48 protein-coding genes and 1 tRNA gene (2 of these 49 running past the window's edge) are annotated in these 57,671 nt (G+C 47.6%); 27 read left to right on the top strand and 22 right to left on the bottom strand.

The features are described from left to right. Positions 1 to 1,606, bottom strand: partial view of a PAS domain-containing protein gene (locus HNR50_RS16695; RefSeq protein ID WP_184747932.1) — the 5' portion only. The gene continues 587 nt to the left of window position 1, outside the view; 1,606 of the gene's 2,193 nt are visible here — the first part of the coding sequence; its start codon is at positions 1,604 to 1,606; the stop codon falls past the left edge of the window. Positions 1,607 to 1,955: 349 nt separating this feature from the next. On the opposite strand from HNR50_RS16695, the gene HNR50_RS16690 reads away from it, so the two are divergent. The 4 genes from HNR50_RS16690 (at position 1,956) to HNR50_RS16675 (ending at position 6,609) form a co-directional block, all read left to right on the top strand. Further along, positions 1,956 to 3,242, top strand: a complete 1,287-nt coding sequence (locus HNR50_RS16690) for an ABC transporter substrate-binding protein (protein ID WP_184747931.1) — start codon at positions 1,956 to 1,958, stop codon at positions 3,240 to 3,242. 164 nt (positions 3,243 to 3,406) lie between these two features. Continuing rightward, the gene (locus tag HNR50_RS16685; protein ID WP_184747930.1) at positions 3,407 to 4,321 is read left to right on the top strand and encodes a carbohydrate ABC transporter permease; all 915 of its coding nucleotides are present in this window, start codon (positions 3,407 to 3,409) and stop codon (positions 4,319 to 4,321) included. Between the two features lies 1 nt (position 4,322). After that, complete coding sequence (locus tag HNR50_RS16680; RefSeq protein WP_184747929.1) at positions 4,323 to 5,438, top strand: carbohydrate ABC transporter permease; 1,116 nt, start codon at positions 4,323 to 4,325, stop codon at positions 5,436 to 5,438. A gap of 148 nt (positions 5,439 to 5,586) precedes the next feature. Further along, positions 5,587 to 6,609 (top strand): branched-chain amino acid aminotransferase, encoded by a 1,023-nt coding sequence (locus HNR50_RS16675; RefSeq protein ID WP_184747928.1) that lies wholly within the window; start codon positions 5,587 to 5,589, stop codon positions 6,607 to 6,609. Here HNR50_RS16675 and HNR50_RS16670 read toward each other — a convergent pair. Further along, positions 6,561 to 7,715 (bottom strand): 1-acyl-sn-glycerol-3-phosphate acyltransferase, encoded by a 1,155-nt coding sequence (locus HNR50_RS16670; RefSeq protein WP_184747927.1) that lies wholly within the window; start codon positions 7,713 to 7,715, stop codon positions 6,561 to 6,563. The genes HNR50_RS16675 and HNR50_RS16670 overlap by 49 nt on opposite strands. Positions 7,716 to 7,813: 98 nt before the next feature. Here HNR50_RS16670 and HNR50_RS16665 point away from each other — a divergent pair, with 98 nt between their 5' ends. Continuing rightward, positions 7,814 to 8,818 (top strand): sensor histidine kinase, encoded by a 1,005-nt coding sequence (locus HNR50_RS16665; RefSeq protein WP_184747926.1) that lies wholly within the window; start codon positions 7,814 to 7,816, stop codon positions 8,816 to 8,818. A 1-nt stretch (position 8,819) separates the two neighbouring features. On the opposite strand, the gene HNR50_RS16660 is transcribed toward HNR50_RS16665, so the two are convergent. Together HNR50_RS16660 and HNR50_RS16655 are read right to left on the bottom strand one after the other, a co-directional pair. Next, positions 8,820 to 9,650, bottom strand: a complete 831-nt coding sequence (locus tag HNR50_RS16660) for an HU family DNA-binding protein (protein WP_184747925.1) — start codon at positions 9,648 to 9,650, stop codon at positions 8,820 to 8,822. After that, positions 9,647 to 10,477, bottom strand: coding sequence for a substrate-binding periplasmic protein (locus tag HNR50_RS16655; protein ID WP_184747924.1), 831 nt, complete (start codon positions 10,475 to 10,477; stop codon positions 9,647 to 9,649). The genes HNR50_RS16660 and HNR50_RS16655 overlap by 4 nt, the downstream gene beginning before the upstream one ends. 133 nt (positions 10,478 to 10,610) lie before the next feature. Here HNR50_RS16655 and HNR50_RS16650 point away from each other — a divergent pair, with 133 nt between their 5' ends. Continuing rightward, positions 10,611 to 11,225, top strand: a complete 615-nt coding sequence (locus HNR50_RS16650) for a TlpA disulfide reductase family protein (protein ID WP_184747923.1) — start codon at positions 10,611 to 10,613, stop codon at positions 11,223 to 11,225. 46 nt (positions 11,226 to 11,271) lie between these two features. Beyond that, the gene (locus tag HNR50_RS16645) at positions 11,272 to 13,623 is read left to right on the top strand and encodes an MFS transporter (RefSeq protein ID WP_184747922.1); all 2,352 of its coding nucleotides are present in this window, start codon (positions 11,272 to 11,274) and stop codon (positions 13,621 to 13,623) included. 135 nt (positions 13,624 to 13,758) lie between these two features. On the opposite strand, the gene HNR50_RS16640 is transcribed toward HNR50_RS16645, so the two are convergent. Then, complete coding sequence (locus tag HNR50_RS16640; RefSeq protein WP_184747921.1) at positions 13,759 to 14,454, bottom strand: TrmH family RNA methyltransferase; 696 nt, start codon at positions 14,452 to 14,454, stop codon at positions 13,759 to 13,761. Between the two features lie 107 nt (positions 14,455 to 14,561). Here HNR50_RS16640 and HNR50_RS16635 point away from each other — a divergent pair, with 107 nt between their 5' ends. Beyond that, complete coding sequence (locus HNR50_RS16635) at positions 14,562 to 15,125, top strand: nitroreductase family protein (protein WP_184747920.1); 564 nt, start codon at positions 14,562 to 14,564, stop codon at positions 15,123 to 15,125. Between the two features lie 45 nt (positions 15,126 to 15,170). After that, a complete protein-coding gene (locus HNR50_RS16630) occupies positions 15,171 to 16,712 on the top strand; it encodes a hypothetical protein (protein ID WP_184747919.1) in 1,542 nt (513 codons plus the stop codon). A gap of 28 nt (positions 16,713 to 16,740) precedes the next feature. Here the strand turns inward: HNR50_RS16630 and HNR50_RS16625 are convergent, their stop codons facing one another. Both HNR50_RS16625 and HNR50_RS16620 read right to left on the bottom strand, forming a co-directional pair. Then, the gene (locus HNR50_RS16625) at positions 16,741 to 17,724 is read right to left on the bottom strand and encodes a LacI family DNA-binding transcriptional regulator (RefSeq protein ID WP_184747918.1); all 984 of its coding nucleotides are present in this window, start codon (positions 17,722 to 17,724) and stop codon (positions 16,741 to 16,743) included. Next, a complete protein-coding gene (locus tag HNR50_RS16620; RefSeq protein ID WP_184747917.1) occupies positions 17,724 to 18,434 on the bottom strand; it encodes a FadR/GntR family transcriptional regulator in 711 nt (236 codons plus the stop codon). The genes HNR50_RS16625 and HNR50_RS16620 overlap by 1 nt, the downstream gene beginning before the upstream one ends. A 278-nt stretch (positions 18,435 to 18,712) precedes the next feature. Between HNR50_RS16620 and HNR50_RS16615 the strand changes: the two genes are divergently transcribed. Together HNR50_RS16615 and HNR50_RS16610 are read left to right on the top strand one after the other, a co-directional pair. After that, a tRNA-Gly gene (locus tag HNR50_RS16615) sits at positions 18,713 to 18,784 on the top strand. A gap of 343 nt (positions 18,785 to 19,127) precedes the next feature. Continuing rightward, positions 19,128 to 19,913, top strand: a complete 786-nt coding sequence (locus HNR50_RS16610; RefSeq protein ID WP_184747916.1) for a substrate-binding periplasmic protein — start codon at positions 19,128 to 19,130, stop codon at positions 19,911 to 19,913. An 84-nt stretch (positions 19,914 to 19,997) separates the two neighbouring features. Here HNR50_RS16610 and HNR50_RS16605 read toward each other — a convergent pair whose 3' ends face one another. The 8 genes from HNR50_RS16605 to HNR50_RS16570 all read right to left on the bottom strand — a co-directional run bounded on the left by HNR50_RS16605 (position 19,998) and on the right by HNR50_RS16570 (position 28,896). Next, positions 19,998 to 21,065, bottom strand: coding sequence for a hypothetical protein (locus HNR50_RS16605; RefSeq protein ID WP_184747915.1), 1,068 nt, complete (start codon positions 21,063 to 21,065; stop codon positions 19,998 to 20,000). Between the two features lie 15 nt (positions 21,066 to 21,080). Beyond that, the gene (locus tag HNR50_RS16600; RefSeq protein ID WP_184747914.1) at positions 21,081 to 21,458 is read right to left on the bottom strand and encodes a response regulator; all 378 of its coding nucleotides are present in this window, start codon (positions 21,456 to 21,458) and stop codon (positions 21,081 to 21,083) included. 370 nt (positions 21,459 to 21,828) lie between these two features. Continuing rightward, entirely contained in the window at positions 21,829 to 23,733 is a 1,905-nt protein-coding gene (locus tag HNR50_RS16595; protein ID WP_184747913.1) for a diguanylate cyclase, read from the bottom strand. 94 nt (positions 23,734 to 23,827) lie between these two features. Then, a complete protein-coding gene (locus HNR50_RS16590; protein ID WP_184747912.1) occupies positions 23,828 to 24,661 on the bottom strand; it encodes a carbohydrate ABC transporter permease in 834 nt (277 codons plus the stop codon). Next, positions 24,658 to 25,581 (bottom strand): carbohydrate ABC transporter permease, encoded by a 924-nt coding sequence (locus HNR50_RS16585; protein WP_184747911.1) that lies wholly within the window; start codon positions 25,579 to 25,581, stop codon positions 24,658 to 24,660. The genes HNR50_RS16590 and HNR50_RS16585 overlap by 4 nt, the downstream gene beginning before the upstream one ends. A 74-nt stretch (positions 25,582 to 25,655) precedes the next feature. Beyond that, entirely contained in the window at positions 25,656 to 26,930 is a 1,275-nt protein-coding gene (locus HNR50_RS16580; protein WP_184747910.1) for an ABC transporter substrate-binding protein, read from the bottom strand. Positions 26,931 to 27,026: 96 nt separating this feature from the next. After that, entirely contained in the window at positions 27,027 to 27,671 is a 645-nt protein-coding gene (locus HNR50_RS16575) for a response regulator (protein ID WP_184747909.1), read from the bottom strand. After that, positions 27,664 to 28,896, bottom strand: a complete 1,233-nt coding sequence (locus HNR50_RS16570; RefSeq protein ID WP_184747908.1) for a sensor histidine kinase — start codon at positions 28,894 to 28,896, stop codon at positions 27,664 to 27,666. Before HNR50_RS16570 ends, HNR50_RS16575 begins: the two co-directional genes overlap by 8 nt. Before the next feature lie 105 nt (positions 28,897 to 29,001). On the opposite strand from HNR50_RS16570, the gene HNR50_RS16565 reads away from it, so the two are divergent. The 6 genes from HNR50_RS16565 (at position 29,002) to HNR50_RS16540 (ending at position 36,114) form a co-directional block, all read left to right on the top strand. Continuing rightward, the gene (locus tag HNR50_RS16565) at positions 29,002 to 31,407 is read left to right on the top strand and encodes a sensor histidine kinase (RefSeq protein WP_184747907.1); all 2,406 of its coding nucleotides are present in this window, start codon (positions 29,002 to 29,004) and stop codon (positions 31,405 to 31,407) included. A 395-nt stretch (positions 31,408 to 31,802) separates the two neighbouring features. Next, the gene (locus tag HNR50_RS16560) at positions 31,803 to 32,087 is read left to right on the top strand and encodes a CD3324 family protein (RefSeq protein ID WP_184747906.1); all 285 of its coding nucleotides are present in this window, start codon (positions 31,803 to 31,805) and stop codon (positions 32,085 to 32,087) included. An 80-nt stretch (positions 32,088 to 32,167) separates the two neighbouring features. Next, positions 32,168 to 32,734 (top strand): hypothetical protein, encoded by a 567-nt coding sequence (locus HNR50_RS16555; protein WP_184747905.1) that lies wholly within the window; start codon positions 32,168 to 32,170, stop codon positions 32,732 to 32,734. A 115-nt stretch (positions 32,735 to 32,849) separates the two neighbouring features. After that, positions 32,850 to 33,554 carry a response regulator transcription factor gene (locus HNR50_RS16550; protein ID WP_184747904.1) on the top strand — a complete coding sequence of 235 codons (705 nt, stop codon included), beginning with the start codon at positions 32,850 to 32,852 and terminating at the stop codon, positions 33,552 to 33,554. Position 33,555: 1 nt separating this feature from the next. Continuing rightward, a complete protein-coding gene (locus HNR50_RS16545; protein ID WP_184747903.1) occupies positions 33,556 to 34,962 on the top strand; it encodes a sensor histidine kinase in 1,407 nt (468 codons plus the stop codon). Between the two features lie 42 nt (positions 34,963 to 35,004). Then, positions 35,005 to 36,114 carry a hypothetical protein gene (locus HNR50_RS16540; RefSeq protein WP_184747902.1) on the top strand — a complete coding sequence of 370 codons (1,110 nt, stop codon included), beginning with the start codon at positions 35,005 to 35,007 and terminating at the stop codon, positions 36,112 to 36,114. A gap of 42 nt (positions 36,115 to 36,156) precedes the next feature. Here HNR50_RS16540 and HNR50_RS16535 read toward each other — a convergent pair whose 3' ends face one another. After that, positions 36,157 to 37,233: a D-alanine--D-alanine ligase family protein gene (locus HNR50_RS16535; RefSeq protein WP_184747901.1), complete on the bottom strand. Its 1,077-nt coding sequence runs from the start codon at positions 37,231 to 37,233 to the stop codon at positions 36,157 to 36,159. Between the two features lie 65 nt (positions 37,234 to 37,298). Here HNR50_RS16535 and HNR50_RS16530 point away from each other — a divergent pair, with 65 nt between their 5' ends. Continuing rightward, complete coding sequence (locus HNR50_RS16530) at positions 37,299 to 37,757, top strand: divergent PAP2 family protein (RefSeq protein ID WP_184747900.1); 459 nt, start codon at positions 37,299 to 37,301, stop codon at positions 37,755 to 37,757. A 47-nt stretch (positions 37,758 to 37,804) separates the two neighbouring features. Here the strand turns inward: HNR50_RS16530 and HNR50_RS16525 are convergent, their stop codons facing one another. Together HNR50_RS16525 and HNR50_RS16520 are read right to left on the bottom strand one after the other, a co-directional pair. Beyond that, a complete protein-coding gene (locus HNR50_RS16525; protein WP_184747899.1) occupies positions 37,805 to 38,923 on the bottom strand; it encodes an ROK family transcriptional regulator in 1,119 nt (372 codons plus the stop codon). Positions 38,924 to 39,054: 131 nt separating this feature from the next. Beyond that, the gene (locus HNR50_RS16520; protein WP_184747898.1) at positions 39,055 to 40,551 is read right to left on the bottom strand and encodes a UDP-N-acetylmuramoyl-L-alanyl-D-glutamate--2,6-diaminopimelate ligase; all 1,497 of its coding nucleotides are present in this window, start codon (positions 40,549 to 40,551) and stop codon (positions 39,055 to 39,057) included. Between the two features lie 46 nt (positions 40,552 to 40,597). Here HNR50_RS16520 and queD point away from each other — a divergent pair, with 46 nt between their 5' ends. From queD to HNR50_RS16505, 3 genes are read left to right on the top strand one after another with little or no spacing between them, the layout of a single operon-like run. Then, the gene (gene queD, locus HNR50_RS16515; protein WP_184747897.1) at positions 40,598 to 40,969 is read left to right on the top strand and encodes a 6-carboxytetrahydropterin synthase QueD; all 372 of its coding nucleotides are present in this window, start codon (positions 40,598 to 40,600) and stop codon (positions 40,967 to 40,969) included. After that, complete coding sequence (locus tag HNR50_RS16510; RefSeq protein WP_184747896.1) at positions 40,944 to 42,647, top strand: DNA adenine methylase; 1,704 nt, start codon at positions 40,944 to 40,946, stop codon at positions 42,645 to 42,647. The genes queD and HNR50_RS16510 overlap by 26 nt, the downstream gene beginning before the upstream one ends. Continuing rightward, entirely contained in the window at positions 42,648 to 43,847 is a 1,200-nt protein-coding gene (locus HNR50_RS16505) for a methyltransferase (protein ID WP_184747895.1), read from the top strand. It abuts the gene before it with no gap. 28 nt (positions 43,848 to 43,875) lie between these two features. Here the strand turns inward: HNR50_RS16505 and HNR50_RS16500 are convergent, their stop codons facing one another. After that, the gene (locus HNR50_RS16500) at positions 43,876 to 45,405 is read right to left on the bottom strand and encodes an NAD(P)/FAD-dependent oxidoreductase (protein ID WP_184747894.1); all 1,530 of its coding nucleotides are present in this window, start codon (positions 45,403 to 45,405) and stop codon (positions 43,876 to 43,878) included. Positions 45,406 to 45,551: 146 nt separating this feature from the next. On the opposite strand from HNR50_RS16500, the gene topA reads away from it, so the two are divergent. Both topA and ftsH read left to right on the top strand, forming a co-directional pair. Continuing rightward, positions 45,552 to 47,942, top strand: a complete 2,391-nt coding sequence (gene topA, locus HNR50_RS16495; protein ID WP_221439916.1) for a type I DNA topoisomerase — start codon at positions 45,552 to 45,554, stop codon at positions 47,940 to 47,942. Positions 47,943 to 48,142: 200 nt separating this feature from the next. After that, entirely contained in the window at positions 48,143 to 50,353 is a 2,211-nt protein-coding gene (gene ftsH, locus HNR50_RS16490) for an ATP-dependent zinc metalloprotease FtsH (protein ID WP_184747892.1), read from the top strand. A gap of 69 nt (positions 50,354 to 50,422) precedes the next feature. On the opposite strand, the gene HNR50_RS16485 is transcribed toward ftsH, so the two are convergent. The 3 genes from HNR50_RS16485 to hflK form a co-directional block, all read right to left on the bottom strand. Further along, positions 50,423 to 50,758: a PilZ domain-containing protein gene (locus HNR50_RS16485; protein ID WP_184747891.1), complete on the bottom strand. Its 336-nt coding sequence runs from the start codon at positions 50,756 to 50,758 to the stop codon at positions 50,423 to 50,425. A 133-nt stretch (positions 50,759 to 50,891) separates the two neighbouring features. Beyond that, complete coding sequence (gene hflC, locus HNR50_RS16480; protein WP_184747890.1) at positions 50,892 to 51,896, bottom strand: protease modulator HflC; 1,005 nt, start codon at positions 51,894 to 51,896, stop codon at positions 50,892 to 50,894. Further along, on the bottom strand, positions 51,889 to 52,884 hold the full coding sequence (gene hflK, locus HNR50_RS16475; RefSeq protein ID WP_184747889.1) for an FtsH protease activity modulator HflK: 996 nt from the start codon (positions 52,882 to 52,884) through the stop codon (positions 51,889 to 51,891). The genes hflC and hflK overlap by 8 nt, the downstream gene beginning before the upstream one ends. Before the next feature lie 147 nt (positions 52,885 to 53,031). Here hflK and metG point away from each other — a divergent pair, with 147 nt between their 5' ends. The 4 genes from metG to HNR50_RS16455 all read left to right on the top strand — a co-directional run. Continuing rightward, a complete protein-coding gene (gene metG / locus HNR50_RS16470; protein ID WP_184747888.1) occupies positions 53,032 to 55,191 on the top strand; it encodes a methionine--tRNA ligase in 2,160 nt (719 codons plus the stop codon). A 5-nt stretch (positions 55,192 to 55,196) separates the two neighbouring features. Continuing rightward, on the top strand, positions 55,197 to 56,231 hold the full coding sequence (locus HNR50_RS16465; protein ID WP_184747887.1) for a lipid II:glycine glycyltransferase FemX: 1,035 nt from the start codon (positions 55,197 to 55,199) through the stop codon (positions 56,229 to 56,231). A 102-nt stretch (positions 56,232 to 56,333) separates the two neighbouring features. Further along, positions 56,334 to 57,158, top strand: coding sequence for a substrate-binding periplasmic protein (locus tag HNR50_RS16460; protein WP_184747886.1), 825 nt, complete (start codon positions 56,334 to 56,336; stop codon positions 57,156 to 57,158). 85 nt (positions 57,159 to 57,243) lie between these two features. Beyond that, positions 57,244 to 57,671 carry the 5' portion of a formate--tetrahydrofolate ligase gene (locus tag HNR50_RS16455; RefSeq protein WP_184747885.1) on the top strand. The gene runs 1,333 nt beyond the window's last position, so the window shows 428 of its 1,761 coding nt (coding positions 1-428); the start codon lies at positions 57,244 to 57,246; its stop codon lies beyond the right edge, outside the window.

Genomic DNA, 57,671 nt, shown 5'->3' with positions numbered 1-57,671 from the left:
GCTTGGGAAATCCGATGATGGAATTGAGAGGGGTTTTCAAATCATGGCGGATGATTCTCTCGATATCGCTTTTATATTCTTCAAGGCGTTTCCACTCTGTTATATCGATAAAGCTGTTTACTTCACCGATAGCTGAACCGTTGAAATCGCAAAGCTCGGAGCTGTACCGTTCTATTATTTTCTCTTCATTATCCCTGGTCGTAATTTTGAATTCCGAAGCGAGGACCGTCTCGCTCAGAAGCTCCTCTCTGACCAGATCCAGATGTCTGCCTATGACTTCTTCTTTCTTAAAACCTGTAATCTCCTCAGCCTGCTGATTGAAGTCGACGATTTTACCCTCTTTGTCCACAGAGTATATAGCGATAGGACTATTGTTGAAGAGTATCTCAGAATACTCTTTAGCCTCTCTCAGCTGATTTTCCTTCTTCTTCATTTCCGTCAGGTCGACAACATTTACAGCGCGGAACAGAGGATTTCCTTCGTGATCGTAAATAATGGTAAGGGCATTGATAGTCGGGAAAACCGTGCCGTCCTTCTTCAAGTGGCTGGCTTCAAAACGATGATGGCCCCGTTCGCAGGCGATTTTGATATGTCTGGGAATCTTCTTTCTCTCTTCGGGAGCGAATACCGATGTGATATCCAGACCGGTCATCTCTTCGGGCTCATACCCGTGCATCCGGGCATAAGCCGGATTAACCTTTTCTATCGTGTCAGTATTGGCACTTCCCATAGCGACACCCCAATCGGCATGGGTGAAGATGGCTGCCATCCGCAGATTGTCCTTTCTTATTGAAACGTATTCGCTAATATCGCGGAAAGAGGTTATAACGCCTTCAAGTTCTCCATTTTCCTGGGAAATGACGGGAATGGACGATGAGGAGAGCCATAAAGTCTCTTTTCCCGGTCGGTTTATGCCCATTATAATATTGTTCACAGATTCTTTTTTTTCTCTTGCTATCAGGTGCGGATGCTCCTTTATTGGGAAGGGTGTCAAATCCTCATGAATGAATGTCCATCCGCTTTTATATATTTGGCCTTCAATCATCTGATCCCGGGATAATTCCAGTATCCGGCAGGCTTTGTTATTCACTTCAATGATCTGTCCCTCTTTGCTGTCGACGATTATGGCGTCTACAAGTCCGGCGATCAGAAAGCCGTACTGGTCCTGGCGGGGCGAATGGTTGGTTTCTTTCACAATATTGATGAATCTTCTGAACGGGACTTCATGCTTGCGGGAAAAGAATTTTTCTATGGAGTGGATGAGAAAAGCCGAACCGGCTTCGGCGGGAACTATACCATTATGGAGTGATTGATCGAGAATCCTGAAAAAATCTGAATCGGCTTCTTTCGTATAGTAAAGAAGGGGAGTATTGTGAAACCTGTGAATCGCCCGTTCAGAATCGACCCATTCGGCTGGATTCTTCCCGGTTAACCCTATAATCACAAGGGGATTTAAAATCCTCTCCTCTTCCAGTCTCCTGATCACATCTTCTTTGGAGGAGCAAAGGACTACGGCAAAACCGGCTCCAGCTAAGGCTTTTGTTTCAACATTTACAGAGGCTTTTTTCTCTGTCAGAAATAATAGAGTCTTCTTCTCAGGGCCCATACTAAATTAATTGTAAGAGGAAAAGAACGAATGTTCAATTTTCACAACATAAAATCCATTCTGAGAACAAGCTACATATTAATAGTATGAATTGAAGGATTCTATCTTGCCAAATCAGGTGTTTTCACGCTAAAATCTACCATTGTAGATTAAATCAACAAATTAAAAGGGGTAGATTTCTCCAGTTGGTTTTATTTTTCAAATAACTGTAGATTTTACTTGACGTTTGTTGAAAGCCGTTTATACTATTCTTAGTTGGTTTTAAAACCAACTCAAATTCAAGAGAATGATATTCCTTGTTTGAGTCGTGTTTGAAACCGCCGGTATTATTTAAAGGAGGCTTTTTTAGATGAAAAAAGCGGTAATGTTACTTATGATTTCAGCTCTTGTTGCTGGATCTCTCTTTGCCAACGGACAGCAGGAAGCAGCTGCCGATGAAACTATTGTACTCAAAGTTATGGGTTATGGAGACAACTCCAACCAGGAAGGTATCAGCTGGAAGAGAATCGTTGAGACTTTCGAAGCGGAAAATCCCAATATCGACATTCAGGACGAGCTCCTCTACGATGAAGCATATCATCAGAAAGTTACAGCAAGACTCGCTTCCGGCGATGTTCCCCACGTAGCTTACATGGGTGCTGATGCCAGATGGGGCGCTCCCTGGAAAGAAGCCGGACAGCAGTACGATATGACTAAAGATATCGATACGGCTCAGTACGACATCAACCTCATTCCCAAAATGGGACCCAAAGGTGAGAGATACTACATTCCTATGGGAACTTCCAACATGACAACTGTTCTCTACATGAACAAAAATCTTGTTGAATCCATGGGATTTTCTCAGCCCAAGACTTATGAAGACCTGGTAGCCATGGTTCCCGCTGCAAAAGCTGCAGGAATTGATGTTGTTTCCATCGATGGTGCTGACGGCTGGGCATGGGGTTCCTGTCTTATGTCTGCTCTCGTAGCAAGAACTACCGGTGATCTCAATTTCGTATCCAAAGCTGTTGCAGGCGAAAAATCATTCACAGATGAAGGATTCGTCGCTGCTCTGGCTCTGATCGAAAGAATGGTAAAAGACGGAGTTATCTCTGAAAAATCTGTTCTCGTTGATTACGGTACAAACACATCAAACTTCAACAACGAAAAAGCTCTGTTCATGGTTCAGGGACAGTGGGCTGCCGGTTCTATCGAAAACCCCAATGTTAAAGACGACATGGTTCTTATGGCATGGCCCAAAATGCCCGGTGAAAAAGCTGCTGCAAACAACACTGTTGCTGCCGCATGGCAGGTTGGATACGGTATAACCAAAGATGGTGCTTCCGATCCCGCGGTTCTTGACGCCGCTGTCAAGTTCATCAACTTTTTCAACAGCGAAGCTGAAGTTGAGCAGAGACTGAGAGACGGTGCCATCGTTGCTCCTATCCTCAAAGGATATGTGACTCCTTCAGACCTTCCCAATGCTGTAACACAGAAAGTTCTTCTCGCACAGAGTGCTGTTGAATGTGAAGTTATCGACGCTTTCCTTACCGGAGATCCCAACGACGCGCTTAACACTGGAATGCAGAAAATCGCTTCCGGACTGGCTACTCCTGCAGAAGTTGCTGCTGAAGTTGAAGCTCTGGCAAGAAAATAATAAAAGGATTGTTTTCGGCGGGCCGATTGTAATCCACTGAGACTTTGATTTTTATATCTTCAAAGCTCGCCGAACTGTCCCTGATAGCTTATGATTAAGGGGGGAGGCAACTTCCCCCGTTTTTTTTCGGATATTTTTATCTCTATTTTTATTGGAGTGCAGTTTTGAATCAACGTGATCGTAAGGCGTTAATGTTTTATATTGGGATGGTCGCCCCCGGCCTTGCAATCTACTTGTCTATTGTAGCCTATCCCGTTTTTTATTCCGTATGGCTCAGTTTTACGGATTTTAATCCCAACGCAGGCGGCGTGGGAAATTTCATGGGATTGTTCCATTATAAAGCCATGTTGGACAATCCCGAATTCTGGCATTCTCTGAAGAATAATATGATCGTTGTCGCTGTGTCAGTGTTCGGTCAGATTCCCATAGGTTTTATTCTGGCCTATATTCTCTACAGAAAGATGGTAAGGGCGGAGAAGTTTTTTCAGTCAATGGTTTTTCTCCCTCAGTTCCTTTCCACAATCGTTATCGGTATTCTCTGGAAACGGCTTTTCGTTGCCGACGGCCCCGTTTCCACAATCATGCAGCTTGCGACCGGTGACCCTTCAGCTCAGTTCGATCTTATGCTCAGGGCTGAAACCGTTATGATACCCATAGGTATCGCTCTCATCTGGATGTACACGGGCTTTTATATGGTTATTTTCCTGGCCAACCTCCAGAAAATGAATGTAAATATGATTGAAGCGGCTAAAATCGACGGAGCCACCGAGCCGCAGATCTTCGGAAGAATCATTCTTCCCCTTCTTACCGGAACTATCATTGTTTCATCGGTTCTGGCCATCGCCGGATCGCTGAAAGGATTTGACCTGATATTCGCTATGACTACACAGGGACTTCAGAGAGACAACGCCTCTGTTCTTCCCATTTATATGTACGAAACGGCATTCCGGGATTATTCCAACCCCATGAGGTTCGCTTACGGGGCTGCCATTTCCAACGCCATCGTTGCCATAAGCATCGTTATGATCGGTATAAGCAACTGGATCGGAAAACACATGAGCCAGGACGAGGTATACTGATATGAGTGATATTGTCAACAACAGCAAATCATCCCTGGTCTGGGGGAGAGTCGGAAAAATTGTCTCCTATGTTGTATTTGTCTCCTGGACACTTATTACAATTGTCCCCCTTATCTGGATGTCCTACAGCTCTCTGAAATCAAATGAAGAGCTGACGAGAGATATTTATGCATTTCCCTATGAATTGTTCGATAACATGGACGATGAATATACGGTTATCAGACCGGACCTCAATACTATCCGGGATTACGATCCCAAAGTGGATAAAAGAGAGAGAATCTGTATCGAATCCAACACAATCGCACCGGGGCGGAGACTTATGGTTTTCTTCCTGGTCAAAGAGGACATGCCCCCTGAGATTCAGAACCTGAAGATAGGGGACACTGTTACGGTTCGGGATCTTCCCGGGAGTATCAGACGTTACATAAACCGGAAAACCATGCGGTTCAATTACGAGTCGGCTTTTATCCGGGGCGGACTGGCGGGAAAATTCGCGAACAGCATTATTTATGCATCGGTTTCCACTTTCCTGATCATTCTGCTGGGATCGATGACCGCTTTCGCCATAAGTAAGATGCAGTTTGCCAAACTGTCAAAAATTCTTATGATCGTATACGGTCTGGGTTACCTTATAAGTATACCTTCGCTGATTATTCCCCTTTTCCTCATGATGACCAAAGTCGGATTGATCGACACACATCTGGGATTGATCCTGGTCTATGTCGCTTTCGGAATGCCACTGGCGGTTCTTCTTTCCTCCCAGTTTATGCAAGGTTTGCCAAGCAGTCTCGTCGAGTCGGCTTATATTGACGGAGCGTCGGTATTCCGGACTTTCTGGAGTATCATTCTCCCCATGACAACGCCCGTTATCATAACCATCAGTATTCTCAGCGCTCTGGGAATCTGGAATGAGTTCCTTCTGGTTCTCGTTCTGGCCAGTTCCGAGTTCACCAAATCGCTGCCGGTTGGAGTTTACTCCTTCTCCAGCCTGACAGGAACGCAGCTCGGATGGCAGCTCGCAGCGCTTGTCATCGCGACTCTTCCCGCCATGATCGTTTACTTCACGTTCAATCAGCGGCTGACCAACGGAGTCGTGGCCGGCGCAGTCAAAGAGTAAATCTTTTTCTATTGCTCCTTTTTGTTGCGGGGCTTTTCCTATCTTCTGTCAGGAGAGAGGAAAAGCCCCCCTTTTTTTACTTTCCGGTTGAGATTTTCCCTGAATTGATTAACAATGGTTCCATATCAATAATTCAAGAGGTTTTAATATGTCAGAGTTGCAGAACATCAATTGGTCGGAACTGGGATTTTCCTATATAAAGACGGATCTCCGCTATATTTCTGTCTGGGAAGATGGAAAATGGGACGATGGAAAATTGGTCGAAGACAACCAGCTCCACATCAGCGAAGCCTCTACAGGTCTCCATTACGGGCAGCAGTGTTTTGAAGGTTTAAAAGCCTACAGGACTAAAGAGGGAAAGGTCCAGCTTTTCAGACCGGACCGCAATGCGAAGAGAATGCAGGAGTCCTGTGACAGAATAAAAATGCCCGCCCCTTCAGTCGAAAAGTTTATAGACGCCTGTAAACAGGTCGTCAATGCCAATCTGTCGTGGGTTCCGCCTTACGGTTCCGGGGCGACTCTCTATCTCAGGCCATTTATTTTCGGCTGCGGCGATACGATCGGAGTCAAACCGGCGCCCAGATACATTTTCTCCGTTTTCTGTATGCCTGTCGGTCCTTATTTCAAAGGCGGTCTGTCACCGGTAAACTTTGCGACGACAGGTTTTGACCGAGCCGCGCCGGCCGGTACGGGTATGGCCAAAGTCGGTGGAAATTATGCCGCCAGTCTGCTGCCCCATGAGGAAGCCGCCAACAAGGGTTACGCCGACTGTATTTATCTCGACCCGTCGACACATACCAAAATCGAGGAAGTCGGGGCGGCCAACTTTTTCGGCATAACCAAAGATAACAAATTCATTACACCCAAATCGGACTCAATTCTCCCGAGTATCACCAAATACTCTCTGCTCCATGTGGCAAAGGAATATCTGGGGATGGAAACCGAGGAGTCCGATGTCTATATCGATGATCTTGATAAATTCACCGAAGCGGGGGCCTGCGGGACCGCTGCAGTCATCACGCCGATCGGCGGAATCGAGCACAAGGGTCACTTCCATGTGTTCCACAGCGAAACCGAAGTGGGGCCTGTAACCAGAAAGCTTTACGATACCCTTGTGGGCATTCAGCTCGGAGATGTGGAAGCGCCGGAAGGCTGGATTGTCGAAGTCTGATTTATCACAGGATTGGCATAGGTCCGCATCGCAATGGTGCGGACTTCTTTTTTCATATTCCTGAACCGTCTGAGAAAAAAAACTTTTTCCCAGGACGTGTAGCGGTCAGCATACCGCTCTTCGCCCTTAAGGATATCATAGGCAATGTAATTGGTCGGCCATAAACGATAGGATCTGTAAATCTGTCTGTCCAGCTCTTCAGCGGCTTCCGCCGGTGATTTGAAACCCTTTATTCTATCGCCGAAAGAACAATTAATCCGACCCTTATCCCCCCTCATGCCGTAGATAACACTGGTCATATCTTCCATTTTCCATTTGATATGCTGTCCTTTATTCCGGATCTCGAAGACTTCCCAGGCTTTCAGCCGGTCCAGCGGATCCAGTTCATAGGAAATGGATACGGGAATCAGGTTGACCGAATCGAGAAAGTCCTCGAAATTCTGTCCTTCCTTTCTGGCGCTGTAATAGACCATTTTCAAAACCGAGGGATTAGTCTTGTCAAAGCCGTCTTTGGCCCGTCCCTTTCTCTGTGCTATCCAGATCGAACGCCCCTGTTGCAGGCGGAACCGGATATAGGCTGACAAATTGGCGACGGCTTTGATTTTTTCCCTTTTGGGAAGATCTCTCTGGATAATGAATGAGCCGTATATGCGGATCAGGTCAGTTAAGGGCTCATTGAACATAAGGTTATTGCCGAATCCGATCTCCGCCGGATGGAAGTTATTCGTGCATAAAATGTAATTGACAAGCAAAGGATCCAAGGCTATGTCACGGTGGTTGCTCACGAAGAGATAGGGTTTCGTTCTGTCCAGCTTTTCCAGTCCGGAAAAGGAGATTCCGTCGCTTGTTTTAAAAATTACTTTACTGACGACCTTATCTATTATTATTTTTCTGTGGAGTTCCAGAGTCGTTTTGATCGGCTTCAGGCGCCAGGTGAGAAAGAGTTTCAACCCGCTGTCAAAAGGTTTGTTGAGCCATCCCGGCAAACCGGGAAAAAGGAGCATTCTGCAGTTGCGGATAAACCATCGGCTTTTCAGCAGACGGTCCATAACAACAGGAAGATCTTCATCTTTATAGGCCCGGATCTTCTCAAAGTCGTAATTCAAAAGGGGAAACCTCCATTTTCATCATTATAAAGCAAATAAGGGAATATAACTAAAGAGAAAATGCCTTATAATAAAGAAATGTTCAATGAGGAGAGAATATGAGCCAGTTGCAATCCATACTATTAAAGAGGAGAGGTAATATACCTATCCGGGTTGCCCTCATTTATGCTTTTTTTTCCACAATGTGGATAGTTTTCAGTGACAGGACTCTCCTCGCCTTTATCGATGATATTGAATTTCTCACGATGATTCAGACTATAAAGGGGTGGTTTTTTATAGCTGTGACAACTTTGCTGATTTTTTATCTGTTGAAACGGGAAATCAGTGAAGTCAAAAAAATGGAGGAAGCCCTCATTCAGAGCGAAAAGATGCTCAGCATAAGCCATCTTGCCACGGGAATGGCCAATCAGATCAACAATCCTCTGGCCGGAATAGTCCAGAATGCCCAGATTCTCCGGAACAGACTGACCGAAGAAGGTAAATCCAATCTTAAAGCAGCGGAAGAAACGGGTGTCAATCTGGCCAAAGTAATAGAATACGCGGAAAAGCGGGAGATCTCCCGTATCCTCAATTCCATTGTTCAGTCCGGAAAAAACGCTTCTGAACTGATTGATAATATGCTGGCATTCTCCCGCGAAGGGAGCAGTGAAAATGAGCTCAAGGATCCGGCAGCACTATTGGATGCCACGATTGATCTTTTAAAACAGGACAACCGGTTTTCCGCTGTGGAAATCAAACGGGATTTCGGCGAACCTTCTCTGCTCCGATGCGATCCCCAGAAGCTTAAACACGCCCTATTTCATATTCTCACCAATGCGATGGAAGCTGCTGTTGAGCCGGGGATCGAGCCGTTGGTTTCAGTTAAAATGAGAGTCCAGGGAAAAAACCTTGAAATCTCCATTACCGATAAAGGGGCGGGTATGAGTGAAAAAATGAAAACTCATATCTACGAACCCTTCTTTTCGACCAAAACGGGAGCCAAAGGCATGGGGCTTGCCATTGCCAATTTTATAATATCGGAGATCCATAAGGGAAACATATCTGTTATAAGCGGGCAGGGGCAGGGCGCGAGCTTTATCATATCCCTGCCGGTGCAGCAGTAGTTTATGTCTCTTTGTATTCCACCTGTTCGCATCTCTCTTTAATGGCTGAAGAGAAGCGGAATGAAGGCGTGTAATGGGCTTCTTTGGCGGGAATTGTTATTTCCTCTCCCGTTGCGGGGTTCCGGCCCAATCTCGCTTTTCTTTCCGGTTTCCATTTGAGAGACAGTTTTCCCAGGTTCCCAAGCGATACGGCTTTTCCCAGAAGCAGGCCCGTTTCGGCCATGACCAGATAGTCATCAATAATCTCTCTTGTCTGTTTCATGGACAGGCCGTTCTTGCCGGCGACATAGCGAACCATTTCTTTCTTGTTGAACATGTCGACTGAGCTTTGTCCTTCCGTGAGAGTGAGATCTCTGTTCAGGTGTACAAAAGAGCTGGTAATAAAAACCGTCGCCTCGCGGATTCTTTTTTCCTGTTCCTCCACAGATACGCCTTCCCGGCATACGACGATTTTGTAAATGGATGAGGTATTCTGTACCTGTCCTCCCTGAAAAGTGGCGACCGATCCTCTGATCAGAGGAGATGTGAGGGACACATCTTCGGATTTTATAATATGGGGAACATCGCTTCTCAGCTTGATGCTGGCGTATTCCATTGTCCGCTTTTCACCGCAGCCCAGACTTATGAGAGATCCTGAATAGGTGAGAAGCAGAATACCTCTTTCCTCGTCCATATCGAGCTGATCGACTTCGTCCATGGCCAGCAGGGCTATCTGATCGCTGAACAGCTTGTCCTTTCTTATCCAGAGTTCTTTCATCATATCCAGTGTAATGTTTTCCGTTACCAGACTTTTCAGATGTTGTTCCACATCGGCGGGAATGGGAGTGCTCATAAACGTACCTTCCTCTTTTTATATATCGTTAATAAAATAATACATGCAATTGCCGCGGGAATCAGATACAAGAGCGATCTTTTTTTTCCCGATGCAGTAATGAGAGGGTTTTCCTCTGCGAACCATTTCCCTGTTATACGGTCGAATTCTCCCGAAGCTCTGATAATGGACAGGCTGTTATTCAGCTTCTCCAGCTTTTCCTTATCCCAGCGGGTCGTGTATATCACATAGGGAAGAACCAGGTGAAATTCCTCCATTACCGAGAGTTTCTCATGATATTCTCCGATAATCAGATCTTTCTGAATCCGGCTGATAATCGCGAAGTCGCCATAACCGGTGTCCAGGGCCTTTACCGCATCGGACCAGCTTTTTGTGCGGATCACTTTTTCCGGTTTCAGGTAGGTATAAAGTACCTGCTCCGATGAGTCGCCCGATGAAAAGAGAGGTGTTCTGCCATCCAGATCCTTCAGGCTGTGAGGTGAAATCCCTGACCGGTAGATCAGGGAGAAGGGGAGGGAAAAGAGGATTTTTGAAGTGATGATGGAATCATGGGAAGAATGATTCAGAAATCCCGTAGTGAAATATCCGTCTCCGTTATACAGGTCTTCTTCTCTCTGCTTCCAGTTTCCCGGAATAAAGGTGATTTCGTAAGCCGCTTCCCTGGCCAGAGCGAAGAGAACATCTATGACGAACCCGTCGGCTTTGCCCTGCTCGTTGGTAAACTCAAAAGGATAATAATTTCTGTTGTACAGGAACCGTATTTCCTCAGCCGGAATAATGGAGGAGATAACCAGACAGAAGAACAGTAAAAAGGTTCTGAATTTCATGATTTATACAACCGGGTTGAATTATAGCATTAGAGAGTGTGCCTGTCGATAATTGAATATAAACCTCTATATACGAAAAAATATATTGACTGTTAAAAAATCGGTATATACTTTTATTCAAATGGAGTTATAAATGAAAAAAGTTCTCTGGATTATACCTATATTTGCCATGTTATCTTTCCTGTCCTGTTCCGGGGAGGAGCCGGAGGGAAAAGACGGTGCGGCGGAAACAGCCGGACAGACTCAGCCTCAGGCGGCTGCAGTTGCGGCGGATTTCGATGATATCGAACAGGCCATGAGCCATTCCGGTTTTGATGTTCCGGCCGATACACTCCCTTCCATCGATTTTGAGCTTATGAACCTTCAGGGGAACCTGGAAGCTCTCAGCGATTACAGAGGGAAAGTCGTTTTTCTCAACTTCTGGGCAACCTGGTGCGGTCCCTGTCAGAGCGAAATGCCTGCCATGGAAAATGTTTACAATGAGCTGAAAGATGAAGGATTTGTCATTCTGGCTGTCGATCTGGCAGAAGATAAGGACACAGTTGCAAAGTTTATAAGCGAGAGGAATCTGACTTTCCCCGTGCTTCTCGACACATCGGGGAAGATCGGCGGTATATACGAAGCCAGATCCATTCCCACAACATATATCATTGACCGGGAAGGAAATATATTGGGCCGAGCTGTCGGCGTCCGCCCCTGGGAGGATGAGTCTTTTATGACCCTCTTCCGGCAGATCCTGGAGTTATAGCCTGTAGCTTGTTGAATAAAAGTTCATACCGTATTAAACAGAAGGTATGAACAATTCGAAACAGAAAAGCGTCAAGATTTCCAGCAGAGTGCTGAACCGTTCCATGAACCTGAGCAATATTGCCGGTTGCGGATTCACTCTCTGGTTTTCTGTCGCATCCACACAGCCTATCTTCAATGTTTTTTTTACCAATGTTTTCGGAGCCACATCGGCCCAGCTGGGACTACTTGTCAGTCTGATACAGCTTTCGGCCGTTTTTCATCTTCTGGCTATTGTGGTATACGGGTCTCTCCAAACCCGTAAAACCTATTTTATCATAATGCACCTCATTCACCGGGTGTTCGCTCTCATTCTGGCACTGGTCGCTTATATGGCTGGCAGAAACGGAGTTCAATCCTCTTATATCACTCTTATCATCTTTTCAGTTTCTCTCAGCTGGGTTTTTTCCAACAGCAGCGCTGCGGGATGGTGGAGCTGGATGGCCGATCTGATTCCCGAGAGAATGAGAGGCACGTTTTTCGGCCGGCGTTCGTCCATAATGCAGATCGTCAACATCATCTGGTTCATGGGGGTCTCCATCCTCCTGGATACTCTGACATCCTTTAATATTTTCAACGTCTACGCCTCGATATTTCTCATAGGAGCTGCTGCGGGAATTCTCGACATAGTTCTCTTTATTTTTGTTCCCGAACCGCCTTCCGCCGATACGGAAAAATTCAATATGAAGGATTTCTTCGAGCCTCTGGGCAACAGGAATTTCCTTCTCAGCGCAGTGGCTTCAGGTCTGGGAGTTTTTGCCATAAACGTTTTCGCCCCTTTCACATCTCCCTATATCACATCGCCTGATGCTGTGGGAGCGCCCAATACCTGGCTGGGCATCATGTTTGTCATCTCTCAGATGATGTGGATTCTCACGGTCCCCTTCTGGGGAATCGTTATGGACCGCTTCGGGAGAAAGCCCGTTGTCATGATGGGATGTCTGGTGTTCACGGGCTATCTCGGGTATCTGTTTCTTGGGCCGGAAAACTACATCTTCCTGCTGCCTGTGATCGCCCTTGCTGTAGGTCTTTTCGCACCTGCTTTCTGGGAGGGGATCAATCAGCTGATGCTTTCCCTCACTCCGACAAAAAACCGGACGGCCTATGTCTCGTGGAATTTCGCCATCATCGGGCTCGTTTCTTCCGGGGGAGCCATACTCGGAGGGACCATAAAGGACCGCACGGCTCATATCAGCTTTCCTCTTACCGAAAGCTTCTCTCTGACAAGCATTCATTTTATTCTGTTTATTTGCGTCTTTCTCCTCATCGTAACCATGATTCTCCTCAGTTTTGTGCAGGAACGGCGCGGGAAGGAACTAGGCTTTGTGGTTAATCGAATCGCCCGGCCGGGGATTTTCCGCACATTTGCGAGCATGGGAACTCTTTCGGGAACCGGCAGCTCCCGTTCCGTTGCCAAAGCACTCAGATCTATCGATGATTCTTCCCAGGACCTGGTGGTGGATGATGTTATGGAAAGGCTTTACGATCCCGATCCCGATGTCCGGGAGGAAGCGGCCAGAGCCCTGGGAAGAATCGGCTCTCACGAAGCTGTCGACGCCCTTGTGGATCAACTCCAGGACCGGGAGTCGACAATACGGACACAGGCGGCGAGAGCACTGGGCAAGATAGGGAACAGAGATGCTCTGCCCTATCTGCTCGAGGGAATCAATGACTCCTCTGAAGATGTGCAGAATGCCTGTACACTGGCTCTGGGCTATATGGGAGATGAGGAATCGGTTAAAAGGCTGCTGTCCATTATCCGGAACATGGGTTCGGACCGCCTGGCCGCATCGGGAGCCGAAGCGGCGGGCAAACTGGGAGCCATAGAGGCTGTCTGGGAAATCGTGCCCAGGCTTCACAGCAGCCTGAATCCAGTACTGACGGGGCAGCTTTCAATCGCGCTTGCCAATCTCCTGGGAGAGCCGGGACGTTTCTACAGACTCGTTACGGGAAAAAGCAGCCAGAGGGAGAGCAATATCGCGTCTCTTTTCTCCAGCGCTACCCGGCGTTTTCCCAATATGCTGAAACGGATCAGCGGTTCGCCGGTTAGTCCGGAACTGAAAAGCAAAATTGCCAAAAAGCTGAAATCCCTTAAGAAGTATTTTGATAATGAGGAGTTTCTCCCGGCCTTCGCTATCCTGAAGGAATGTGTCTCCCTCATCGCCGGGAATCTCGCCGAAGGGGAAAAAGAGGGCGGAGACTATTTCCGGAAACTTTATCTTATCGACAGGAAAACGGCACTCTGGTGGTGGTTTGTCCAGGAAGCTTCGCATCTTATAAACGATGCACCGGAAGAGGTCGTTAAAAACGATATACTGATCATTCTCTTTTTTCTGGCGGGGAAACAGGATTCAGATTAAGGAATTTTATGCGTCCTGAGCCTGGTCGTAGACTGCGTCTACTGCTCGGCTATGCATCCTCAGCCTGGTCGTAGACTGCGTCTACTGCTCGGCTATGCATCCTCAGCCTGGTCGTAGACTGCGTCTACTGCTCGGCTATGCGTCCTGAGCCTGGTCGTTGGGATGGTTCAGGCGGACGAGGTATTCCTCTTCAATCCGGCGGCCTCTTTTTACAGAGTTTTTCATCCACCTGTATCTGAGATCATGAAGATCCTCCCGGCCGAGACGCCAGTCCAGTCCGGAATGCCGCAGTTTCATGGAGAGTTCCGATATGATAACCGCCGCCGATACGGAAATATTGAGTGACTGGGAAAAGCCTGTCATGGGGATTGTCAGGTATTCATCGGCCGCCCGGCGAACCGCTTCGCTGATGCCTTCCTTTTCGTTGCCCATGACAATGGCGGTTTTCCCTCTGGACAGATCAAAATCAGGTAGAGAGACAGCATCGGATTCGGGGAGGGTTACAACAATGCGGTACCCCTGTTCTTTAAGCTCCTTGAGGACCTGTTCTTCCGGCTTGTCGGTCAGTCTGTGAATATCCACCCAGTTATAGGCACCCTGAGCTACGTGTTTGTTTATATGGGTAGAAGGACTGTTTCCTGTTATATAGAGATCCTGAATGCCGAAACAATCGCAGCTGCGCACGACAGCGCTGATGTTCTGCGTATAGAAAATCCCGCTCAGAACAAGAGCCAGGTACCGGGTTCTCTCGCCGGATACGGTTAAAATCTTTTCAAGACGGGATTCGGAAATGTGGTTCATCATATTTTCATAAAGCGCCTGATCGATCATAGAAATCAAGTGTATCAATTCTGTCCCATAAAGACTATGGTTCCGATTCGTTTAATATTGTAAGATAAAAGAGAGCCATGCTTTATTTTTCCGATAAGGAGCCGTAAATGTTTTCAGAACTTGTCAGAAATAACAGAACGAGAAGAATATACAACCGGTCCGAAGTTTCGCAGTCTCTGCTGAAGGAACTTATAGAAGACTGCCGGTTTTCCGCCTCCACGGTTAACAGACAGGAAATCCGCTATATTCTTGTTAATGATGACCAGATGTGCCGGAGTATATTCCGCATTACCAATCTTCCTACAACCCATAAAGTTGATGAAGAAAATCGTCCCGGCGCTTTTGTCATAATGGTGACGAAAAGGGATATGAATCTTCCCGATTCCTTTCTCTACTACAATCTCGGAATAGCCACGGCCAATTTGACTTTGTCGGCTTCCTCCCGGGGATACAGCTGCGTAACGCTTCTCAGCACGAATATGGAAAAGCTGGCGGCGCTGGTTTCGCTGGATCCGGATTACAAAGCCGTATCGGTCATAGCTGTGGGAAAATCGGAACAGGCTGTTCAAACCACTGATATTGAGGGAGGAGATACCTCCTATTACAAAGATAAGGGTGTGCATACGGTTCCGAAATTAACAGCCGACTCGCTGATAATCGGGAAAATATAGACCCGTTCCCCTATAATTAACTGAAAGAGGAGTATGAAGTACATTATGAAAAGAATTGTCCCGGCGCTATTGTTGTTTATTTTTCTTGCTGCACTTGGCGCTGATGAATTAATGGAGAATCTGAAGAACGCTTCGGATCAGGTATCCGGAGATATTGCCGCGTTTGTCGGCGATGATTTATTGTATTCCGGAGCCATTACCTTTGAAAACCGCCCGGTTGTCCTGGGGGATCTTTTTTCCGACCTTCTGGCGAACCGGCTTCTCGGAAACAGCCGTTTCAGAGGAAGCGTGGCCAAAGGCTATTCTCCCGGAAGCGTTCGAATTTCCGATGCGGACTGGACTCTTTCCGGCTCGCTTTATAGAACAGGCACCAGTTTTTTTCTCAGTCTTTACCTGAACGACAGTGCGGGGCAGCAGAAAAAAGGCTGGGAATTCCTTCTCCCCGCAGAGGGAGTCGAATCTTTGCTCAGCCCTTCTCAGATGGCTGTTTCGTCAGGGGGGGACATATATGAACCCAACGACAGTTCCAGCCAGGCGGTCGAGCTGGCTCCTGCGCCTTCCATGGAGCTGGAGGATCTGGAAATAGGGGAATCCGGCGATGAAGACTGGTTTTACCTCGATGTCGATCAGGTGGGATCCGGTACGGATATGTTTATTCTCTCTGTCAGAACCACCGGATCGATGGATACCTATATTGAGCTCTATTCCCCTTCCGACGCATCCTACCCGGTGGCGGAAAACGATGATGGAGCGGACAGTAATGCCAGCCTCAGCTATGCTTTGACGGAAACGGGGCGGTGGTTCATAAAAGTGAGGGGCTATTCTTCCGACGAGACGGGAGATTACGGGCTTTTCGCCGCTCTGGAGATGAGAGAGGCCGGTCCCGGAGAACCGGATAACTCCATTGAAGAGGCTTCCGTAGTGGAAATTGAAGGGGAGGAAATCCGCCGCGTAATGGATTATGCGGAAGATTATGACTATTTCAGAATCACCCTGGACAGAGATCTTTCCGATGACAAGGCTCTTGTTGTTGAAACATACAGCGGACTGGATTTGACTATGACCCTACTCGATGAATTTGATAACGAAGTGGTAACCAATGATGATTCCGGGCAGGACAGCAATCCGCAGGTTATGCTTCCGGCAATGAAAGCCGGAACCTGGTATGCTGTCGTTTATCCCTATGACAGCGAGAATACGGGTCCCTACAGCATCAGGGCTTATCTTAAAGATGTCGTTCGCGATGAATATGAAAGCGATAACTCCATGGAGGAAGCCGGAGATATTCAGGTTAACGGACCGGAGCAGTGGAGAACATTCATGCCTGCCGGCGAAGAAGACTGGGCCAGATTTACTGTTGATGAAGCGGGAGAATTCCTTATAAAAACTACCGGTCCCATTGATACCTATATCACTCTTTACGACCGGTTCGGCGAGTTCGTCGCAGAAGATGACGACGGGGGCAATGAGAATAACGCTCTCATTTCCCAGAGACTGGATCCGGGCGTTTACTATGTACGGGTGACCCAGTACGAAGGAGACGGAAACTCCGAAGACAGTTATACCTTATCTGTGAAAAGATACTGATAATAGGGGCTTTCGAGCCCCTATTTTTTTATGTGGAATCTCTTTCAATAAACTGAGGTTCGAAAATGATTTTTTCAAGAGGCGAATCTTTTTTCAGGGACACGGCCAGTTCCCAGGCTTTGCGTCCCATTTGGTTCAGCGGTTGCCGGACCGTGCTGAGTGAAGGGTAGACCAGCTCGCACATCTGAGAATCATCGAAACCCACAACAGCCATTTCCTGCGGTATGGGGATTCCCGTTTTTCTCGCTTCGAGAAGCATACCCATGGCAATCATATCACCGGCGGCGCAGAAAACCGCATCTGCCTTCTTCCTGAGAATTTCGGGAAAGACTTCCTGTCCCTCTTCGAAACGGAAGCGGTTGATGGGAATTACCAGATCCTCGTCAAAGACTATGCCTTTTTCTTCCAGAGCTTTAATATAACCTTTCTTTCTATCAATTTGGCTTAAACCGGGATTCTCCGTCTCAACGGCAATAGCTATTCGTTTTCTCCCTTTTTCAATCAATGCGGATACGGCGCGGTACGCTCCTTCGATATTGTTGGTTCGAACCACGTGGCTGCCTTCCGCTTCTTCTTCGATAAGGATAAGAGGTATTCCGTTACTGCTGAACTGGTCGATAATCGTTTTTTCCGGCTTTATTGTCAAAAGAATGACAGAGTCCGCTCTCCGTCCCCTTAGAATCTGGTTCAGGACTTTGGAATCCTCTCCCCTTGTAGAGTACATGCTGACGCTGAATTGATAACCTGTTTCATCCATACCGTCTTCAATCCCTTTGAGTACATCCATCTCGAATGTGGAGGAGAAGAAGGGCGCTACCAGAGCAATATTATTGGATTTCCCTTTGACAAGGCTCCGGGCCGTGTAGTTGGGGTGGTAATCCAGTTCCGCTATGGCCTTCATAACCTTTTCTTTTGTTTTGTCTGTAATGCGCGGATCGTCATGGATGACCCACGAAACGGTTGTATGAGAAACGCCTGCCAGTCTGGCGACATCGGTAATGGTTACGGCCATTATTTTTTATTCAGATGGAGCAGGATATTTTTCAGATGGTCTTCGTATTCTACCAGAACGACTTTCTTGTCTCCCGTTTTAATGGCATCGAGAAGCTTGTCATGTTCCTGCCAGATTTCATCGGGATTCTGATAATTGAGGTTTGTCGTCTCCACTTCCTCTTTAAGAAAAGACTTAAGGGTTTCATATAGAGAATTAAAAAGTTCATTGCCGCCAGATTCAATTATATGATAATGAAAATTGAGATCGAGTTCACTTATGGTCTGATAGTCTTTTTTTACTGCAGATGACTTCATGGATTCGACGATCTCTTCCAGAGAGGTAATGAGCTCCTGCCCCCGGGAATCTCCATCGTGAACCCATTGGGCTATTTTCAGAATGCATCTGAGTTCAATTGCGCCTCTAAGATCAACCATTTCCTCAAATTCATCTTCTCCCAGAAGAAGAGACCATGTCAGGGCTTCCGTGGAAATCTGCGATCTTTCCCGTACAATCGTACCTATGGCGGCACGGGATTCCAGAACCCCGAGATAGTTGAATATTTTTATGGCTTCGCGGATGGATGAGCGACCGAGACCGAAATCTTTTGCCAATTCCATTTCCGTGGGTATTTTGTCACCCGGTTTGTATTCGCCCGAAGCAATGAGTTCTTTAATCTGATCCATGACCTGATCGACCACGGTTTTCTGTTTAACTTTTTTAAGCGGCATTGTTCATTTTAAAGGGTCAAATCCATTATTGTCAATAAAAGTGAATATCTTATGTTCAGACAAAAAACCAATTATTGATTTTTTGATTTAGACAGGCAAATCGGGAACTGAAGTCATACAGCTATATATGATGAATCTGAAGGATTAAGTAAGAATAAAAGCAGCCGGGAGATCTGTACAGAAAAAAATAAGTTTTTTTGAACACTTATTGACAAGAAAAAATGTCTTTGTTATATTCACTCCTGCATGGCGGAAACGCCTGAAACAATTTATCAAATGCGCCTGTGGTATAATGGCTATTACCTCAGCCTTCCAAGCTGATGACGTGGGTTCGATTCCCACCAGGCGCTTAAAAAAAACAGATCACCGCAAGGTGGTCTTTTTTTTTCTGCGCCGATCAGGTGGGAATCGATCGGGAATGAGCGCCGAGCAGGTGAGATTCTGATGACAGAATCGAACAAAGAACCTGCAGGTTCGTCCCCTGGAAACGAACGAAGGTGGCCCGGAGGGAGAGATCCATAGGGATGGATCGAAAAATGACTGCGAGACTTCGAGCAGTCAATCCTTATGTTTCCGGCGGAAGAGGGGATTCCCACCAGGCGTTATTTGAACATAGCTTTATAAACCAATTTCCCATGATAGAAAAAGAAAGTTTGTTATCACATTTGATCTACCGATTCGAGAATCGATTTTTTGACAGAGCAGTACATAACAACTAAAATTAGAAATAGAGCGGGTATTAAAGTGAAGTCTCTATTTTTAATGGTGTTCACAATTTCAGTTATCTCTTTGAATGCAACGGGACCTGAAGATTTGGTATACATTACTGAAGATTACGCACCTTCGAATTATTTGGAAAACGGAGAACTGAAAGGTGTTGCCGTCGATCTGCTTAGAGCTCTCTGGAATAAGATGGGTGTAGAAAACCAGGCGATTGAAGTCTATCCCTGGGCCAGAGGTTACCAAATGGTCCTGAATCGGGCTGATACAGTGCTTTTTGCCATGACGAGAAACAAAGATCGAGAAGATTTTTTCAAATGGGTCGGTCCCATTTACAGGGGGCGCACCAGCATTATTACGCTTTCAGATAATTATGATGGAATTGAAAGTTTGAGTGGAATTATGTCTGGCAAACTTGGCGCTCTACGGGATGATCTAGGCTATCATCTGCTTATTAAAGAAGGTTTTAATCCTGAGCTGATCTGGGAGGGCAATTCAGTCGAACAATTGGTGAAGATGTTGGAATCACGGAGGATCGATTATATTTCTATCTATGAGGATTCGATGCGCGAATATGCCTCATCCACTGAAAGAGAACTACAAGATTTTAAAACAGTGAGGGTTTTGTCTGAGAATGTCATGTATTACGCTTTTAACAAAGATACAGATGATTCTCTAATCAAAAGATTTCAGATTGCTCTTGATCAAATAGACGATCAGCGCAGAAGCATCGTGGAATCGTATATGGGGATCCCGTAATGATTAATCTGCAAATAGTTGAAATCAATAGTTCGTATCTTTTTGACTTTTATTGCCAATCATGGGGAAATCGATTTCAATGCTTTAAAATATCGAATCAATAACCGATGAAAGAAAATACGATAGATAATCTTTAGAAAAATCCGAGGGATTATCCTCGATGTATTGCATCTCCGGCTTACTCAGTTTTTTCACTTTTCTTTTTACAGATAAATAAACGGCTTGACTCAATTTTGAAGGAATCGCATTGAATCTTTTTACATACTCGTAGGCATCGGAAATCTGATTGTTTTTTAAAGACATAACCAGGTTTACTAAAAACCAATAGGGTGGATGCTGAGTGTAGCTTTTCTGTAATTCATAAAAAACTTCGACGATAGGCTCATTAAAAAAACCGCTTAAAATATGCAATACCAGAGCTGAACCTTGGCTCCGCTGATCTTTGGCAAGAGTAAAGGCTTTTTGCGAAAGAATGGACGCCTCTTTGTAATCTCTCCGGTAGAAGCAGTAATAGGTCTTGAGGATCAAGGCTAACACATCATCGGGATTGTTCCGGTAAATACTATAAGCTATCTCATCCAGATTGTTTTCTTCAACAGGAAGTCTTTTATTGAGAATCAGGGGATAGTGGAGAAAACCGAAAACAGTGCTGTAGCTATGATATTTCCTGAAATTCTTTTTAAGACAGTCAGTATTGGTCTGGATTACATAACTATACAGTTCTACCGAGTGGTCGGTAAGAGTGTATTCAATTTGGAAAATGGCGGCCTTTATCATTTTTATGCAATAATCAGCTGAGTCGGATTTTTTGGTTTCTTTATAGAAGAAAGGATTGTAATCGCCGATGGGTATATGAATTTTAATTACATCATCTTTACCGTTTTTTGCGTAATAGTTCACCAGGAGATTTCTCAATCTGTGCATGGCTACTCGTACCGAAGAATCATAATAAGGGTTGAATTCGAGATCTTTGTCCAATGCATCCAGAGCTATGGAAGTTTCGGAAAAATATGTATCGCTATTGTTCTGGAGGTTTTCCATGTAATAACAGAGAATCTTTCTGTAGGTTGAATCGCTTTTAAAAGCTTTGGATTTGAGAATGGTTTCTAAACAATGAATTTTTTCTTCAGTAGTAATCTGGGAATGTGACATGAATCCTGCTTGTGTTTATTGTAAATTGTATAATATGTTTTTAATTTTTTCGAATTTCACGGGTTTTTCCAAAACGTATTCCAGGCCTTTTTCCCTCATTACATCAATTTTACTGCTGGTAATATCTCCGGTGGCAAGGAGAACAGGAACCGATTCGTTCATCTCTTTCAATTTCAGAAAAGTCTCATGACCATTCAAACCTGGCATATTAAGATCGAGAATTATCAGGTTTATTGTATCTCCATGGATGGAAAATACTTCAAGGGCTTCAATCCCGTCAGAAGCCGTAATGGACGGGATGTCATGCAGTTCCAGCATATCCTGTAATGACATTCTGATTATTTCATCATCATCAACGATCAGAACCTTGCCTTTCTTTGCGGGATCATACATGAGTTCCTCCTGTGACAGGTTCCTCTGTCATGGAAATTGAATAACTCATTGTATGATATATTTATGGAAAATTGAATTATACTCTCGTGTGTAACAGTTACAAGCAATATCAGATTGTTGACTCATATGGCTTTTCTCAGGGAGGTTTGTATTCGCGTTATGGGTGCGTTGCCCTGTCTGGGTTAGCAAAACTAATTCGCGGTTCAATAGAATCCATCTCTATCTGTTTCTGTTTTATTCCTGAACAAATATTCTGCTATATATCAATAGATCAACGGCTTTACTTTCCCGGCCGGGTTGATCGTCCAGGTGCCGACGATATTGGAAAACTCCCGATCCTCCGGGTCTGCGCCTGGTTTTTCTGAATTCATTAATTATCCCAGTCTTCGAGTGTGAAGACGGCGTAGCGGTTCTTGCCTTCCGCCTTGGCTCTCAGGAGGGCTTTGTCGGACCAGGCCGGCAAGGTGTGAAGAGAGTCGAGGCCCGGTATCTCAGTTGAGCTGACGCCGATGGATAGGGAGAAACTCTTCCTTTCGGGAACTCTGACGGGGTGGCCGAGAAACTCCTGGATATCGGATCTGAAGGCTTCTCTTTTCTCCGTTTCCTTCAGGATACGTTTCGCCAGGACTTCGCCTTCTTCAGCTGAAGGCACATCGGTCATCAGAATGAAAAACTCATCGCCTCCCATCCTGAACAGATAATCGGAATCGCGGACGATCGATTTGAGCATGTCTGCGAATTTCTGCAGGATGAGATCCCCCGCGGGATGGCCGAAGGTGTCGTTGATATATTTGAAATTATCGAGATCCAGATAGAGAGCCGCATATTTTTTCCCTGTCCGCAGATACCGGGCTTCTTCCGTCTTCATGACATTGGCAAACTCATGGCGGTTGCTCACTCCTGTGAGAAGGTCCGTAACAGCCTGTTCGGAAAGCCTCCTGTTCACCGCTTCCAGCTCCGCTGTCCTGATATGAACCTGTTCCTCCAGATTGTTAGTCAGTCTCTTCAGCTGAAGCGTAATGCGCGCCGCCTGTTTGACGAGGAGCAGTGAGTTGACCAGAATCAGAATGATAAGGCCGTATGATGTATTGATTTTAAAAGGGAGGAACATCAGTTTGTTGTTTGCCATCAGAATGTCGAAAATCACCAGTATCAGCAGCAGGGATATGCCGGTCAGGAGAATGACATTTTCCTCTTTCATAACTCTTCCCGATTTTACAAAGAGATAGAATATATTGGCGATTCCTGCCAGGATGAGAAGCTGGATGACGAGAACCTGACCGGTAAAGACATAGACGGGAGTCAGAACTGTGAAGATGGAGAACAGCACGGCCAGAAAATTGAAAAAGGCGAAGATCTTTCTGCTGTAGAACCTGTTGTATATAGTGAAAAAATAGGAGTTGAGAAAAATAAAACCGATGGACATGGAGAGATATTCCATTCTGATCATCAGATTCCAGTTAAATCCGGGAAAGAAGTAGGTAAGCGGTATTTCCCCGACTATCAGTGTGCGAATTCCCATAACGACACAGAACAATCCCAGATTGGCGTAGCTCAGGAACTCATGGCGGATAATAAACAGAGTCAGAAGTATGAGCCCCGACAGGATCAGCCCCCCGGAGATCAGAGTTTCTGAAAAAATACGTCTCTGGAAATATTTCGTTACAGCTTTTTCCGGACCGATCATGGGCGCTGTCCAGATTCCGCCTTTAGCGTATTCAAAGTTTGACACATGGATGATCAGATCCTTCGATTCGCGGCTCTCTCCGATGGGAACGACGGTGTATCGGAATTCCGGTTCCGATTCCCCCCGGGTCATCGACGCCGTTCCGTTTGAACTCAGTCGTTCTCCGTCAACATAAAGATTGAATGCCGTTGAAAGGCTTGGCATGAGAATGGCGAGGGCGCCGTTTCCGTCAGGAAGTTTCACAGTTATGCGGTATGTGGCAAATCCCCGGGGGTCGAAAACATCATTCCAGTTTCCCGGGACTCTCTGGGGTATTCCCTCTTCGGCCTGTTCGATCTGCTCCGAAGGATCGAGAAATCTGTTGGGGTAGAGCAGCCACTGTCCTCCCAGCCTGTAAATGCGGTTCTCCCCGAAGGCAACGCCGCTCAAATCGATCACTCCGTCGCGTGCTTCGATTCCTTTGACGCTTTCCTTGAATATGAGCAGGAAAAAGAGACAAAGCAAGATCAGGGAGATGAGTATGAATAGAGGTTTTCTGCGGATCTGTCTCAATTTGCTGAGCTGTGTCTTTTTTCTCTCTGTTTCCACGCAATTATATTGTGATGCAATTTTCCCGCCGAGTAAATCATTTTAAAAAAAAGGGCTGCCGAAGCAGCCGCAGGAATCTGAAATAAAGGAGAGTTTATCCTTTCACTGCACCGGCCGACAGTCCTTTCACGAAGTAACTGGACAGGAGCAGATAGATGATGATAACCGGTACGGAAGCCAGAGAGAGAACGGCGAAGACAAGGTTCAGCTTTGTGTCGAACTGGCCGAAAAGCTGTCCCGTCGCCAGGGGAATGGTAAAATGCTCCCGCGATTTGATAAGAACAAGGGGAAACCAGAATTCATTCCAGTTGGGGATGAAGCTGATGATCCCGGCGGCCGCCAGTCCCGGCTTGACCAGGGGGACTATGATTCTGGCGAATATACCCGGTTCGCTGCAGCCGTCAATCCGGGCGGCGCTGCTCAGTTCGTCGGGTATCATTTTTATATAGTCGTAGAGAATGAACACGCTGAGAGGAATCGCCATGGCGATGTAAACGATAATCAGGGCCCACAGAGTATCGAAAATCTTCAGATTCAGCATGGTCAGCATGATATCGACCGTACCCAGCTTGATCGGGATAAAGAGACCGATCACGAAGAAGACATAGATGGCTCTGTTGTATTTGAAATGGTATTTGGATATGGCATAGGAGGCCAGTGCCGAAACCGTCACGGCGACAGCCAGTGAGATGACCGTTACACCGATGCTGTTCAGGAAATATCTTCCGTAGTTGGAGATGATGAACAGGGACGTGTAGGCGTCAAAGTTGAATTTTTCAGGCAGCCCGAAGGGGTTGTTGAAAATCTCGGCGTTGCTCTTGAAGGAGGTGGACAGCATGATAATGAGCGGCAGAATAATCGACAGGGCATAGAAAATCATTATGCCGTAGAGAAGAATCCTTGCCGCGGCTTTAGTCGGTTTCATCATTTTGTCATGTCCTCCTTCTTTTTATTGAAAAAGGCCAGAAGAATGCCGACACCCAAAGTGACGATGATAAACATCATGGTAGCCACGGCGGCGCCCATTCCCGTTCCCCAGCCCCCTCTTTCCGTTGTGGCGAAAGCGGTTCTGTAGAAGAGCGATCCCATCAGGTCGGTGCTGTAGCCCGGATCGCCCCGGTAGCCGGTCATGGCGTAGACAATATCGAACTGGGTGAAGTCCCCGATAAAGATCAGGATCGTGACAATTCCCACGATGGGAAGGACGGAAGGCAGGATGATATGGATGATCTCGTGCCAGATGTTGGCGCCGTCGATCCGCGCCGCTTCCAGTATGGAATCGTCTATGCCGTCTATTCCCGAAGAGTAGAAGAGTACCGATTCCCCGAAAAACTGCCAGCTCACCGCTATGGAGACGATGATCAGGGCCGAACGGGGATCTCCCAGCCAGGGGATAATGAATTTGCCCAGTCCCACAGCTTCCAGTACTTTGTCGAAAACACCGTAATAGGGGTTCAGGATCAGTTTGAAGATAAAACCGACGACCAGCACCGACAGTGTCGTGGGCAGGAAGCTCAGTTTCCGCATGAATTTATTGCCTTTAAAGGATCTCGTGACGAATACCGCCATAAAGAATCCCAGAATATTCTGAATAAAAGTAACAATGAGAAAGAATTTTATATTATTTCCTAAAGCGTTCCAGAATTTGGAGAAGTATCTTTCTTCCGTAAACAGCTTCACATAATTATCGAGCCCCACAAAGGTATCGGGAATCAGTCCGTCTCCTGAGTAAAGGCTGTATTTCATTGAGTTCAATATGGGCAGCAGCATAAAAACTGTATAGATAATGAATGCCGGAAAAATAAACATGAACAGAAACCTGGCATGTTTTTTCTGGGCCTGCAGCATATGACTCCTCCTCTTTTTTATGAAAGGGGGTGTTTAACACCCCCCTCGAATGATAACAGGTCAACTGACGGTTATCAGTAGTACCAGGAAAGTCCGTCGTCGACAAACTTACAGGCTTCTTCCGGTGTCAGTTCATTGGCGTACATCATCTGGATGGCTTCGCCTACGAGCTCGTTTCCGCTGGGTGCCTGAGCGGAGAGTTTTTCCCAAACGGTTCTTACGGTTGGAACCGATTTTGCCACGTAGCTCTGCATCTGTTTTGCCAGATCGTTGCTGAGCGTGTAGCTTCCGGGAGTGTAGCTGAAGAATCCGGGAAGTTCGTTCATGTAGAGCTGGGCGTACTCCGAGGAAGCCAGCCATTTCATATAGGTTTTGAGTTCTTCAGGGTATTTTGTGTTTTTATTGAATCCGATGCCGGCGTCAACATGGAAACAGTACTGGAGAGTGTCTCCTTTCTCTGCCAGGGGAGGAGCAAAATAACCAACGTCATCCAGGCCGCCGAGGTCTTCGAAAATACCGATTTCCCAGCTTCCGCCCATGAACATGGCGGCATTTCCGGTTCCGAAAATCTGCTGCATGGTCACATAGTCGATCCCTTCGAATCTTTCGGGGAAGTAGGGCTGGAGTTCTTTCATTTTTTCCATGGCCAGTACGAAGTTGTCATCAGTGAATCGCGCAGTCTTATTCATGAGGGCCTGTCTGGCTTCTTCTCCGCCGTAGAAGTTGGCTCCGAGTCCGGAGTACATAACTTCGTAAAGCATCCAGTTGTCTTTTGTTCCCTGAGCGAATACTGTTTCACCGCCGGCTTTGAGAGTTTCGCAAACTGTCATGAACTCGTCCCATGTGGCGGGAACTTTCAGTCCGTATTTGTCGAAGATGCTCTTGCGGTAGTAAACACCGTGCACAACGCCGGCCGCGGGGATGGCGTAGCTTACCTTATCGGGAGTCGCCCATGCCGCAACGGCTGCCGAGGGGAAATCCTTCAGTTCGGGCAACATGGAATTGAGTTCCATAAGAGAGTCGGTTTTGTAAATCTGATACCCGGAATCATAGGACCGGAGAAAGATTATGTCCGCGCCGACACCTGCAGCGAGAGACTGTTTCAGCTGCGCATCGTATTCCGTATCTTTAACGGGCTGGAAATCGATGACGATATTGGGGTTTTCTTTTGTGAACTGGGAATTGATCCGGTTCATTCTTTCGATGTCTTCGGTTCTCCAGCTGGTGAATACCAGTTTCACCTTTTCGCCGTCACCTTCTGATGATCCCTGCTGCCCACCGGCAAAAGCCATTGATCCGGCCAGAAGCAGAACGAGCATTGTCAGGATACTTCTTTTTACAAGTTCCATAGTAACTCCTTTTACATTTTTAATGTTCTTGATCTATTATCAAGCTGTTTTCACGGTAAAAGAAGGTACGGAAGTACCGGTTTTAGTACTGAATTTTCAGATAAAGTCCCTGGCGATTCTGATAGCCTGCATTCTGTCATGTGTTCCGAGTTTGGAATATATCAGGCTCACATGATTTTTCACCGTCTGTTCGGCTATAAACAGTTCATCGGCGATTTCCCTGTTATTCATCCCGCCCGTGATCAGTTTCAAAACCTGTTTTTCCCTGTTGCTCAGTTCCGACATCCAGGCGGGTTTCTCTTTCGGTAATTCGGGAAGAGGGGAGTCATGGGTGAGATGTTCGATTATGGAAGGGGAGATAAGCACCAGTCCGCTTTCAGCCGCTCTGATCGAAGAAATGAGCTTTTCCGGCGGAGTGTTTTTCAGCAGATAGCCGGTGGCGCCGTTTTTAAGAGCATTGTGAATGTAATTGTCATCGTCGAAAGTCGTCAGCATGATGACGATGATAGACGGATGTTTTTCTTTGATGATTTTTAACGCTTCCACGCCGTTCATCTCCGGCATGCGGATATCCATAAGGATGATGCGGGGACTGTGTATCTCCGCCATATGGACAGCTTCCTTTCCGTTGGCGGCGATACTGACCACTTCCAGGTCGTCGCTTCTGGTTTCCAGCACGGTCTTCAGGCTTTCGGCGAAGAGCAGCTGATCATCTACAATGAGAATTTTTGTTTTAGTCATCGTTCTCCCAGGGAATTTTGGCGCTGAGGGAAAAACCGAGGTAGGTATTGCCGTAATCGAGGGTGCCGCCCACTTCAGCCAGCCGTTCGGACATCCCTTTCAATCCGATCCCCTGCTCGATGTTCAGGCTTCCCCTGCCGTCGTCTTCCACATTGATATGGATTATATTATCGTTAAGCCAGAAATGTATATCTATATTTTTCGCGTCCCCGTGGGTCAGGGCGTTGGTCATCCCCTCCTGGAGGAAACGGTAGATCGTATGGTCCACATTCCGCCCCAGTGCCCGGGGAAGATTCCCGTACTCGACGCGCACTTCGACGCCGGTCGATTCGCGGAAAATGTCGGTCAGGTTTTTTATCGCTTCTATGCTTCCCGACTTTTTCAGTTTCGTGTTTCTCAGAACCCTCAAAGCCTGGCGGATGTCCTCATGGCCCGTTTTGATGATCCCGAGAGCCTGATGGAGCAGTTTTTCCAGCTTAACCGGATCGGTTTTTATCAGGTCCGTGCTGGCTTCGAGCATCATGAGCAGATTGGTCAGTGTATAACCTACTGTGTCGTGGATTTCCCTTGTCATTTTCAGTCTTTCGTTAATGATGCTTTTCTCTTCCGCCAGATTGGCGTACTGCTGAAGGCCCTGGTTGGCTGTCGTCAGTTTCCGTATAACCAGCTTCTGGTTGTTGATCACTTCCTTATGGGCGATCAGCAGATCATAGGCGATTTTTATGATAATGCTCAGACCGGCTATAATGAGAATGAGAATGAACAGGGACAGTTTCAGCTCCCAGGTTCGGGGCACCGGTTCCATGCCCCATAAGGTGTCGTTGTGATCCGTCAGCAGAGTCGTCATCATCAGAATGAAGGATAGAAACGTCAGCTCCGCAGTGGATAACAGATGGATTCCTTCGAGCATCATAATCAGCAGCAGAAAAAACTCGAACCAGATGTTCTGGCTGAAGGGCTTGGTCATCAGATATTTGCAGCCCAGCTGGAACATATAGATAAACGCCAGAAAAGTCCCTTTCGCCGGTATGATGAAAATGACGAGAGAGGAAATCAGGTTGGCGATCAGAATGGCCAGAAACTGCATTTGCCAGCTGTCGGGGAGATTGAAATTCCCTCTTCCCAGCAGAAAGAGAAATAGAATAGCGAAATTGCAGAGAAGGATCATGGAGAAAAGAACCCATTTCCTCAATTTCCTGTTGAATATCAGTATGCCGCTTTCCATTACTCTTGTATTTAAACCGGTAAATGCGGACTAGTCAAATATAGTCGCACTTTAAATACCGGACTCTTTGGCCGAAAATATATAGTATCAGAGCAAGGAGTATCATTGAGGTTAGGAATATACATCGCCACTCTTCTATCAGCCATTCTCATAAATGCACCTTTATGGAGTGAGGATTCATTCCATATCCTGCTTTTGAATTCCTATCATAAAGGCTATCTCTGGACTGATGATATAACCAGGGGAATAGAAGATACTTTCCGGGATGAGAATATCGACCTTCATGTGGAATACCTCGACACAAAGCGATTTTTCGACGATCAGTACTTCAATCACCTTACAGATCTTATCGCACTCAAGCACAGTTCCTACTCCTACGATGCCGTCATCGCTTCTGATAATAACGCCTTTAACTATTTCCGGGAGAAAGGCGCGGCCGTTTTTCCAGGCGTCCCTTTCTTCTTCTGCGGATATAATTATCTGAACGTCAATGATCTGGCGGGAATGAAGAATGTAACGGGAGTCAATGAGCGGGCAGATATAGCTAGGAACATCAGCCTTATCGAGACGATTCATAAAGATGTGGATAAAATTCTCATCATTTCCGATGATACGGCGACGGGTTTGAAAATCAACAGCGAGGTCGGGAATATCATAAACCGGAGAAAAAGCGATGAAACTCCACTCGAACTCATTCACAGCGTTACCATGAAAGCTCTCAGGGAAAAGCTAGCGGCACTTCCGGAGGGAACTGTCGTCATTCTGACCGTTTTCGCGAGAGATGCGGAGGGAACCTTTTTTGAATTCGATGAAAACGTCCGCATCATTTCCGAAGCATCGGCGGTTCCTGTTTACGGTACCTGGACATTTCAACTGGGGAACGGTATTGTCGGCGGTTACCTGGTCGACGCCTACCAGCAGGGGACTGAGGTCGCGGAAATGGCTTTGCTGTCCCTTAAGGGAGTGGAGACCGAGTTGATTCCCGTAGAATACGAAACTCCGGTTTCTCTCCAGTTCGATTACAGAGAACTGGAGAGAAGAGGGATCAGCCGCCTCTCGCTCCCTGATGATGCAGCCGTCTTTTATCACCCCGACAGTTTCTTCGAGCGTTATAAAAATATCCTTATAATGATCTCCGCTGGATTCATTCTGTTTGTAATTGCCTTTCTGGCCGTTCTCTACGGGCTGATGCTGTCCCGGAGGGCTGAGCGGAAAGTGAGGAAACACGAGAAAGAGCTACTCAGGGAGAAGAGCTATGTTCAGCGGATAATCAACAATTCCCCGAGTCTCATCTGCGGACTGGATAATGAAGGAACTGTCGTTTTCATCAACCCTGTTATCGAGAAGATTACCGGGTACAGGGAAGAAGAGATAATCGGAAAAAACTTCTGGAAACTTTTTTATCCCCGCGAAGAGTTTGAACAGGTGCGCCGGCTGCTGAAGGATTCGGTGGACGGGGTTGTCGTTGATTATGAAATGATCCTGACGGCAAAAAACGGTGATAAGAGAACCATTGTCTGGAACAGCTTTTCCCGTAAAGACGGCGAAGGTAAGATAACCGGATACCTGGGATTCGGCTATGATATCAGCAGGTTGAAAGAAGCGGAAAAAAGTCTCCATGAAGCCAACCGGGAGTTGACCAGCCACCGGGACCACCTGGAAGATCTTGTCGCCGACAGAACGATGGAGCTGGAGATCTCTCTGGAACATCTGAAGCATGCTCAGAAGAAGCTTGTGGAAGCGGAAAAAATGGCCGCTCTCGGCGGTCTGGTGGCGGGTGTGGCTCATGAAATCAACACGCCTGTCGGAATCGGGGTTACGGCAGCATCTCATCTGGAAGAGGCTATAAAGGAATTCGATCAGCTCTATCTGGAAAATAAAGCGTCAAAGCGGGATTTTGACCGTTTTATCAAACTCAGCCGGGAGAGCTCGGCGATGATCCTCTCCAACATGAAAAGGGCTTCCAACCTCATTCAAAGCTTCAAGCAGGTCGCAGTGGACCAATCGAGCCGGGAGATTAGAACATTCTCTATCAGCCGGTATATCGATGAAGTTCTTATGAGTCTGCACGCTCAGCTGCGCCGCACACCCTTTACAGTCGAAGTCATCTGTCCTGAAGATTTTCAAGTCACAACATATCCCGGTGCTTTGTCCCAGATTCTGACGAATCTGATTATGAATTCCATAACTCACGGATTCGAAGGGCTGGAGAGCGGCCGTATCAAAATTGACGTTAAGAAAGCGGATGAGAACGTCCTGATTATTTTCAGCGATACGGGGAAGGGCATTTCCGAAGACAATCTGAAGAGGATATTCGATCCCTTCTTTACGACCCGCCGCGGTACGGGAGGAAGCGGCCTGGGCATGAATATTGTCTACAATCTGGTAACGCAGTCTCTCGGCGGACAGATCAGCTGCACCAGCACGGTCGGTGAGGGAACATGGTTCGAACTGGAGTTTCCCGCAAGGATCGATGAGAATAAAAGGGGACCGGAGTCCCCTTCGTCCTAAGCGGATTTACCCGCCGCATTAATGTCAATCATCAATCACCTCCCCGCCGATTCGGCACCGGATGCAAAACCGACTTAATTCTTCTTTTCCGGTGTCTTAACCATATCCCCGCTTTCGGTCTTTCGATAGGGAAAGTTTATTTTTACCCAATTTTTATAGGTAAAGTTCGTTATAATCGATCTTTCTCTTTTACAAATCTTTTTGAATGCACTATAGTATTCAGTAATCTATTCACTAATGGAGGTTTATTAAATGATCATAACTCGAATAAAAGTAGCTACTGCGCAGGTATGGATCTGCCTGTCCTGAAAAGGAAAGGTTAATAGTAAACTTTTCACCTCTCCTCATTCAGGTCAAGGCAGTCGCTTTTGTGATTAAAAATGAGGAAAAACAATATGTCATACATAAAAGCGGAAGAGCATCTTCCGGCTGAACTTATCCGAGAGATACAGAAGTATGTCCAGGGTGCGCAAATTTATATTCCCGGACTGGCGGATCAACGTCTGTCCTGGGGAGAAAAGAACGGCACCAGAGAGAAACTCGAACACCGGAATAACAGCATTCGCAAAATGAAGAACTCCGGCTGGAAAATCGATGATCTCGCTGACCATTTCAATCTTTCGTCCGACAGCATCAGAAAAATTCTCTATAAGCGCTCCAAAGAACGGAAAGCTTCATAGAAGAAACCGAGTTCGTTTACATTTGGTTCACATTTTCCGGTTAATTTCTAAATCAGAAAATAACTTTGAAGGAGTTTCAAATGAAAAAAGAATTTCTGGTTTTACTGATGATTGCGGGTTCGGTGATGTTTTTATCAGCCGAAGGGAAACAGGATAATGATGACGTTCAGTACTATGGCAGGGGCCCCGGAATGATGGGCGGTTACCGTTACAGCGATGAAGACGCTGCAAAGTGGATTGAAGATAGAGATGCCGCCAGGCAGGAATACTTCGATTCACTTGATACGGTATCGGTCACCGGGGCTCTTTCACTTGTGAACGGAGAACTCCCCTACATTGAAAGCGAAGGAACAAAGTACACGGTTATGGCCCCCTGGGCATATCTTGATGATCTGGAGCTGACTGACGGAATGAACGTTTCGCTCGAAGGATATCTGATGCCCGGACCTCCCCTCCAGTGGGATGATGCCGAACAGACCCTTATGGTTACCAAAGCTGTCATTAATGGTGAAGAGATTGAAATCGATCATCCCATGGACGGATCCGCTTATGGCGGCCCCATGGCCGGAAGAGGCGGTTTCGGCGGCAACATGGGCGGACGCGGATCCAGAGGCGGCGCCATGATGGGCGGCCGCAGATTTCAGTAATTCATCTGATCATATATAAATAGTCCGGACTCCCCGATGCGGGGGCTCCGGATGCATAGAGCCGCAATCGTATGATTGTGACCGGGCCCGGTTTTTATAGTACAATAGAGATAATATGAAAAAAATTCTTGTAGCCGATGACGAAGAAAAAATCAGAAAAATGATCTGCGACTACCTTGAAGCAGTTGGTTATGAAACTGTCACTGCTGTTGACGGTATCGATGCTATCACCCGGACTGTCACGGAAAACCCCGATCTCATCATACTGGATATTATGATGCCGGGACTGGACGGTTTCGACAGCACGCGACGCATCCGGGAAAAGACAGATGTTCCCATCATTATGGTAACGGCCCGTGCCGAGGAAGCGGACAAGCTCATGGGGCTGGATGTTGGGGCTGATGATTATATCGTCAAGCCTTTCAGTTTGAAAGAGCTGGCCGCCAGAATCCGCGCTGTCCTGAGAAGAGCCGACAAGTCTCAGAGCGCTGAGGAAGATGAGAAGACTCCTTCGGTCATAACTGTAAAGGATATCCGTCTGGACAGCGAAAAAATGTCGGTCTACCGCGACGGAGAGCGACTTGATCTCACATCGGTCCAGTTTGAGATTTTCAAGCTTCTCATCTCTCATCCGGGACGGGTTTTTACGAGAATGCAATTGTTAAACGCCTTTCAGGAGGATGCTTTCGAAGGCTACGAGAGAACCATAGATGTACATATCAAAAACATCAGGAAAGCCGTGGAGAGGACTCCTTCCAAACCGGAATATATAGAAACGGTCTGGGGAACGGGATACCGCTTCGCCGAGGAGACCGGCTGATATGTTCAGGCTTCGAACCCGTATCATGATCTCTTTTTCCCTTATCATCGTAATCGGAACCATATTAATGGTTACGATCATCAATATTACGACCCGGACGGGCTACCGTTCTTTTGCAGAACAGAACGACATAGATATCGCCCGATCCATGACCATTCCTCTCGAAGAATATTATACAGGAACAGGCAGCTGGGACGGCGTGGAGTCAATTCTCCTTTTCCCTCTGAACCGCACCAGTCAGATGCGGGGGATGATGGGCCGCAATCCCGGTCCGGGAGGCAGAACCGGCGGTATGCTGCCCCATATTATCCTGACGGACAGCTCCGGCCGCGTTCTGATCAACACAGACCCACAGATATCTGAAGACAGAGACCGCTATTCCCGCGACGAGCTGGAAAAAGCCAGTAAGATTATTGTGAATAACCGGACAGTGGGATATTTGCTGGTCGGAACGATGATTCATCAGGGGCTGACAGTCAGCGAACAGATTTTTCTCAACAAGACCATGGTCGTTATTCTGGCCGTATCGCTGCTCATACTGACCGCATCTATTATCGCCTCATGGCTTATAGCTTCGCGGCTGTCAGGACCGGTCTCCCAGATGTCCCTGGCAGCTCAAAAGGTCCGGGGCGGCGATCTTTCCACACGGGTGAGCGTTTGGGGCCATGACGAACTCTCAGAGCTCTCAGGGTCTTTCAACGAAATGGTTCAGACCCTCGAAAAGAACGATAGGTGGAGGAAGCAGATCATAGCCGATTCAGCTCATGAGCTCAGGACTCCGGTCAGTTTGATTCAGGGGAATCTGGAAATGATTCTGGACGGATTGTATAAGGCTGATGAAGAGCGGCTTCGCGGCATATATGATGAAACTCTGGTGCTTTCCAGGCTTATCGAGGAACTGCAGCTGCTTTCCAGCGCTGAATCGGGAACCATGAATCTGAATCTGGAAGAGATCGATCCGGAAGCTCTTCTCGATAATGTCCTGAAGGTTTTTACTGCCGGTGCTGAGAAATCCCGGATCGAATTGAGAAACAGGCTGGAGGGGACATCAGAGCCCTTATCGGGAGATTATCAGAAACTGAAACAGGTTTTCGCCAATGTTCTGGCCAATGCTTTCCGCCATACACCCGAAGGTGGCTTTATAGAAATCAGAAGTCATATGGATGGGAAAAACCTTACTATTGAAATCGAGGATAGCGGTCCGGGAATCCCTCCGGAGGATCTGGAAAAAATTTTTGAAAGATTTTATCGGACCGATAGCGGCAGAAACCGGAATCACGGCGGATCAGGTCTGGGGCTGGCAATCAGCCGCGAAATAATCAGACTCCATGGCGGGAAGATCAGGGCTGCATCGCCGGAAGGGAAAGGGGCGATAATTTTAATTTCTCTGCCTTTTAAAAATCGGTAATGCCATTTATTATATAGTGTAACTAATTAAAACGAGGTCACTATGAAACTTTACCGGAAGGCTTTGCCTATTCTCCTGTTCGCGGGAGTTTTATTCTCTCTTTCTGCAGAAGGTATTGAACACACCACTTCAATCGGAGCGGAGTTCGCCTATTATTTCGACAATAACCAGGGCTGGGGACAGGACGGGGGTTTTCTTCCCTTATCCTATTCTCCTGTTTCGGCTCCCGTCGGGTTTTCCTATGCGGCTGATGATTACGGCGCCACACTTACGCAAGATGAGAAGCGCACTCTCGGTTCGGGATGGGGCTCCGTCGAGCTCCAGACCTATCTGAAGCACCGGATCAAATTGCCCTTTCTCCAGGGCGATAACGCGCTCATCGCCGATAATAACGCTACTGTCAATCTCGATCTCTATGTAGCTCCCGTCGCGCTGTACGGAAGAGCATCGGTGACCATAACGCCCATAGCTTTCCTCAACTTCAATATCGGGGGACTGATCGGAACGGGATGGAATGCCGCCATTTTCAACGGCGTGGGAGATAATGTCAATGGACAGATTATGACCGATTCTTTTCCCGGTGCGGTAACGGAGCTTTTCTCTTCCGCTACTTTTCAGTTCGATCTTGCCGCGCTGGTTCCCGGAGAGTGGAATCATGTGGTAACCCAGATCAACGGGAAATTTAAATACAGCTGGTTTTCTTCCGACCACGCTCAGGATGACGGCACTGGAAATCCCGGCCCCTGGCAGTGGCTGGCCGATGATGGTGAGAACCTGAACGGATGGGAATATGAGGGCACTTATTTTCTCGGTTATCAGATGCCGCTGGTTATCGATACTGTCGGCTTTCTCGTGGAAACAAGCCAGTTCCTCGGTTCAAACAGTCTTCTCTCCCCAATGGCGGGGCCCGATGGCGATGTCAGTACAACTGCAGATAACGGATGGGGGTCGGATTTTATAGCCGTGACATTCGGTCCGCTTATGAATTTCTCATTTAATGATCATCACAGCCTGGCAGTTCTCGTTCAGTTCAAAACAGGACGGGATTACACGGATGATACGATTTTCAACGAATATTACCAGAATAGAGCTTATGAAGCGACTTACACGAAATTTCACCGTATAGCTCTGGCCTATAATTACAAGTTTTAATCAGGGAAAGACAGGGGGATTTTTTCTTCCTGTCTTTCTGTATCAATTCAGAGAAAATTTTAATGATGACCGTTCGGCAAACTGCTCACGGGCCAGTTCTATCAACCGGTCGAGCAATTCTCCGTAGGGGAGTCCTCCCACGTCGCACATCATGGAAAACATGCTGATGCTCGTAAATCCCGGAATGGTATTCACTTCATTGAGGATAATTCTTCCCTTTTCCTCCACAAAGAAATCGACACGGGCAAAACCTCTCAGATCCAGAACTTCATAGGCTTTCCGGGCTATTGATTTCAGACTCTCAGCTGTTTTCTCTTCCAGTTCCGCGGGAATGATGAGGAGGGCACCGTCGGGGTCTATGTACTTGGCTTCGTAATCATAAAATGCGTGGGTCGGGGCGATTTCTCCCGGAGGAAAGGCGCTGGTCTCATGGTTTCCGATTACAGAGCATTCTACCTCTTTCCCTTTTACGGCCCTCTCAACAATGGCCTTCGTGTCGAATTGAAGAGCGAAAAGAATGGCTTCCTCCAGCTGGTCTTTCCCTTCGACCCGCGATACGCCGAGGGAGGATCCGGCCATGGCCGGCTTGACAAAAAGGGGAAGACCCAGTTCATCGACCAGTTTCCCGTTAACTGCCTCCCGCTCTTTTTCGTTATATTCGAATTTCCTCACTGTCCTGAAGGGGATGATATCGATTCCATGGCTTTTCCAGATAATTTTAGCCATCTCCTTATCCATACCCAGATAACTGCCGCCTGTTGTCGCTCCGGCATAGGGGAAACCGCACATCTCCATGAGCCCCTGAAGGGTTCCGTCTTCTCCGAAAGTTCCATGTATGACAGGGAAAACCGCATAGGGCTTGATAATTTCTCCTCTGCACAGAAGTCCCTGCATGGGCAGGAGGCTGACAAGTCTGTCTGTCTCCTCTGCGAGGGGAAGAGTTTCGCATTCCTCAGATGGATTATCCTGAACATACCAGAGACCCTCTTTTGAAAGGGCTATAAGCGTCACGTTGTATCGCTGTTTATCGAGGTGATTGTAGACCGATGCGGCTGACCGGAGAGAGACTTCGTGCTCTCCGCTCCGTCCGCCGTAGAGAAGAATCAGTTCATTTTTCATAGTAATTGATTATACACGCAAAGGCTTTGCTTTCCCATATGTATTCATTCTGATATGATTAGTCCATGGAATTTTTTGCCAATAAAATGATTTGGTCCGCCTTCTGGGCCATGGTAATCGCACAGATCCTCAAGGTTGTTATCATTCTGATATTCGAGCGGCGGATAGACCTGCAGCGCATTAAAGAGACAGGAGGCATGCCCTCCAGTCATTCGGCGACCGTGGCCGCTCTGACAACGACCTGCGGCATATTGTACGGTGTCGGAAGTCCTTCTTTCGCAATCTGTATCGTATTCGGATCTCTGGTTATACACGATGCCACGGGTGTCCGTCGGGCCGCGGGCGAACATGCTGTTATCCTGAACAATCTTGTCGCCGAACTATCCCATCTCCTGGAGGAGGGAAAAAACGAGAAGGCTCTTAAAACTCTGCTCGGCCATACCTATCCCCAGGTTCTCGCGGGAACGATTCTCGGAGTAATTGTCGGTTTCCTTTTCAGCGGACTGCCGGAATTCAGCTTTTAGAATCCCTATGCCGATACGGTTCGGCTTCTATCTCTTTTTATGGTTTATTATTTGTAAAGATTGTGGATCAGTTCTCTATTGGCGAAAAGCCTGTTGAGCATCATTCCCGCCGCTCCGTAAGCCACAGCCGATTTCCCGAAAGAAGAATAGTGTATGTCGCACTTGTCCACATCTTTGTAAGCCCAGTTCTGCTGTATGCAGTCTTTCAGAACAGGTGTAAAGCGGTTTTTGTGTTTTTCGATATCTCCGCCCAGGAAAATATGGTTCAGGTTCAAGGTGTTAACCAGAAAGGCCAGATGCTTAGACAGCTCAAGAGCGAACCGGTCGAAAACTTCCTCTTTTTCTTCAACCAGAAACGAATCTTCATCGGCGATGGAAAACTGGCTGAGTTTGTTATCGGAGCCTTCAATACTCCGGAACTCTCCGGCTGAATGGTTCTGCCCGTAATGGAGTTTGCCGTTAAAGACGAAGCCTATTCCGACAGATATTCCATGGGTGGTATCCTCGTTCATGGAGTCGTTACCATGGAATTCCACGAGAACGAAGAGAAAATTCTTAAGAGAGCGCCCTCTGTGAAAAACCATTTCTCCCCAGCAGCAGGCATTGGCGTCATTTTCCACCGTGATCGGCGTTTCTGAATTCACCTGTATTTCTTTCTGCACTGGAAAATTTTCCACATTGAGAGGGATGGACTGGAGTATTGTTCCCGTATCGGAATCGACGATACCGGTGGTTCCGATTCCCGTCCCGAGAAGGGGGGGATTTTCTTTTTCCGAGTTACACAGATCTTCGATAATATCGAAGTAGTGTTTCAGAAAATTATCCTGATTGATGGAAACTTTTCGGTAAACCGATGTTATGACATCTCCTTCCAGGTCGATAAGAACGGCCTGATAGAAGTTGGGATGCATTTCGATACCCGCGACAGAACCGAAAAGCTTGTTGATTTTGAGCTTGACCGGTTTTCTTCCCCCTTTGGGCCCGGCTTCACCTTCTTCTATCTCCATCACATAGTTTTTTTCGATCAGATTGTTGACGATGACCGTAACTGTCGATTTGTCCAGTTTCAGCTTTTTGGCTATATCGATCCGGCTGATTCCCTGGTTGCTCCAGATGGTCTTGAGCACATTGGATGTGTTTATTATCTTTGTTATTTTAACTGCCATATTTTTTATCTTATTTGTTCAGTCAAACTATCTCTGAAAGAACGGTTATTTCAGTTGGTTTTAAAACCAACTAATATGATTATAGACCCAATTGGGGATTGGTCAAGTAAAAACAATCAAAATGAGGGGATTCAACGGTATCCCATCTCTTTCAACAGTTCTTCGACCACTGAAATTTCATCCCAGGGGTGGTGACCGTCAGCGTATTCGATACTCCCTTCATGGCCTTTTCCCAGGGTTATAACCATATCGCCTTTGCCGGCCAGCTCAAGAGCTTTTCTGATAGCTTCTCTGCGGTCGGGTATCAAAAACAGATCTTTTCCTTCGGTCTTGTTCTTTATACCCGATCGGATTTCCCTGATTATGGTCATGCTGTCTTCCAGCCTGGGGTCTTCGTCGGTGACAATGATGATGTCGCTGAAAGAATCGGCAATTCGTCCCTGGATCGGTCTTTTTTCCGTATCCCGCTCACCGCCCGACCCGAAGAGTGTTATGAGTTTATTGCGTGCCGCCTTGCGGAAAAGGGGAAAAACTTTTTCGTAGGCTCCCGGAGTATGGGCATAGTCCACATAGACGTCAAAAGGCTGGGAGCCTTCAATATGTGCCATGCGGCCTTTAACGCTTTTCAGCTCCGGAACAGCTTTTAAAATAGTTGCAAAATCTATCCCGGAGATCTGTTCGACAGCGGCCAGGGCGGCCATGGTGTTTTCTATATTGATCAGTCCGGGAATATTGAGCCGCAGGGGAAAGGCTTTGCCGGCTTTATAAAGCGTGAAGTTGGTCCCTTTCGAATCGGGACGGGCATCAGCCGCATAATAATCGGCTTCTTCCGATACGGTGCTGTAAAAGAGTTTTACCGGCGCCGGGGAAGCTTCTTCGAATACCCTGTAGTTTTCATCATCTCTATTGATGACGGCAAAATCCTTCGCCATGCGGAAGAGGTTGGCTTTGTCGCTGCGATACTGTTCCAGAGAACCGTGAAATTCCAGGTGCTCATGAGTGACGTTTGTAAAAACAGCCCCGTTGAAGTCCACATCAGCCAGACGGCTCGTCCGATAGGACAGTCCGTGCGAGGTCGATTCGATAACGGCGAATTCCTTCCCGTTTTCAACCATTTCTCTTAAAAGACGGTGGAGAGTGGGGGCTTCGGGAGAGGATTGGCGGATGGCCGCTTTGGCAACCGAATCTCCCGTTTTATAGTTAACCGTGGAATAAAATCCGGCTTTTCTGCCGCATAGCTCCAGCAACTGATGAATCATGGAGACAGTGCTGCTCTTGCCGTCGGTTCCTGTTATGCCCACCACTTTCAGTTTCCTGGAGGGGTGGTCGTAAAAAGCCGAGGAGAGGGGCGACATGGCGCGCCGGCAGTCTTCCACTTTTACATAGGTTATATCTTTATGATAGGTATCCGGATCGTCGGAATGGACAATGGCGGCGGCTCCGGAAGCTATGGCCTTTTCAATGTATTTATGTCCATCGGTGTGAATGCCCTTCAGGGCGAAAAACATGGTCCCTTTTTCCACTTCCCGTGAATCGTAGGCCAGGGAGGATATGGTACAGTCCGCCGGACCGGTCAGTTTCAGTACATTTATATCGCTCAATAGCTCCGACAATCTTTTATTTTTCATTGGCCTATGGTATCAATAGTATAAATTTTCTTCAAGTGAGGAATTCATGTACACAGCAAGGGTGGAAGAGTGGTTCGCCGCAGCCCATTTTCTGGTAAATTTTCACGGCAAATGTGAGAATCTTCACGGCCATAATTATAAAGTAAGAGTCACCGTAAAGGGGACCGAACTCGATGAGGGGGGGATGCTCTGCGATTTCGGAATTCTTAAAAGCGCTTTAAAGGATGTTTTTAAGGAGCTTGATCACTGCAATCTCAATGATGTCCCCTTCTTTTCCGATGGTAATCCCAGCGCCGAGCGCATAGCTGAATATATTTTTATTGAAATGGAGAAACGCCTCGACATCGAACCGGCAGCTCTGTCTCTGGTCGAAGTCTTTGAAACTGAAAAACATGTGGCATCCTATTCCCGTCAGTGAGGAGAAGGAGACTGATCCCTACCTTACGAAACAGCTGATTGCTTATATCGGCAACAAGCGTTCTCTTCTCGGTTTTCTCGGGACTGTGTTTTCCTCTCTGGAAAATAAAGGAGACAGGACCGTTTTTTCCGATCCCTTCGCGGGAAGCGGCGCCGTGGCCAGACTGGCAAGAAAAATGGGTTACTCCGTACTGGCCAACGACTGGGAACCCTATTCGAAAATCGTCAACAGCTGCTATATCGGTATCAATAAAAGCGACCTGAAAAACCTCTTCGGAGAGTACGGAGGGGTGGAGAAGGTCTTCCGTGAGATCAATCACCTTGACGGCGAACCTTCCGATCCCTATATCAGTCGGCATTACGCTCCGGAAAACACCGAAGAAGCCGACTACCATACCGAGCGACTCTTCTACACGACGGAAAACGCCCTTTTTATCGACCGGGCCAGGACCTGGATCGAGGAGAGGTATAGCGGTTGGGATCTCGATGAAAAGCAATTGAAGGAGAAATACATTCTTCTGGCCAGCCTTCTCTACGAGGTGTCGACCCATGCCAATACATCGGGCGTTTTCAAAGCCTGCCACAAGGGGTTCGGGGGGCACGGCAAGGACGCTCTGACCCGGATTCTGGCCCCTATGGAGATGGAAATCCCCCATCTCGTTGATTCTTCTGAAAAAATGATTATCGAAAACCTGGATGCTGCGGATTTCGTTTCGCAAAACAGTTCCCATATGACCTATCTCGATCCTCCCTACAACAGCCATCAGTACGGCAGTAACTATTTTATGCTCAATACAGTGGCTCTCTGGGACAAACCGCCTGTTTCGGGAGACAGGAAAGACGACGGCCGCTTTGTGGAGAAAGCGGGAATAAGGAAAGACTGGATCCAGACCCGCAGCCCTTTCTGTTACCGGAAGGATGCCCCCGGAGCCTTTTCGGGACTTCTGGACTCCATTGATTCGCGCTATATCATGCTCAGTTACAACACCGAGGGGATAATCCCCTTCGGAGAGCTCTACGATATTATGGAGAATCAGGGGCGGACGGAACTCTACTGCCGCGACTACATTCTCTACCGCGGCGGAAAACAGAGCCTGAGTCGGCAGAACTACAATATGGAGCTGCTCCTCGTTCTGGACCGAAAGGAAAAACCGGGGAAAAGCGACCGGAAGAAGGTTGAGCGCTTTCTGCTCGAGCGGAAGCTGATAACGCTGCTCAGACGGCCTTTCCATCCGGAGAAAATGAAGACAAATTTTCCCTGCCGCAATCAATCGGTCGACCTCTCGCCCAGTCAGGACGGATCATTTCTCCTGGGAACCCGGGAGTATTATGTTTTCAGGGATATGCCTTCAACTGAGACTCTGGAAGTTCTATCAGACAGACAACTCGAAACCCTGTTCTCCCTTCTGGAAGACTCGCTTTGCGGCGACAATCAGGAAGAGGCCCGCGTTCTGATAAATCTCATGCGGCAGAGCCGGGAAGAGAAAATGAGAAACCGCTATGGTAGACGTCTCCTTCAGGTCGTGCGGAAATTCGCCTTTAAAAAATACCGTGAACTATTTGAGGAAACAGCCAGGGAGTTAGAACGTCTGATCGCTGATGAAAACAAGGTTTTTGGTTCTTTGAGCGAAGGGCTTGCGTCTATAAAGTCCATTGCCGCTATGAGGTTCCGGGGATAGATGGATCAGATCCTCTTCGAATCGGCTTACGGATCACTGACTCTGTCCCGCGGTCCTGAAGAGCGGAACCGCTCTCTGCAGGCCTGGAACAGCGCCGATCAGTATATGCTTGAAAAGATGAGTGAAGACGGAACGGAAGAGGGGAGTCATCTCCTTATTGTGAATGATAGCTTCGGCGCGTTGACAGTTCCCCTGACAGGAAAGTTCAAGGTCTACTGCTGGAACGATTCTTTTTGCGCAGAGAAACACATCAGACGCAACCTCCGGGAGAACGGGATTGATGAAAATACTGTTGTTTTTCTCTCTCCTGAAGATCATCTCCCCGGCTCCATTGATCTGGTTCTGTTGAAAAACCCCAAAAGCCTGAATTTTCTCGAATTCATCCTGCAGAGGCTGAGTCGTCAACTGCCCGAGGGAACAAAGATCCTGGCCGGAGATATGGCTCGGAATATTCACAGGTCTACAGTCTCTCTTTTCGAGAGCTTTCTGCCGGGCGCAAAGACCTCGCTTGCCTGGAAGAAAGCCAGGCTGGTGGAGGGATCCGTTTCAAGGACTGAAAGGGAAACCCTTACTCATACAGAAGGCTCTCCGGAGAAAAGCCCGGCCCGAAATCCCGACGGATCATCTGCCGGCGAAACCTTCCCTGTTGAATACAAACCGGAAGGTCTTTCATCGACCCTGGTGAATTATCCCAATCTGTTCGCATTCGGGCGGCTCGATCCCGGTTCGGCTTTTATGATCGGGAATATGCCCGAACCGGCTTCGGTTCCCCAGAGGATTGTCGATGTGGCATGTGGTGACGGCGTCCTCGCGCTGAAAGCCGCGGAACTCTGGCCGGAAGCCTCATTTCTCTGTACCGATGAATCGCGGCTGGCTGTCCGGTCGGCCCGGGAGTCTTTTGAAAGAAACGATTATGGAGACAGAGCTGAATTTATGGTGACCGACGGGCTTGAAGGCGTCGAGCCCGATCAGGCCGACCTGGTCCTCTGCAACCCTCCCTTTCACGATAACCACAGCCTGAGTACCTCAACGGCTTTGAAAATGTTTTCCCAAAGCCGCGAAGTGCTGAAGAGGGGCGGGGAGCTTTTTGTTATCGCCAACAGGCATCTGGGATATGAAAAAAGCCTGGGCAGGCTATTTTCAAAGGTTTCTGTTTTCAGGACGAATAAAAAATTCGCCATTATCCGGGCTGTGAAGTAAAAAGACCGTCGGGAATAAGGCTCCGAGCTTATTCCTTCCCGATAATTGACAGCGCCGCTCTCAATCCGTCGGCCGCCGAACTGATTATCCCTCCGGCATACCCGCTGCCTTCTCCGCAGATATAGAGGTTTTCAAATCCCTCAGCCAGTCCGTCCCGGTCGCGGAGGACCTGCAGGGCAGCCGAGGTCTTGCTCTCCAGACCCATGATAATTCCCTTTTCGAAGCCTTTCAGTTTGCGGGAGAAATCGGTCAGTCCCCGTTTCATCGCTTCGCTAACGGTTCCGGGAAGCATGGCGGCCAGGTTCGTTTCCCGTAGGCCCAGAGGATAACTGGTCGCCCCGATAGCGCTACCGCCTTTACCTGCAAGGAAGTCGGCAATTGTGGAAGCGGGAGCGCGATAATCTCCTTGGAAAAAGGATTTTTCCAGCTGTTCGAGCCATTCGAGAGATTCCAGAGGGTCGGTTTCTCTCCCGAGATGTTTCTCCAGATTGATGCCCGCAACAATGGCGGCGTTGGCAAAGGGGGAATTCCTTTCGTAAAGACTCATTCCGTTAACGATATTCACATCCCCGTAGGGAGCCGCCGGTACGATCTTTCCGCCGGGGCACATGCAGAAACTATACACAGGAATTCCCTCTCGCGGTGAATCGGTCAACCGGTATTCCGCGGCTTTAACCCCTTTCAAAGAAGTGCAGCCCCACTGTGCTTCATTTATAAGGGCCTGGGGGTGTTCGACCCTTGATCCTATGGCAAAGTTTTTGTTCCTGTAACCGATTCCCTTCCTTATAAGAAAACGGTAAGTTTCATAGGACGAGTGCCCGGTTGCGAAGAGTAAATAGTCGGCATCTATCGGTCCTGCCGTTGTCTCAACTGCCGTAACTTTTTTCCCGGAAAGGGTCATATCATCGGCTCTGCATTCAAAGAGAATCCTGCCGCCTGCCGATTCAAACATCTTCCGGAGATTGGCCGTAATCCTGAGAAGATTATCGCTTCCCAGATGGGGGTGAGTCATGTAAGCGATCTCTCCGGGAGCGCCCGCTTCTATGTATGTCTGTAAAATAAAGTTCTTTTCTGAAGATATTTTTTTTGTCCGGCTGGTCAGCTTCCCGTCGGAAAACGTTCCGGCTCCTCCCTCACCGAAGGCATAGTTGCTTTCGCTGATGAAATGGCCTGATTTTTCAAAGGAATCTATATCCCTTTTCCGGGCGGCTACATCTTTTCCCCTTTCTATAAGCGAAACTTTAAAACCGGCTTTCTGAAGGGCATAGGCGGCAAAGAACCCGGCCGGGCCGGCGCCTATAACGGCAATCCTTTTATCTCTTTCCCTGAAGGGAATTACCAGCGCCGGGAGAAGCGGCTCTTCTCCCCCTTTCAGTTCCGGTGAGGATACAGCTGCTTTCACAACCCAGTGTATGTTTTCCTTCTTTCGCGCGTCGAGGCTTTTCTTTTCTATTCTATAGGTAAAGCCCCGGATTTTCAGAGAGCGCGATATAGCTTTCTCCAGCGCTTCCTCTGAAAAATCTGTCGGCATTTTCAGCGATATTTCTCGAAATCCCATAGATCAGAGACTACTGTATATAATGAGGGTATACAAGTTTTACGCGAAGAAACGGGTAAAATTAACTTGACAACATTAAAATCCTTGTTTAACAATTCATTTTTAAATGGGGAAAATCTATCCTCAATCAATTTCTGGAGATGCATGTGGCAGAAACTGCTTCCAAAACAACAAAAAAAACTAAGAAAGTTAAAAAGCTTCTTATCGTGGAAAGTCCGGCGAAAGCAAAAACCATAAAGAAAATTCTCGGAAGGGATTTTTCAGTAAAAGCTTCGGTAGGTCATATCAGGGATCTGAAAAGCGGACGCGGAAAGAAAGCTTTCGGAATAGATATCGAGAATAATTACCACCCGGAATATACAATTATCAAAGGTAAGGAAAAGACCGTAAAGGAGCTGCAGAAAGCTGCCTCGGAAGCGGATGAAATCTATCTGGCTCCCGACCCCGACCGGGAAGGGGAAGCCATTGCCTGGCATCTGAAAGAAATTATCGGCGAAACGGAGAAACCGGTCAAAAGGGTTACTTATACCGCAGTAACCAAAAAAGCCGTTCAGGACGCTATCGAACACCCCGGCGATATCAATATGGATCGCGTTCACGCCCAGCAGGGACGAAGGGTTCTCGACAGGCTAGTGGGATTCAGCCTCTCTCCTTTCCTCTGGAAAAAAGTCGCCAAGAATCTCAGCGCGGGACGGGTTCAGTCCGTTGCTGTGAGAATGGTTGTGGAAAGAGAGCGTGAGATCGCCGCATTTGTCCCCGAGGAATTCTGGAGGATCAGCGCGACCGTTCACCCCGAAGGTAAAAAGTCCGATACGTTTGAAGCCGCCCTGAAAAAATGGGACGGAAAGAAATTCGCCCTCGGTTCAGCTTTTGCACAGAGCGAGAAACCGGTAAAGGAAATCGCCGATATTCTCAGAAAAGCCGATTACTCTGTCGACTCTGTAGATAAAAAGCGGACCAAAGGTAAAGCCGGTGCTCCTTTTATCACTTCGACCATGCAGCAGGCAGCCAGCACGAAGCTCGGATTCGGTACGACAAAGACCATGTCCGTAGCCCAGAAGCTCTATGAAGGGATCGAGCTCGAAAGCGGCCTGACCGGTCTTATAACCTATATGAGAACAGACTCTACCAATATCGCTCCCGAGGCGATTGAGGAAGTGAGAAACTATATAAGCGATACCTACGGAGAGAAGTACCTTCCGGCGAAAGCCAATGTCTACTCTTCGAAGAAAAATGCCCAGGAAGCCCATGAGGCGATCAGGCCTTCTTCCGTTGCCAACAGGCCGGAGGATGTGAAGCCCTATCTCGATAAAGACCAGTTCCGGCTCTACGAACTGATCTGGCAGCGTTTTGTCGCTTCGCAGATGAATCCCGCTGAATACGATATTACAACCATTACCATTTCCGCCGATAAAGGAATCTTCGAGGCCAAAGGCCGCGTGGAAATATTCGACGGATACACAGTGCTGGTCGGGGAAAACAAGGCGGATCAGAAGGGTAAAGAGGAAGATAAATATCAGAAGCTTCCCGCGCTGGAAGCCGGTGCCGCTCTCGTTCTGGAAAACCTTCAGGAGACGCAGCAGTTTACCAAGCCGCCGGCCCGGTATTCCGAAGCCAGCCTGGTCAAGGCTATGGAAAAAGAGGGGATCGGACGTCCTTCAACCTATGCGCCGATCATCAAGACGATCAGGGAAAGAGGATATGTCCGGATTGAGAAGAGAGCTTTTCACGCGACTGAGCTCGGTATGGCTGTCAATGACATTCTTCTCAATAACTTCACCAATATTATGGATTTGAAGTTTACGGCCGGAATGGAAGAGGATCTCGATAAGGTTGAACAGGGCGATAAGGACTGGGTCAAAGTCATTGATGAGTTCTACAAACCTTTTGTCGACCGGCTCGATGAAGCCATGGAAAAAGCCGAACCGCTTAAAGGGCGGGATTATGAAGGCGAGGAGACCTGTCCGGTCTGCGGAGGCTCTCTCGTCATTCGCTACTCCAAATCGGGAGCTTTTCTCGGCTGTAAGAATTATCCTGAATGTAAGGGGCTTCTGCCCATGCCCGGCGGCGAAGTCGATGAAGATGAAGACGGTTCTGTCGAAGCTGTGGACGTCGACTGCCCCGAATGCGGCAAACCGATGATTCTGAAAACATCGCGCTATGGTAAAAAGTTCTATGCCTGTACAGGTTATCCAGAGTGTAAGACAACTCTTTCCGCCGATAAAGAGGGAAAGCCTGTTGAAATGCCGAAAATCGAGCGCACCTGTAGCAAGTGCGGAAAGCCCATGGCGGTAAAAGCCGGACGGACCGGTTTTTTTCTCGCCTGTACCGGCTACCCCGATTGCAAACACACCATGCCTATCGACAAGGACGGTAACGTCGTCGAAGTTCCCGATGTCAGCGGCGAAATCTGCGAAAAATGCGGTTCCGAAATGGTCGTTAAAATGGGACGCCGTGGACCCTTTCTGGCCTGCAGTGCTTTTCCCAAGTGCCGCAATGCCAAGCCTCTTCCCGGAGAGGAGAAGAAGGAATCATAGCTCTGCAATATTAAAATTTGTTAATATTTGATTTTCAAGGGAATAATTACAGTCTCCATGTAATTATTCCCTTTACTTTATAGGGGTTTATTTCTACTTTAAAAAAGACAATATCGGTTTTGCCGCTGTGATTAGGCCCTTTTCTACCGGGGTTTATGGGGTGGTCTTTTTCTGATATGTTTACAATAACTGAGGAATTTATGGATAATTTTGAGAAAAATGATAACAAGAACGATAGTTCCCGGAAAGAACCGGATAACTGGTGGGATAAAGCCAGGAAAGAACTGAGTTCGGAAAATCTCGATAAAAAAATGAAAAAGATGAAGCAGGGGAAATACCGCTTTTCTCTCTGGTATTTCCTTCTCGTTATAGCCGTTCTGGCTATTTTAAATATGTTTCTTGTGAGATCGCCTGAAACGTCTATCGATTACAGCACTTTTAAAGAGAAAATCGAAGCGGGCGAGATTGTACGCGTAAAGCTGACACCGTCGCTCTATACCGGCTACACCAAAACCAGCAGTGAATATGAGACCGATCTGGTCAACTCCATTACCGGATCTCTTTCCCGGAGTAACGATAACCTTTCGGGAAATGTTTATAGTACGGTCCCGTTGAATGATCCCTCATTTGTTCCGCTCCTCGATGAACTGGGCGTGGAGTATTTTGCCGAGCACGAGCAGCGCAATTACTTTGTGGAGATATTGCTCAGCTGGATTGTCCCTCTTCTTCTGCTTCTTGTCGTCTGGCGGTTCATCTTCCGGCGAATGGGAAATATGGGCGGAAACAATGTAATGAGTTTCGGTCAGAACAACGCCAAAATCGTCGCCGAGGAAGATCTTCATACCCGTTTTGATGATGTGGCGGGGTGTGAAGAATCAAAAGATGAACTGGTTGAAGTTGTCGACTTTCTGAAGAATCCGAAAAAATATACGGAGATCGGAGGGAAAATTCCCAAAGGCGTTCTCCTGGTCGGCCCTCCCGGGACCGGTAAGACCCTTCTGGCCAGAGCCGTATCAGGTGAAGCCGGTGTAACTTTCTTTAAAATGTCCGGTGCCGATTTCGTGGAAATGTTTGTCGGTGTCGGTGCCGCCCGTGTCAGAGACCTGTTCAAACAGGCAAGGGAAAAAGCGCCCTGTATCATTTTCATCGATGAGCTGGACGCTATCGGTAAAAGCCGTGCCGGACTTGCCTCCACCAATGACGAGCGTGAACAGACCCTTAATCAGCTGCTTGTGGAGATGGACGGATTTGACGCCACTTCCGGCGTTATCATACTGGCTGCGACAAACAGGCCCGAAGTTCTCGACCCCGCTCTGCTCAGACCGGGCCGTTTTGACCGGCAGGTTCTTGTCGACCGGCCCGACCTTCTGGGACGCGAAGCGATACTTAAGATCCACTCCAAAGGCGTTAAATTGTCTGATGAGGTCGATTTCAAGGAAATCGCCAAATCGACGCCGGGATTTGTCGGAGCCGATCTGGCCAATATCATTAACGAAGCGGCCCTTCTCGCCGTCCGGGCTGATCGCAATGCGGTGACCATGAAGGATCTCGACGAGGCAATCGAAAAGACCATTGCCGGACTTGAAAAGAAGAACCGTCTGATCAACCCGCGGGAGCGTGAAATCGTGGCCTATCATGAGACGGGGCACGCTATCATCGCCGCTTTTACGCCCGACGCTGATCCTGTTCAGAAGGTTTCCATAGTTCCCCGTGGAATGGGTGCTCTGGGATACACGCTGCAGCAGCCCACAGAAGATCGGTTCCTGATGACTCAGGAAGAGCTTCTTGGAAGGATCGATACCCTCCTTGGAGGACGGGCCGCGGAGATGCTTATTTTCGGCAAACTGTCGACAGGCGCCGGGAACGATATTTCCAAAGCGACCGACATTGCCAAGAACCTGATTACCGAATACGGTATGAGTGAAAAATTCAGAAACGTCGCCCTGACGGAAAGAAAGAACTCTTATCTCGGTGGAGGCGGCGGCATCAGAGAATATTCTGAAAAGACACAGCAGTATGTCGATGAGGAAATTGCCAGAATCATCAATGAGCGGTACGACATAGTCATTGCCAAGCTGACTGAGCACCTCGATCTGCTCAGGAGCATTACGGCTCATCTCATGGATGTGGAAGTCCTGACTTCGGAAGAGTTCATGGATCTTATCGAGAAAGATGAAAAAGCCGCGGCTGCTTACGCTGAGCGGAAGGCTTCCGATATGACACCCTCCGAACTGGCTGTCATCACCGGTGAGAAGCGGAATGAGGCGATTAAAGCCCGCGCTGAAGCCAAAGCCCTGGCTAAAGAGAATGAACCTCCCAAGGTGGAGGAGGATCATAAAACGGAAAATCCCTTTGCCAATCCGGTTGATCTCAAGCTGGAAGTGAAAGAAAGCGATGAGGGAAAAGAGTAGGGTTTACTGCCCTAATAAGAAAAACCCACCAGTCAACTGACGGTGGGTTTTTTTATTTCACCATAAAGATCAGTAGATCGACATGATTTTTTCAATCAGGTGCTTGGTCGTGCTGTCTTCTTTAAAGCGGATGCCGATCCGCTGTCCGTTCACATTGGCTACTGTCGTGTTGAATATTTCCGAGCTGGAGTTGTTTCCGAATCGAAGGAGAATTTCATCACCTTCGAGGAAGAACTGGTTCAGCTTCAGAGCCGCTCCGCCAGTGCTGATATCGTATATTTTACAGGGATGCCACCCTGTTCCGGAATTATAGAAACCGTCCATATCCACGGGTTTGCGAATGCTTTCTCTTTTACTGTTCTGTATGCTGACGCGGCTCAGTTCCGAATCTTTAGAGATCTTCAAACCAACTCACTCCCTGTCTGCTATCTATAAATATAATACCAGTTTCCTATGATCGCAAAAAACTCGGGATTTGAAAAGGGAAAAAAAAGCCGGATCCAAAGAAGGACCCGGCCTCGAAGCTGAATTATATGTTTCAGTTGTCCGATCTGTAAAAATTGTTGAAGTACTGCATATCCGTGGAAAGAGTTTTGCTCATACCGGGAAGAGTCTTTCTGTACGATTCCATAGCCTTCCAGAATTCATAGAATTCTGGATCCTGTCCATAGGAATCGTTATAGATCCTTGCCGCGAGAGCATCAGCTTCACCTTTGATTCCTTCCGCCTCAGCATAAGCCTGGGAAAGGATGACCTCTTTTTCATTGTCCAGCTGACCCATGAGATCCAGCTTCTTTCCCTCTCCGTAGGAGCGGTAGAACTGGGCGATCTGGTTTCTGTCCTTGATCATTCTGTCGTAAACCGACTGAGTCATTTCATCTGAATAGCGGATCTGCCGGATGACGACGTCTATCAGTTCGATTCCGAGGTTGTTCGTATCCTTTGCCGCGTTGGAAAGCATCTGCTGCGAGAGCTGACGGCGTCCCATATTGATCTTCTCAAAGTCCGTATTGCTTTCGGGCAGTTCCAGCAGGACATCGGTCAGAACTTCGCCGGAAGCTTCCTGTACGGCTTTGTCTTCAGCTGTTTTCGCCTGGGACTTGGCCTGGAGCTCGATGATGATATCAGAATTCCTTACCGCTTCGGAAAGGGAGTTCCGGGCTATGATCGTTCTCACAGCGGAGTCGATAACATCGTCGAGCTTGGAATAAGCCTGGCTCATGTTATTGATCGATTTATAAAACTCTGTCGCATCGGAGATTTTCCATCTTGCGGTGGTATCCACCCAGATGTACTGGTTTTCCGCTGTCTGAATTTTCTGCGGAGCGCCGTCCCAGGAAAGAATCTTCTTGGAGTATCTTGTCCGGCTTTCGATAAGCGGCCATTTGATTTTCAGTCCCGCTTCGGTAACGACTCTGTCGATCCGCCCCAGCCGGGTTATGACAGCCTGCTCCCCTTCGTTTACAATGTAAAGCGGTCCGGCTGCGAAGAAAATGACGACTAAAATCAGCAGGGGGATGAGTGTTTTAAGCATCTTATTCATTGGTTCCTCCTGTCTGTGTCGGCTGAAGATTTTTCAGCGGTAGGAAATTGTCCAGGTTTTTATCAATAAGTTCGACTTTGCTTCCGGAAGTCAGAACTTCCTCCATCATTTCGTAATAGATGCGGTTTCTTGTTACGGAAGGGTTCTTTCTGTACTCTTCCAGTACCGAATTGAAACGGGCGACGTTTCCGTTCGCTCTGTTAACGCGTCCCGAAGCGTAACCTTTAGCCTGCTGGATGATCTGATCGGCCTGACCGGAAGCTTTGGGAATCTCGGCATTGTATGCCTGTTTTCCTTCACTGATCAGCCTTTCCATATCCTGAATGGCTTTGTTGACGTCTTCAAAGGCATCCTGTACAGGCCCTTCGGGAGGCAGGGTGTTTTGAAGTTTGACCGTAACGATGTTGATGCCCAGGTCGTATTCGTCGAGGATGGTATTCATCATTTCCTGGCTTTTGATTTCGATACTGGTTCTTTCGTCACCGATAACATCGAGGATGGCTCTGTCGCCGACCAGTTCGTTCATAACCGACTGGGAGATGTCCCTGATGGTCTTGTCCTTTTCCTGGACCTTGAAGAGCCATAGCGCAGGATCTGTGATTCTGTACTGAATGATCCATGTGACAGTGACGATATTCAGGTCACCGGTCAGCATCAACGATTCATCTTCGTAATCGTCTCTGGAGTAAATTGTCGTGATGCCCGGCTGGGCGGTGCGGAAACCGAACTGCATTGTCTGTACGACTTTGGTCGGAACTTTGTAGACGCGGTCGATTCCCAGCGGGATTTTCCAGTTTAATCCCGGCTCGGTGATTTTCTGCAGACGGCCCAATCGGAGCACGACAGCCTGCTCTGTCTCATCGACGATATAGAAACTGGTCAAGAGGAACATTCCCACAATAACCAATGCAATGATACCGAGTATCGAGGATGGCTTGGGAGGCTTTTTAAAGGGGCTTCTGCCCGGGGTCACATTCTGTTCTGACATGTACCCTCCTTTATAACGTTGTTATAAAAGTAAACATTGTATGAGTACTCAGTCAAGGATAACCCGACTTCTGAGAAGATTATGAATTGATTGTTTAGATATCCCTTCTATTGACATAAGAACAGGGGCAAAATATCATGTGAAGCTATGAAAAAGAGATTAGTCACTTCAGCACTGCCCTATGTTAATAATATTCCCCACCTCGGCAACCTGATTCAGGTCCTTTCAGCCGATGTGTTTGCCCGATACTGCCGTCAGTACGGATATGAAACCATGTATGTCTGCGGTACCGATGAATACGGTACGGCGACGGAAACGAAAGCTCTGTCCGAAGGGGTTTCCCCCCGGGAGCTCTGCGATAAATTCCATGTTATCCACCGCGATATCTATAAGTGGTTCAACATCGATTTCGATCACTTCGGAAGAACATCTACGGATAAGCAGACAGAGATTGTTCAGGGTTTATTCAAGGCCATAGACGATGCCGGCTACATCCGCGAACAGACTCTGGAACAGCTATTCTGCAACAGCTGCGACCGATTCCTGGCGGACCGTTACGTTCACGGAACATGCCCCCACTGCGGTTCGGAAAACGCCCGCGGCGACCAGTGCGAGGATTGCGGAAAACTCCTCGAACCGGTGGAGCTGGAAAATCCCAAATGCGGTGTCTGTGGAAGCAAGCCGGAGGTCAGGAGCACAAAGCATCTTTTTATCGATCTTCCCGCTATCCTGCCCAAGCTTGAGAGCTGGATGGACGAAGCGTCGGAACAGGGATTCTGGGCGAGAAACGCCGTTCAGATGACTAAGAGCTGGATCCGCGACGGCCTGAAAGAGAGATGTATCACCAGAGACCTGAAATGGGGAATCCCCGTGCCGAAAGAGGGATTCGAAGACAAGGTTTTCTATGTCTGGTTTGACGCGCCCATAGGCTACATCTCCATAACCGCCAATCTGACAGATCAATGGAAGGACTGGTGGCAGAACCCCGAAGAGGTGGAACTGTTCCAGTTTATCGGTAAGGACAACATCCCCTTCCATACGGTAATATTCCCGTCGACTCTTCTGGGATCGGGAGAGCCCTGGACAATGCTTCATCACATGTCAAGTTCCGAATACCTGAATTATGAAAACGCCAAATTCTCCAAGAGCAAGGGAGTCGGCGTTTTCGGAAACGACTGTCAGGAAACGGGCATCCCCGCCGACGTCTGGCGCTTTTACATCTTCTACAACAGACCGGAGAAGTCCGATACCCAGTTCCTCTGGAAGGATTTTGAAGAGAAGGTCAATTCCGAACTGATCGGCAACCTGGCCAATCTGGTCAACAGAACGCTCACATTCGCCAACCGGTTCTTCGACGGGCAGGTTCCCGAAGCGGAAGTGGATGCCGATTTCTGGAAAGAAGTCAAAGAGAAAGAGGAGCTTATCTCAGCGAAACTGGACCGGGCGGAACTGCGCGATGCCTTCAGAGAGATCTTTATGCTCTCATCCATGGGCAACAGAGCCTTCCAGGCCGGCGAGCCCTGGAGAACCAGAACGGAGGATCCCGCTGCGGCAGCGTCTCTCCTGAAAAGCCTCATATATCTGGTCCGGGACCTTGCGATCCTGACCCATCCCTATATACCCGAAACATCGGAAAAGATCGTTTCGTTCCTGGAAGGAGCCGATCTCTCGTGGAGCAGTCTGGCAAAGATCGAAGGAATTACGGGAATCAACAAACCGGAAATCCTCTTCACCAAACTGGAAGAGAAGAGAATCGATGAATTGCGCGAGCGCTTTGCCGGTACCCAGGACGAAAGAGCGGCTGCCGCTGACGAAAGTGTGGAAGCCCAGTTCAATAAAGAGATACAGCTTGTCGTCGGAAAAATCGTCGAGATCGAAAGACATCCCGAAGCGGAAAAACTCTATGTCGAGAAGATCGACTGCGGCGAAGACGAACCGAGAACCATCGTTTCCGGTCTGGTTCCCCATTACAAAGAGGAAGAGCTCCTCGGAAAGAATCTCGTTGTCGTGGCTAATCTCAAACCCACGAAGCTTCGGGGTATCAAGAGCATGGGTATGATTCTCGCCGCCGAGGACAAAGATGAGAATGTGGAAGTTATTTTCATCGAAGATGCCGCGCCGGGAACCCCCGTCGTTCTGGCTGATGACAAAAGAGAAAAGCGCGAATACACAAAACTGAAAGCGAGCCGGTTCTTCGAAATCCCTCTGAGAACAGAAGATTTCATAGTCAAAACAGGCGGGACAGCTCTGACTGTTAACGGTCAGGAACTGAAAACCGCCAAAGTCAAAAACGGCGAAGTAGGCTGACCCCTTTGAGCGACCTTAAACTCGAAGAGGTATCGCCGGTCTACCTGAACGGCCATTCCAATTTCCTTCAGTCGGGCTACTGGGCCGGGCTGAGGGAAAAAACGGGATGGAAGTCCGTTCCGCTTAAACTGACATGGAAAGGGGAGTCCTATCCCCTTCTCGTGCTGGTCAGAACCTTTAAAGGGACTCTGTCTCTCGCTTATGTCCCCCATGGTCCCTCCGTGGAGGTCGATCCGGAGGAGAGGGAATATTTTATTCACAAACTCTCCCGCGATCTCCTGGAGTTCGTTCCCCTGGGGACATTTTTTGTACGCTATGACTTCTTATGGGGAGAGACCGGTGAGGACTCATTGCCCGAACCCCTGAATTTCAAAGGTATCTCCAAAGCCCCGATGGATATCCAGCCCCCTGATACAGTCATCATCAATCTGAATCAATCGGAAAATGACTTGCTGGCAGCTATGCATAAGAAAACCCGCTATAACATCAAACTGGCCGGAAAAAAGGGCGTCGTTGTGGAAACCGGAACGGAATCCGATCTTGATGCCTGGTACGAACTCTACAGAACCACATCGGAAAGGGACCGCATTTCCATCCACAGCCGCGATTATTACGGAAAAGTATTCTCAATGGCTGACGGAACAGGTGGTAATCCCGAATCCCGTCTCTTTCTGGCCAGACACGAAGGCGATCTTCTCGCGGGTATTATTGTTCTCATCGACGGAAAACGCGCCACCTATCTCTACGGGGCGTCATCCAATGAAAAGCGGAACCTGATGCCGGCTTATGCCCTGCAGTGGGAAGCTATCAAAGCGGCGAAGGCCGCGGGCTGCGATTCCTACGATATGTTCGGCATTCCGCCCGCCGATGATCCCGAGCATCCCATGCACGGGCTGTACCGTTTCAAAAGGGGATTCGGCGGAGACATCCATCACCGCCTCGGGGCCTGGGATTACCGGTATTCTTCGATTGTTTATCCTCTTTACCGGATTGTGGAAGCCGCCAGAAAGTTCTATTACAAAACGCTCAGAAAGCGTTAATGTCTTGAATGCCTTTCCATCGGCTATTCTAAAGTTGTTCTCTGGTGGCTGACTCCGGAATAAAAGATTGAAAAAAATTATATATTTACTAAACTTAAAAGTATGAAAAAAGAAATCATTCTCTTTCTTTTCATGGTTTTTTTCTTAAAAATAAGTCTTTTTAGTCAGAATGAAACATCTATTCCTCCGGGTACAGTCATCTATATTGGAGACGACGAAGTTGATGGGAACTGGCCGCCCTTTGAGTATTTTATTCCTGTCGCTCCGGATCAGAAAATCGAACCTTCCGGATATAATATTGATATTTTGGAAATTGTAGCGAAAGAATACAATATTAATTTTGATTACATTAACTACCCCTGGACCAGAGTATTCTATGAATTGGAGAAAGGCGAGAGTATTCAGATGGTTCTCCCCGTATCTCTTAATTCTGAAAGGCTTGAAAAATTCTATTCGACTCGTGCCGTTTATCAGATAACACCGAGTTATTTTTATTTGAAAGAACAATTTCCCATGGGAATTCATATAGAAAAACCAGAAGACATTTTAGAAATAGGAATCGTAAACGGTAGGGTCGGTTATAATTATATTAATTTCGGATTGAATAATGAAGATGTCAACAGGATCGCTAAATCGGGGAGAAATCTCTTTGATCAGCTCAGGCAGAAACGATGTGCTGTCGTATTGGCCCGCTACGAAACAACTGCGGGCATGTCACTTATAGGAGAAAAGCTTCTCGATTCTGATATAGGCTATAAAACTATGCCCGGAGTTGAAAAAGAAGATTTTCATTTTTTAATAACAAAAAACTATCCATATGGAGATGAATTGAGACGTATAATTAACGAAACAGTGGAGAAATTGGATAATTCAGGCGAACTGGATAAAATTTTGACCCGTTACTTAATTATGTCTGAAGCAGAATAATGGATATAAAATGATTTTATTTCACAAGCTGGAAGCTTTGTCATACAATCATACATAATAAAAGAAAAAACACCCAGGAGGCACTATGTCAGTAAAGAAAATAAAACCGGTACCCTCGGATCTGGAAATCGCTCAGGCAGCGGAAGTTCAGCCTATTCTCGAAATTGCCGAATCGATCGGCATCGCCAAGGATGATATTATACTCTATGGCCCCTATAAGGGAAAAGTCAAGCTTGATGCGATAAAACACGCTCCGGCGGGAAAGAAAGCCAAGTACATCGATGTTACTGCCATCACTCCCACTCCGCTCGGAGAAGGAAAATCCACAACCACCGTCGGTCTGACTGAAGGATTGGGATATCTCGGTAAAAAAGCGGCATGTGCCATCAGACAGCCTTCCATGGGTCCGACATTCGGAATCAAAGGCGGAGCGGCCGGAGGCGGATACAGTCAGGTTGTTCCTATGGAAGACTTCAACCTCCACCTGACCGGCGACCTTCATGCCATAACGGC

Source organism: Spirochaeta isovalerica, assembly GCF_014207565.1.
In the GTDB taxonomy this organism is placed as follows: Bacteria; Spirochaetota; Spirochaetia; order DSM-2461; family DSM-2461; genus Spirochaeta_F; species Spirochaeta_F isovalerica.
Note: the sequence above shows the minus strand (reverse complement) of the source record. Positions and strands in the feature narration are given on the sequence as shown.

Coding starts and splice junctions, on each gene's coding strand:
- HNR50_RS16545 (WP_184747903.1), top strand. CDS start 33,556: ATGTTCAGGCTTCGAACCCGTATCATGATCTCTTTTTCCCTTATCATC.
- HNR50_RS16575 (WP_184747909.1), bottom strand. CDS start 27,671: ATGACTAAAACAAAAATTCTCATTGTAGATGATCAGCTGCTCTTCGCC.
- HNR50_RS16680 (WP_184747929.1), top strand. CDS start 4,323: ATGAGTGATATTGTCAACAACAGCAAATCATCCCTGGTCTGGGGGAGA.
- HNR50_RS16505 (WP_184747895.1), top strand. CDS start 42,648: ATGGATCAGATCCTCTTCGAATCGGCTTACGGATCACTGACTCTGTCC.
- HNR50_RS16570 (WP_184747908.1), bottom strand. CDS start 28,896: ATGGAAAGCGGCATACTGATATTCAACAGGAAATTGAGGAAATGGGTT.
- HNR50_RS16640 (WP_184747921.1), bottom strand. CDS start 14,454: ATGATCGATCAGGCGCTTTATGAAAATATGATGAACCACATTTCCGAA.
- HNR50_RS16585 (WP_184747911.1), bottom strand. CDS start 25,581: ATGCTGCAGGCCCAGAAAAAACATGCCAGGTTTCTGTTCATGTTTATT.
- HNR50_RS16520 (WP_184747898.1), bottom strand. CDS start 40,551: ATGAAAAATAAAAGATTGTCGGAGCTATTGAGCGATATAAATGTACTG.
- hflC (WP_184747890.1), bottom strand. CDS start 51,896: ATGAATAAGATGCTTAAAACACTCATCCCCCTGCTGATTTTAGTCGTC.
- HNR50_RS16500 (WP_184747894.1), bottom strand. CDS start 45,405: ATGGGATTTCGAGAAATATCGCTGAAAATGCCGACAGATTTTTCAGAG.
- HNR50_RS16590 (WP_184747912.1), bottom strand. CDS start 24,661: ATGATGAAACCGACTAAAGCCGCGGCAAGGATTCTTCTCTACGGCATA.
- HNR50_RS16645 (WP_184747922.1), top strand. CDS start 11,272: ATGAACAATTCGAAACAGAAAAGCGTCAAGATTTCCAGCAGAGTGCTG.
- HNR50_RS16635 (WP_184747920.1), top strand. CDS start 14,562: ATGTTTTCAGAACTTGTCAGAAATAACAGAACGAGAAGAATATACAAC.
- hflK (WP_184747889.1), bottom strand. CDS start 52,884: ATGTCAGAACAGAATGTGACCCCGGGCAGAAGCCCCTTTAAAAAGCCT.
- HNR50_RS16650 (WP_184747923.1), top strand. CDS start 10,611: ATGAAAAAAGTTCTCTGGATTATACCTATATTTGCCATGTTATCTTTC.
- HNR50_RS16525 (WP_184747899.1), bottom strand. CDS start 38,923: ATGGCAGTTAAAATAACAAAGATAATAAACACATCCAATGTGCTCAAG.
- HNR50_RS16690 (WP_184747931.1), top strand. CDS start 1,956: ATGAAAAAAGCGGTAATGTTACTTATGATTTCAGCTCTTGTTGCTGGA.
- HNR50_RS16530 (WP_184747900.1), top strand. CDS start 37,299: ATGGAATTTTTTGCCAATAAAATGATTTGGTCCGCCTTCTGGGCCATG.
- metG (WP_184747888.1), top strand. CDS start 53,032: ATGAAAAAGAGATTAGTCACTTCAGCACTGCCCTATGTTAATAATATT.
- HNR50_RS16600 (WP_184747914.1), bottom strand. CDS start 21,458: ATGTATGATCCCGCAAAGAAAGGCAAGGTTCTGATCGTTGATGATGAT.
- HNR50_RS16620 (WP_184747917.1), bottom strand. CDS start 18,434: ATGCCGCTTAAAAAAGTTAAACAGAAAACCGTGGTCGATCAGGTCATG.
- HNR50_RS16580 (WP_184747910.1), bottom strand. CDS start 26,930: ATGGAACTTGTAAAAAGAAGTATCCTGACAATGCTCGTTCTGCTTCTG.
- HNR50_RS16630 (WP_184747919.1), top strand. CDS start 15,171: ATGAAAAGAATTGTCCCGGCGCTATTGTTGTTTATTTTTCTTGCTGCA.
- HNR50_RS16605 (WP_184747915.1), bottom strand. CDS start 21,065: ATGTCACATTCCCAGATTACTACTGAAGAAAAAATTCATTGTTTAGAA.
- HNR50_RS16510 (WP_184747896.1), top strand. CDS start 40,944: ATGTGGCATCCTATTCCCGTCAGTGAGGAGAAGGAGACTGATCCCTAC.
- HNR50_RS16555 (WP_184747905.1), top strand. CDS start 32,168: ATGAAAAAAGAATTTCTGGTTTTACTGATGATTGCGGGTTCGGTGATG.
- HNR50_RS16655 (WP_184747924.1), bottom strand. CDS start 10,477: ATGAAATTCAGAACCTTTTTACTGTTCTTCTGTCTGGTTATCTCCTCC.
- HNR50_RS16560 (WP_184747906.1), top strand. CDS start 31,803: ATGTCATACATAAAAGCGGAAGAGCATCTTCCGGCTGAACTTATCCGA.
- HNR50_RS16660 (WP_184747925.1), bottom strand. CDS start 9,650: ATGAGCACTCCCATTCCCGCCGATGTGGAACAACATCTGAAAAGTCTG.
- HNR50_RS16665 (WP_184747926.1), top strand. CDS start 7,814: ATGAGCCAGTTGCAATCCATACTATTAAAGAGGAGAGGTAATATACCT.
- ftsH (WP_184747892.1), top strand. CDS start 48,143: ATGGATAATTTTGAGAAAAATGATAACAAGAACGATAGTTCCCGGAAA.
- HNR50_RS16535 (WP_184747901.1), bottom strand. CDS start 37,233: ATGAAAAATGAACTGATTCTTCTCTACGGCGGACGGAGCGGAGAGCAC.
- queD (WP_184747897.1), top strand. CDS start 40,598: ATGTACACAGCAAGGGTGGAAGAGTGGTTCGCCGCAGCCCATTTTCTG.
- HNR50_RS16675 (WP_184747928.1), top strand. CDS start 5,587: ATGTCAGAGTTGCAGAACATCAATTGGTCGGAACTGGGATTTTCCTAT.
- HNR50_RS16460 (WP_184747886.1), top strand. CDS start 56,334: ATGAAAAAAGAAATCATTCTCTTTCTTTTCATGGTTTTTTTCTTAAAA.
- HNR50_RS16625 (WP_184747918.1), bottom strand. CDS start 17,724: ATGGCCGTAACCATTACCGATGTCGCCAGACTGGCAGGCGTTTCTCAT.
- HNR50_RS16540 (WP_184747902.1), top strand. CDS start 35,005: ATGAAACTTTACCGGAAGGCTTTGCCTATTCTCCTGTTCGCGGGAGTT.
- HNR50_RS16550 (WP_184747904.1), top strand. CDS start 32,850: ATGAAAAAAATTCTTGTAGCCGATGACGAAGAAAAAATCAGAAAAATG.